Source organism: uncultured Gilvimarinus sp. (genome assembly GCF_963975215.1).
Classification (GTDB): domain Bacteria; phylum Pseudomonadota; class Gammaproteobacteria; order Pseudomonadales; family Cellvibrionaceae; genus Gilvimarinus.
The window spans coordinates 230687-288357 of sequence record NZ_CAXBFW010000002.1 but is presented as its reverse complement, the minus strand read 5'-3'; the positions used below and the strand labels follow the sequence as shown (position 1 = coordinate 288357).

The 57671-nt window shown below is 53.5% G+C and carries 53 protein-coding genes (2 of these 53 running past the window's edge); 32 read left to right on the top strand and 21 right to left on the bottom strand.

Annotated elements, in window-relative coordinates; genetic code table 11:
- On the top strand, positions 1–28 hold the final stretch of the coding sequence (locus tag AAC019_RS03145; protein WP_339897102.1) for a DUF6445 family protein. 668 nt of this gene lie to the left of the window's left edge; 28 of the gene's 696 nt are visible here — the last part of the coding sequence; its start codon lies beyond the left edge, outside the window; it ends in the stop codon at positions 26–28.
- A gap of 1314 nt (positions 29–1342) precedes the next feature.
- On the top strand, positions 1343–3916 hold the full coding sequence (locus AAC019_RS03140; protein ID WP_339897101.1) for a glycoside hydrolase family 3 N-terminal domain-containing protein: 2574 nt from the start codon (positions 1343–1345) through the stop codon (positions 3914–3916).
- Positions 3917–3967: 51 nt separating this feature from the next.
- Here AAC019_RS03140 and AAC019_RS03135 read toward each other — a convergent pair whose 3' ends face one another.
- From AAC019_RS03135 to AAC019_RS03125, 3 genes are all read right to left on the bottom strand, one after another.
- On the bottom strand, positions 3968–4777 hold the full coding sequence (locus AAC019_RS03135; protein ID WP_339897100.1) for a polysaccharide lyase: 810 nt from the start codon (positions 4775–4777) through the stop codon (positions 3968–3970).
- A 45-nt stretch (positions 4778–4822) separates the two neighbouring features.
- Positions 4823–5308: a transglycosylase SLT domain-containing protein gene (locus tag AAC019_RS03130; RefSeq protein ID WP_339897099.1), complete on the bottom strand. Its 486-nt coding sequence runs from the start codon at positions 5306–5308 to the stop codon at positions 4823–4825.
- A gap of 145 nt (positions 5309–5453) precedes the next feature.
- Positions 5454–7187, bottom strand: coding sequence for a proline--tRNA ligase (locus AAC019_RS03125; RefSeq protein ID WP_339897098.1), 1734 nt, complete (start codon positions 7185–7187; stop codon positions 5454–5456).
- Positions 7188–7409: 222 nt separating this feature from the next.
- On the opposite strand from AAC019_RS03125, the gene AAC019_RS03120 reads away from it, so the two are divergent.
- On the top strand, positions 7410–7886 hold the full coding sequence (locus AAC019_RS03120; RefSeq protein WP_339897097.1) for an HIT domain-containing protein: 477 nt from the start codon (positions 7410–7412) through the stop codon (positions 7884–7886).
- Positions 7887–7949: 63 nt separating this feature from the next.
- Here the strand turns inward: AAC019_RS03120 and AAC019_RS03115 are convergent, their stop codons facing one another.
- From AAC019_RS03115 to cspD, 11 genes are all read right to left on the bottom strand, one after another.
- Positions 7950–8372 (bottom strand): HU family DNA-binding protein, encoded by a 423-nt coding sequence (locus tag AAC019_RS03115; RefSeq protein ID WP_339897095.1) that lies wholly within the window; start codon positions 8370–8372, stop codon positions 7950–7952.
- Between the two features lie 196 nt (positions 8373–8568).
- Positions 8569–9363, bottom strand: a complete 795-nt coding sequence (locus AAC019_RS03110; RefSeq protein ID WP_339897094.1) for a hypothetical protein — start codon at positions 9361–9363, stop codon at positions 8569–8571.
- Positions 9364–9400: 37 nt separating this feature from the next.
- Positions 9401–9901, bottom strand: a complete 501-nt coding sequence (locus AAC019_RS03105) for a hypothetical protein (protein WP_339897093.1) — start codon at positions 9899–9901, stop codon at positions 9401–9403.
- A gap of 16 nt (positions 9902–9917) precedes the next feature.
- Positions 9918–10469, bottom strand: a complete 552-nt coding sequence (locus AAC019_RS03100; RefSeq protein WP_339897092.1) for a GNAT family N-acetyltransferase — start codon at positions 10467–10469, stop codon at positions 9918–9920.
- Positions 10470–10497: 28 nt separating this feature from the next.
- Positions 10498–11679 carry a cupin domain-containing protein gene (locus AAC019_RS03095; RefSeq protein ID WP_339897091.1) on the bottom strand — a complete coding sequence of 394 codons (1182 nt, stop codon included), beginning with the start codon at positions 11677–11679 and terminating at the stop codon, positions 10498–10500.
- Positions 11680–11725: 46 nt separating this feature from the next.
- Positions 11726–13090, bottom strand: a complete 1365-nt coding sequence (purB, locus tag AAC019_RS03090; protein WP_339897090.1) for an adenylosuccinate lyase — start codon at positions 13088–13090, stop codon at positions 11726–11728.
- Positions 13091–13238: 148 nt separating this feature from the next.
- Entirely contained in the window at positions 13239–13874 is a 636-nt protein-coding gene (hflD, locus tag AAC019_RS03085; protein ID WP_339897088.1) for a high frequency lysogenization protein HflD, read from the bottom strand.
- Between the two features lie 42 nt (positions 13875–13916).
- A complete protein-coding gene (mnmA, locus tag AAC019_RS03080) occupies positions 13917–15029 on the bottom strand; it encodes a tRNA 2-thiouridine(34) synthase MnmA (protein WP_339897087.1) in 1113 nt (370 codons plus the stop codon).
- 47 nt (positions 15030–15076) lie between these two features.
- Positions 15077–15526: an NUDIX hydrolase gene (locus AAC019_RS03075; RefSeq protein WP_339897086.1), complete on the bottom strand. Its 450-nt coding sequence runs from the start codon at positions 15524–15526 to the stop codon at positions 15077–15079.
- Positions 15523–16206: a pseudouridine synthase gene (locus AAC019_RS03070; protein ID WP_339897084.1), complete on the bottom strand. Its 684-nt coding sequence runs from the start codon at positions 16204–16206 to the stop codon at positions 15523–15525. The genes AAC019_RS03075 and AAC019_RS03070 overlap by 4 nt, the downstream gene beginning before the upstream one ends.
- 98 nt (positions 16207–16304) lie before the next feature.
- Positions 16305–16529 (bottom strand): cold shock domain-containing protein CspD, encoded by a 225-nt coding sequence (cspD, locus tag AAC019_RS03065; protein ID WP_339897083.1) that lies wholly within the window; start codon positions 16527–16529, stop codon positions 16305–16307.
- Between the two features lie 539 nt (positions 16530–17068).
- On the opposite strand from cspD, the gene clpS reads away from it, so the two are divergent.
- A complete protein-coding gene (gene clpS / locus AAC019_RS03060) occupies positions 17069–17458 on the top strand; it encodes an ATP-dependent Clp protease adapter ClpS (protein WP_339897114.1) in 390 nt (129 codons plus the stop codon).
- 134 nt (positions 17459–17592) lie between these two features.
- The gene (gene clpA / locus AAC019_RS03055) at positions 17593–19863 is read left to right on the top strand and encodes an ATP-dependent Clp protease ATP-binding subunit ClpA (RefSeq protein WP_339897082.1); all 2271 of its coding nucleotides are present in this window, start codon (positions 17593–17595) and stop codon (positions 19861–19863) included.
- A 204-nt stretch (positions 19864–20067) separates the two neighbouring features.
- On the opposite strand, the gene infA is transcribed toward clpA, so the two are convergent.
- From infA to trxB, 4 genes are all read right to left on the bottom strand, one after another.
- Entirely contained in the window at positions 20068–20286 is a 219-nt protein-coding gene (infA, locus tag AAC019_RS03050; protein ID WP_041523034.1) for a translation initiation factor IF-1, read from the bottom strand.
- Between the two features lie 184 nt (positions 20287–20470).
- Positions 20471–21178 (bottom strand): arginyltransferase, encoded by a 708-nt coding sequence (locus AAC019_RS03045; protein ID WP_339897081.1) that lies wholly within the window; start codon positions 21176–21178, stop codon positions 20471–20473.
- A gap of 12 nt (positions 21179–21190) precedes the next feature.
- Positions 21191–21970: a leucyl/phenylalanyl-tRNA--protein transferase gene (gene aat, locus AAC019_RS03040; protein WP_339897080.1), complete on the bottom strand. Its 780-nt coding sequence runs from the start codon at positions 21968–21970 to the stop codon at positions 21191–21193.
- A 138-nt stretch (positions 21971–22108) separates the two neighbouring features.
- Entirely contained in the window at positions 22109–23044 is a 936-nt protein-coding gene (gene trxB / locus AAC019_RS03035; protein ID WP_339897078.1) for a thioredoxin-disulfide reductase, read from the bottom strand.
- Positions 23045–23293: 249 nt separating this feature from the next.
- On the opposite strand from trxB, the gene AAC019_RS03030 reads away from it, so the two are divergent.
- The 10 genes from AAC019_RS03030 (at position 23294) to AAC019_RS02985 (ending at position 34885) form a co-directional block, all read left to right on the top strand.
- Positions 23294–25642 (top strand): DNA translocase FtsK 4TM domain-containing protein, encoded by a 2349-nt coding sequence (locus AAC019_RS03030; protein WP_339897077.1) that lies wholly within the window; start codon positions 23294–23296, stop codon positions 25640–25642.
- A 17-nt stretch (positions 25643–25659) separates the two neighbouring features.
- Positions 25660–26295 carry an outer membrane lipoprotein chaperone LolA gene (gene lolA / locus AAC019_RS03025; protein WP_339897076.1) on the top strand — a complete coding sequence of 212 codons (636 nt, stop codon included), beginning with the start codon at positions 25660–25662 and terminating at the stop codon, positions 26293–26295.
- A gap of 10 nt (positions 26296–26305) precedes the next feature.
- Positions 26306–27652 carry a replication-associated recombination protein A gene (locus tag AAC019_RS03020; RefSeq protein WP_339897075.1) on the top strand — a complete coding sequence of 449 codons (1347 nt, stop codon included), beginning with the start codon at positions 26306–26308 and terminating at the stop codon, positions 27650–27652.
- A gap of 24 nt (positions 27653–27676) precedes the next feature.
- On the top strand, positions 27677–28054 hold the full coding sequence (crcB, locus tag AAC019_RS03015; RefSeq protein WP_339897074.1) for a fluoride efflux transporter CrcB: 378 nt from the start codon (positions 27677–27679) through the stop codon (positions 28052–28054).
- A 66-nt stretch (positions 28055–28120) separates the two neighbouring features.
- Positions 28121–29407, top strand: a complete 1287-nt coding sequence (gene serS / locus AAC019_RS03010; RefSeq protein WP_339897073.1) for a serine--tRNA ligase — start codon at positions 28121–28123, stop codon at positions 29405–29407.
- A 3-nt stretch (positions 29408–29410) separates the two neighbouring features.
- Positions 29411–30826: a siroheme synthase CysG gene (gene cysG / locus AAC019_RS03005; protein ID WP_339897072.1), complete on the top strand. Its 1416-nt coding sequence runs from the start codon at positions 29411–29413 to the stop codon at positions 30824–30826.
- A 53-nt stretch (positions 30827–30879) separates the two neighbouring features.
- Positions 30880–31119: a hypothetical protein gene (locus AAC019_RS03000; protein WP_339897071.1), complete on the top strand. Its 240-nt coding sequence runs from the start codon at positions 30880–30882 to the stop codon at positions 31117–31119.
- A gap of 79 nt (positions 31120–31198) precedes the next feature.
- On the top strand, positions 31199–32545 hold the full coding sequence (gorA, locus tag AAC019_RS02995; protein ID WP_339897070.1) for a glutathione-disulfide reductase: 1347 nt from the start codon (positions 31199–31201) through the stop codon (positions 32543–32545).
- 131 nt (positions 32546–32676) lie between these two features.
- Positions 32677–33123, top strand: coding sequence for an excinuclease ATPase subunit (locus AAC019_RS02990; protein WP_339897069.1), 447 nt, complete (start codon positions 32677–32679; stop codon positions 33121–33123).
- A gap of 562 nt (positions 33124–33685) precedes the next feature.
- Positions 33686–34885 carry an alginate export family protein gene (locus tag AAC019_RS02985; protein ID WP_339897068.1) on the top strand — a complete coding sequence of 400 codons (1200 nt, stop codon included), beginning with the start codon at positions 33686–33688 and terminating at the stop codon, positions 34883–34885.
- Positions 34886–34948: 63 nt separating this feature from the next.
- On the opposite strand, the gene AAC019_RS02980 is transcribed toward AAC019_RS02985, so the two are convergent.
- Positions 34949–35557 carry a hypothetical protein gene (locus tag AAC019_RS02980; protein WP_339897067.1) on the bottom strand — a complete coding sequence of 203 codons (609 nt, stop codon included), beginning with the start codon at positions 35555–35557 and terminating at the stop codon, positions 34949–34951.
- A gap of 98 nt (positions 35558–35655) precedes the next feature.
- Positions 35656–36930: a citrate synthase gene (locus AAC019_RS02975; RefSeq protein WP_339897066.1), complete on the bottom strand. Its 1275-nt coding sequence runs from the start codon at positions 36928–36930 to the stop codon at positions 35656–35658.
- Positions 36931–37713: 783 nt separating this feature from the next.
- On the opposite strand from AAC019_RS02975, the gene sdhC reads away from it, so the two are divergent.
- The 12 genes from sdhC to nspC all read left to right on the top strand — a co-directional run bounded on the left by sdhC (position 37714) and on the right by nspC (position 53734).
- On the top strand, positions 37714–38088 hold the full coding sequence (gene sdhC, locus AAC019_RS02970; RefSeq protein WP_339897065.1) for a succinate dehydrogenase, cytochrome b556 subunit: 375 nt from the start codon (positions 37714–37716) through the stop codon (positions 38086–38088).
- Positions 38082–38450: a succinate dehydrogenase, hydrophobic membrane anchor protein gene (gene sdhD, locus AAC019_RS02965; protein ID WP_339897064.1), complete on the top strand. Its 369-nt coding sequence runs from the start codon at positions 38082–38084 to the stop codon at positions 38448–38450. Before sdhC ends, sdhD begins: the two co-directional genes overlap by 7 nt.
- A gap of 3 nt (positions 38451–38453) precedes the next feature.
- A complete protein-coding gene (gene sdhA / locus AAC019_RS02960) occupies positions 38454–40226 on the top strand; it encodes a succinate dehydrogenase flavoprotein subunit (RefSeq protein ID WP_339897063.1) in 1773 nt (590 codons plus the stop codon).
- Between the two features lie 14 nt (positions 40227–40240).
- On the top strand, positions 40241–40945 hold the full coding sequence (locus AAC019_RS02955) for a succinate dehydrogenase iron-sulfur subunit (protein ID WP_339897062.1): 705 nt from the start codon (positions 40241–40243) through the stop codon (positions 40943–40945).
- A gap of 272 nt (positions 40946–41217) precedes the next feature.
- Positions 41218–44049: a 2-oxoglutarate dehydrogenase E1 component gene (locus AAC019_RS02950; protein WP_339897061.1), complete on the top strand. Its 2832-nt coding sequence runs from the start codon at positions 41218–41220 to the stop codon at positions 44047–44049.
- A 46-nt stretch (positions 44050–44095) separates the two neighbouring features.
- Positions 44096–45316 (top strand): 2-oxoglutarate dehydrogenase complex dihydrolipoyllysine-residue succinyltransferase, encoded by a 1221-nt coding sequence (gene odhB / locus AAC019_RS02945; protein ID WP_339897060.1) that lies wholly within the window; start codon positions 44096–44098, stop codon positions 45314–45316.
- Between the two features lie 97 nt (positions 45317–45413).
- Entirely contained in the window at positions 45414–46868 is a 1455-nt protein-coding gene (lpdA, locus tag AAC019_RS02940; protein ID WP_339897059.1) for a dihydrolipoyl dehydrogenase, read from the top strand.
- Between the two features lie 212 nt (positions 46869–47080).
- Positions 47081–48247, top strand: coding sequence for an ADP-forming succinate--CoA ligase subunit beta (gene sucC / locus AAC019_RS02935; RefSeq protein WP_339897058.1), 1167 nt, complete (start codon positions 47081–47083; stop codon positions 48245–48247).
- Positions 48248–49120, top strand: coding sequence for a succinate--CoA ligase subunit alpha (gene sucD, locus AAC019_RS02930; protein WP_041523056.1), 873 nt, complete (start codon positions 48248–48250; stop codon positions 49118–49120). It abuts the gene before it with no gap.
- A gap of 224 nt (positions 49121–49344) precedes the next feature.
- On the top strand, positions 49345–51258 hold the full coding sequence (gene speA / locus AAC019_RS02925; RefSeq protein ID WP_339897057.1) for a biosynthetic arginine decarboxylase: 1914 nt from the start codon (positions 49345–49347) through the stop codon (positions 51256–51258).
- Between the two features lie 25 nt (positions 51259–51283).
- Positions 51284–52486, top strand: a complete 1203-nt coding sequence (locus AAC019_RS02920; protein ID WP_339897056.1) for a saccharopine dehydrogenase family protein — start codon at positions 51284–51286, stop codon at positions 52484–52486.
- A gap of 78 nt (positions 52487–52564) precedes the next feature.
- Positions 52565–53734: a carboxynorspermidine decarboxylase gene (gene nspC, locus AAC019_RS02915; RefSeq protein ID WP_339897055.1), complete on the top strand. Its 1170-nt coding sequence runs from the start codon at positions 52565–52567 to the stop codon at positions 53732–53734.
- Between the two features lie 35 nt (positions 53735–53769).
- Here nspC and AAC019_RS02910 read toward each other — a convergent pair whose 3' ends face one another.
- Positions 53770–54357: a uracil-DNA glycosylase family protein gene (locus AAC019_RS02910; RefSeq protein WP_339897054.1), complete on the bottom strand. Its 588-nt coding sequence runs from the start codon at positions 54355–54357 to the stop codon at positions 53770–53772.
- 123 nt (positions 54358–54480) lie between these two features.
- On the opposite strand from AAC019_RS02910, the gene udk reads away from it, so the two are divergent.
- From udk to AAC019_RS02885, 5 genes are all read left to right on the top strand, one after another.
- The gene (udk, locus tag AAC019_RS02905; RefSeq protein WP_339897053.1) at positions 54481–55107 is read left to right on the top strand and encodes a uridine kinase; all 627 of its coding nucleotides are present in this window, start codon (positions 54481–54483) and stop codon (positions 55105–55107) included.
- The gene (locus AAC019_RS02900; protein ID WP_339897052.1) at positions 55095–56315 is read left to right on the top strand and encodes a NupC/NupG family nucleoside CNT transporter; all 1221 of its coding nucleotides are present in this window, start codon (positions 55095–55097) and stop codon (positions 56313–56315) included. Before udk ends, AAC019_RS02900 begins: the two co-directional genes overlap by 13 nt.
- Positions 56316–56477: 162 nt before the next feature.
- Positions 56478–56852: a VCBS repeat-containing protein gene (locus AAC019_RS02895; RefSeq protein ID WP_339897051.1), complete on the top strand. Its 375-nt coding sequence runs from the start codon at positions 56478–56480 to the stop codon at positions 56850–56852.
- 125 nt (positions 56853–56977) lie between these two features.
- On the top strand, positions 56978–57490 hold the full coding sequence (locus AAC019_RS02890; protein ID WP_339897050.1) for a GbsR/MarR family transcriptional regulator: 513 nt from the start codon (positions 56978–56980) through the stop codon (positions 57488–57490).
- 32 nt (positions 57491–57522) lie between these two features.
- On the top strand, positions 57523–57671 hold the 5' portion of the coding sequence (locus AAC019_RS02885) for a cytochrome ubiquinol oxidase subunit I (protein ID WP_339897049.1). 1195 nt of this gene lie beyond the right edge of the window; 149 of the gene's 1344 nt are visible here — the first part of the coding sequence; its start codon is at positions 57523–57525; its stop codon lies beyond the right edge, outside the window.

Here is a 57671-nt window from a genome sequence, read left to right as displayed (position 1 = left end):
CATCAGTATTTTTATTGATTGTGTGTAGTGTGGTTAAGCGAAAGATGCTTCTGTCCGAGAGTGATTTGGCCAGCCGGTCTTCAGCGGACTAGTTGACTGCTGGTGAGTCTAAACGACCATTACAGGCGTTGTATCTGATGCAATCGTTTGTGCGGCCGTCAGCCGGTTCACTATAAATAATAATGATGAGCATCACTAAAAAGCCTGTAGTTAGCGATTGAGTTCCAAGAGGGGCTAGGCGGCTGGCAAAGATTTTTGTCCCAGAATCCACCCGAGAACTTGAGTTAGCAAAGGCATAGAGCAACTGACACCCGTAGCTATAGTTGGGCTGTGTTGAAAAGCCCTCAAATATTGGTTCTGCTATGGGGCGCGATCATTACGATGGCGATCTCTGTCCATGCTGTTGTTCGGAGCCATGCTTTTGCCGGTCCAGCCAAGCGCACACCCTCTGGCGGCGCTCTGGATAGGGGTCGCTCCGTCGGACTACCTCTGAGTTTGTGATGGCAGGCGTGGGGCAGCCTTGGAGCAGCGTTATAAAAAGCTAATATCACGGATACCGTTGTCAGTATCAGTTTAACGAGCTTAATGTACGCCACACGAAAAGCTCAGTTTGATGAGTATACGCTTTTATCGGGCTGTACTCTTAGCTTGTCTGATTTTTTGGGTGAGATCGATGGGGTTGTTTGCCCTACCCAGTGATGGGCTTTCGGGGCGTTTCTACGTTCGGGCGGGACCTCGAATATCATACTGTACAACGAGGCCCGCTGACAGTAACTGCGGCGTGAACGAAAATCGCTCAGCTGGATTTGTCCAGTGATGAGGCAAGCATCTGTTCTTTTTGGCTTCGCTGAAGCGCTGGGCTGTTCGGGTTTTGATCAGGTGTTGGGTGTGATAATTTTTACAGTGTAAGCGAGCGCCGGGATTTATTGCGTCATCATTTAGGTTGGCACCGCTACTTGACACAACTTGACCGTAATTGGCCCGAATTACGGCTACAATAAATAGTGTTTGAAGTATGCCTCTTGGAGGTGCCGGTCAGTCTGGCACGTTGGCCACTAAAGTGACTGACCTCCGTAGTGGATTAATTGTGTTCGCCAGCGCCGCTCGTCTAGGTAGCGCTGTAGCGCTTAAGTCTACCCGTACGATAGCGGTAAATGCTAGGAGGCTGATGCGTAGCTTAAAAAGTGGCGCATGCCACTTTGCACCTCAGCGCGAGGTGGGGCGCACTGGTATCCATTTTTGCAGTAATCTTGGCTCCTGATAACGCTATGGTGGCAAGTAGAACCCTTTTTAACGATACGACGTTGATAAACGATTTTGATAAAACTTATAAGGAGCCTATATGGCTATTAACTCCTTTCAGCGCCTGACTTTGGTTGGGGCCGTGATGGCTGCTCTGGTCGGTTGTCAAACCCAATCTGATTCATCTCAATCGAGCGCAAAAACGGCTAAAGTTGCCTGGCCTGCGATTGAGAGTGAGGTGCAGCAAGACCCCGCAATTGAGGCTCGAATCGACGAGTTGTTGTCCCAGATGACGCTTGAAGAGAAAGTGGGACAGATGATCCAGCCGGAAATCAAGCAGGTAACGCCCGACGATATTCGCGATTACCACATCGGCTCGGTTCTTAATGGTGGTGGCACCACGCCAGACAACAACAAGTACGCTAGTGTCCAGGATTGGGTTGATCTGGCGGATAGCTATTACTATGCGTCCATCGATAAAAGCAATGGCCGCACGGGTATTCCGATTATCTGGGGTACCGATGCGGTACACGGCGTCGGTAACGTCGTGGGTGCGACTTTGTTTCCGCACAACATTGCGTTGGGGGCCACCCATAACCCAGATTTGTTGGAGCAAATTGGTTGGGTAACGGGCCGCGAGCTTAAAATTACCGGTATTGACTGGAACTTCTCGCCTACCGTGGCCGTATCGCGGGACGAGCGCTGGGGCCGCGCCTATGAGGCATGGTCAGAAGATCCGGAGCTGGTTGGGCAATACGCAGGCCGCATGATCCGCGGTTTACAGGGCGAGCCTAAATCTGACGACTTTTTAAACGAAGATCACGTTATTGCCACCGCCAAGCACTTTATTGGTGATGGTGGCACCGACAAAGGTATTGACCGTGGCGATACTATCGCCACAGAAGAGCAGCTGCGCGATATTCACGGCGCAGGCTATTTCACCGCTATCGAAGCGGGTGTGCAAGTGGTTATGGCATCGTTTACCTCGTGGGAAGGTACGCGCATGCACGGCCACGAGTACCTGTTAAGCGATGTACTGAAAGGCCAAATGGGTTTTGACGGTTTTATTGTGGGTGACTGGAGCGGACATGGCTTTATTCCCGGCTGTACCGCGCTGGATTGCCCTCAGGCGGTAAATGCCGGCCTGGACATTTATATGGCGCCTGAGCCCGAGTGGAAGGAGCTGTTTGCCAGCACCGTAAAACACGCGGAGGATGGCACTATCCCGATGGCGCGCATTGATGACGCCGTACGTCGTATCCTGCGGGTTAAGTTGCGTGCCGGTTTGTTTGAGGCGGGCCCACCGTCAGAGCGTGGAATAGCTGGCCGCGACGATTTGCTAGGCGCCCCCGAGCACCGTGAAGTGGCTCGCCAGGCGGTACGCGAATCCTTGGTGCTGCTTAAAAATAACGACGGTTTGTTACCGCTTAGCCGCGATATAAACGTGCTGGTAACCGGCGATGGGGCTGACAACATCGGCAAGCAGGCCGGTGGTTGGTCGGTAACATGGCAGGGTACAGGCAATAAGAACTCGGACTTCCCCGGTGCGACTTCCATTTACGATGGTATCGCGGAGGCCGTTGAAGCTGGCGGCGGAACGGCCGAGCTGAGTGCAAATGGCAGCTTCATGGAGAAGCCAGATGTGGCCATCGTGGTATTTGGTGAAGACCCCTACGCTGAAATGCAGGGCGATTTGACCAACCTGATGTACAAAGGTGGTTCTGAGGCCGATTTAAACCTGCTTAAGTCCTTTCAGGAGCAAGGTATTCCGGTGGTTTCGCTGTTTATTACCGGTCGCCCGCTGTGGGTCAATCGCGAGCTAAACGCCTCGGATGCCTTTATGGTGATTTGGCAGCCAGGTACCGAAGGCGGTGGTGTTGCTGATGTTGTATTCCGCGACAACGATGGCTCGATCAATCATGATGCTAAAGGTCGTCTGTCGTTTAGCTGGCCCGAGCGCCCCGATCAGTACCTGTTAAACCGAGGCGATGAAGACTACAACCCTTTGTTCCCGTATGGCTTTGGTTTGAGTTATGCCGACAAAGATACCTTGGGTGATGAGCTGTCGGAAAAAGGCCTGAAAAAAGCGGCGACTCAGGATGTATTAGAGCTGTTTAATCGTCGTCCGCTCGACCCTTGGGGTATTGAGGCGGTAGGCGCCGAAAATGACCGTGCGGTGATGAACAGCAACACCCTCGAGACTTCAACCGTTCTGGTTGAGGCCGTTGACCGCAACGAGCAACAAGACGCCCGCCGTGTTGTGTTTAACGGTGAGGGGGCAGGGCATGTGGCGTTGTTTGCCGAAGACCGGCAGGACTGGAGCGAGTATGTAAAAGCAAAATCGGCCCTGTCATTTGATATCAAAGTTGACAAAGCGCCTACCGAGACGACTTATCTGCGTCTTGGCTGTGGCTCTTACTGCGCATCCGATATTGATATGACCGAGGGCATGCGTGATCATCTGGCCGGTGCTGGCTGGCAAACAGTGACTGTCGATTTAGCGTGCTTCCCTGACGCGGGTGAAAACTTTGGTTTAAATCAGCCGCAGTCTGAATATATTACTCAGGTGCTTCGCCCCTTTACTATCTACACCACGGGTGAGCTGGAGATGAGCTTTGCCAATGTGCGTTTGCTTAAAGGGCGTGCTGCGAGTGCCATGGTGAACTGCCAGTAACGGTGTATTTACCAGCCCCAAAATGCCACCTTCGGGTGGCATTTTTTTTGACTAAAAATTGGCGTTGGAAATACTTAACGCATCAAACCACGCTTTGGATAAATGCGCCGGGGCCCAGTCGGGCGTGTTGCCACCATGAAACGTTGAAAACATAATGCCCCCGATGTATCCCGCCGGTGTGTCTGTTAAGCGGTAGGTTATATCTTTGCGGTGCAGGACTTGTTTGCCATCAAACCAGACCGTTAGCTCGCCATTTTCCTGGCCTAAGTCGTTGATTTTTATTTGCTGTGCCAAACAGTGGCGTTGGCCGGGAATAAAGCGCTCGCCGAGCTCGATGTCCTGGCCCCAAGGATGACCGCCGTAACGCCCGTTGGGCGAGGGGGGCAAATAGGCGTAAATGACCGCGGCGCCATTCTCACGCCACATATAGCGCATCGTCCAGCCGTTACTGCCGTTTGGTTGATTGCCCCCTGAGCGAGACCATGAGTCTTCAGCCCCCATTAACCCGGGTAGCTTCCCTCCCAGGACAAAATCAAAACTGTTCGAGAAGGTGACGCAGTAATCAAGCCGTAGGGCGGTGTAGCTGGATTTTAAGTCGGCTAGTTTTGCAAATTCGATAGGAAATTGAACGCCGCTGTGACGTGGGCCAACGCTGCCTTGGGGGTAGTTTACCTGGAGCAACTGTTTGCTGTCGGGGGCTCTGGTAATGTCGGTGGTGTCGAGTCGATCATTCCAGCTAAGTTGCCAGCGACTGTGCCAGTGTGGCTCACTAAAAGAGAAGGTTTTTAGAGGCTCGGCAATGGCGGGCGGTGTAAGTGCGTAGAGTAAAACACAGCTGACAAGTGGGGTGGTTGTGTTCATGCGAGGCTCTCTGTTGTTAGTATTATGAGAAATGTGGGGTTGCTATCAGCGCCAGCGCTCCCAGGCGTCCATTACCTTAGCCGAGTAGCGATAACTGCCGTAGCTGCCGTTGTAGCGGGCCAGAGCTTCGGCCAACCGGCCATCGGCGATATCAATGTAGTGTTTTAAAATAATGCAGCCGTAGCGTAAGTTCGTGGCGGCATCAATGAGGTTGTCTTCGGGGCGGCCGATTTCGTTTTTCCAAAACGGCATAATTTGCATAATACCCATAGCACCCACCGGCGATATAGCAAAGCGGTCAAAGTGGCTTTCGGTTTCGATAACCGCCAGCACTAGCTCGGGTTTAACACCGGCGGCCGTTGCCTCGCGATGAATTGTGCGTAGCAGTGCCAGGCGTTCATCGGGTGATTTGACGTAGCGGGCTAACCGGCCATCCATCAGCATTAGCCAGGCTTCGGCGTCAAATCGGTCGGCAAAGCTATCGGCGTGCTCAATGTGATTTTTTAGCAGTTGGCGCAGTTCATCGTCCACCGTTGACTGCGGTATGACAGGCTGCGCTGCATTGGGTGTTACAACAACATTGCCTGCAATTTGTTCGCATCGCAGTTCGGCGGAACCTAAAAGCACACCGCAGGCAAGTGCTAACGCGCTTGCCTGCGGTACCCGCGGCCGGTGTTTAGCCGCGAGCAAGCGCATCGCTAATAAGGCTGACGATTTGATCTTGCGCAACGTCTTGCTTGTCCTGGTCGCGGCGGGCTTTGTATTCGACATTGCCGGCTTCCAGGCCGCGGTCACCAACGACGATGCGGTGCGGAATACCCATCAGGTCGGTGTTGGCCAGTAGCACGCCGAGGCGGGCTTTCTCTTCATCCATTAGCAAGACGTCGGCGCCGGCTGCCTGTAAGTCGAGGTATAGTTTTTCACAAGCCTCGCGCACCTGTTCCGATTTATGCATGTTGATCGGCACAATCGCCACCTGGAACGGGGCAATGGCCGCAGGCCAAATAATACCGTTATCATCGTAGTTTTGCTCGATGGCCGAGGCGACGACCCGGGTCACCCCAATACCATAGCAGCCCATGATCATGGTTTGCTCTTTGCCATTTTCATTGAGTACTGTGGCGCCCATGGCCTCGGAGTACTTAGTGCCCAGTTGGAAGATGTGGCCCACTTCAATGCCGCGCTTGATTTCGAGTGTACCGTTGCCGCAGGGGCTTGGGTCGCCGGCAACGATGTTGCGAATGTCGGCGGCTTCGGCGGCGGGTAGGTCGCGCTCCCAATTAACGCCAGTACTGTGGACGCCATCGCTGTTGGCGCCGCAGACAAAATCAGCCAGTGCCAGAGCGCTGTGGTCGGCAATGACACGGATGCTTAAGCCGCACGGTCCAATGGACCCTACGCTCACACCCAGCTCGGCTTTAATACGCTCTTCCGGGGCAAAGGTGAGCGGTGTGGCAATGCCGGTTAGCTTTTCAGCTTTGATGTCGTTTAGCTCGTGATCGCCCCGCAATACCAGCGCTACTAAGGGTTGCTCAGCGCCTTCTTCGGCCGCTTCTCCCAGTACAATCAGAGTTTTAACGGTGCTGCTGGCAGCGACGTTAAGAAACTCGGCCACCTCTTCAATGGAGTGTTTGTCGGGAGTCGCCACATCGGCTTTGTCGCGGCTTGGAGCCGGGCGGGGTGCAACGGGAGGCAGGGCCTCGGCCTTTTCGATGTTGGCGGCGTAATCCGAGCCGTCGCTAAACGCAATGGCGTCTTCACCGCTGTCGGCCAGCACGTGAAACTCGTGTGAAAAGGCGCCACCAATTGATCCGGTATCGGCCAATACAGGGCGGTAAGCCAGACCTATGCGGCTAAATATATTGCAGTAGGCGCTGTGCATACGCTCGTAGGTTTGCTGTAAACACTCGGCACTGGTGTGAAAAGAGTAGGCGTCTTTCATAATAAACTCGCGCGAGCGCATTACCCCAAAGCGCGGGCGGATCTCATCGCGAAACTTAGTTTGTATTTGGTAAAAGTTGGCGGGCAACTGCTTATAGCTGCTAATTTCGCCGCGTACTAAGTCGGTGATGACTTCTTCGTGGGTTGGCCCCAGGCAAAAGGCGCGATCGTGGCGGTCGTTAATCCGCAGTAGCTCCGGGCCGTACTGCTCCCAGCGGCCGGACTCTTGCCACAGCTCGGCCGGTTGCACCACGGGCATCATGACCTCTTGTGCGCCGGCGTTGTTCATCTCTTCGCGCACGATGTTTTCAACCTTGCGCAGTACCCGAAGCCCCAGCGGGAGCCAGGTGTAAAGGCCGGAGGCGAGTTTACGGATCATGCCGGCGCGCAGCATTAGCTGGTGGCTGATAACCTCAGCGTCGGCGGGAGTTTCTTTTAGCGTGGCGATTAAAAAACGGCTGGAGCGCATAGTGTCAGATCTTATTTCAGGGCCAAAGTTTATTGCTGCGTAAATGACTGCGTGTGTGCAGTATTAGTCGCTATAATCAGATTATACGGCCGTACCGGTTGGGCGCGGCTTGGTTAGCGTATTCTACGCAGCTTAAGCCTCGGGGTACAGATATCGAGGTGTAATTTGACCAGCTTGGGCGGTGTAAGAGCATCGGGCGGGGATACTCATTGGAGGGTTACTATGTTTGCACTGGATCAACGGTTAGCCGACGATACGTTTATTGTGGGCCGGTTCGAGCTTTCGTTAGTGTTGCTGGCAAAGGATGCGAACTATCCTTGGTGCATTTTGGTGCCCGAGCGAGAGGATGTGATAGAGCTGTACCATTTAAGTGACGCCGATCAGCAGCAGCTAACCCGTGAGTCTTGTCGTTTGGCCGAGGTGATGAACAGTTTGTTTGACGCCGATAAGATCAATATCGCCGCGCTGGGCAATATCGTGCCCCAATTGCATCTGCATCATGTGGCACGTTTCGCCACTGACCCGGCATGGCCTGCACCTATATGGGGGGCTCAGCCCTCTAAGCCCTACGAGCCCGAGCTACTGCAAAAACGCCTGGTTAAGCTCAGTGATGCTCTTGCCGGTGAAGGTTTTACTCCGCTGCCAGCGACCGAGCCGTATCAGCCACGACAGACTAATATCCCTAAAATTAATTGTTAACCGTAAGCATTAGACCCAAAAAAGCCCGCATCTGCGGGCTTTTTTGGGTAATGGCGAGCGGTTTTACAGGGCCATTTCTTTCAGTTTTTTCAGCGGGCGCACTTTAACAGTTGTGGTGGCCGGCTTGGCTTTAAACATAGTCTCTTCGCCGGTGAAAGGGTTAATACCTTTGCGGGCTTTAGTGGCTGGTTTTTTAACCGTTTGAACTTTTAGCAGGCCGGGCAGAACAAACTCGCCACAGGCGCGTTTTTTGATGTGTCCTTCGATGACGGCAGACAGTTCGTCGAGTACTGACTGAACCTGTTTTTTACTCAGCTCAGTGTTCTCGGCAATTTGCGTCACAATTTGGGTTTTGTTGTAGCGTTCGCGCACGGCGGTGATTTTACGCTCGGGGGCTGCTTTAACGGGAGCTTTTTTAGCGACGGCTTTTTTGGCTGGAGCCTTTTTGGCGGGGGCTTTCTTTGCAGGAGCTTTTCTAGCGGCCATGGTGTAATCCTTGTGTTAACAGTGAGTAAAATGTCAGCGTCGAGCATTGCTATCGATAGCGTATCGTGGCGCTCGGCAACGCAATTGAGTCTATATATAAAGGATAAAAAAGCGATCAGCAAGAAAAAAGTCACTTTAACCGGGGAAAATCCGCAATATTTACACTGCCAGACACATAAAGCCTATATTTAATGGTTTATCGCTTCTTATCCAGCCGGTCGATCTTTAAGAACAACCTTTTGCCATTGTCGGGTAGCTGGTAGTGCTTGCCGGTTACGGGGCGTGTTTCTTGCGTGTCTGGGTTGATGCTTAACCATTGGCCCAGCGGGCCCGATACGCGGGTTTGCAGATCGTAAGTGTCTTGCTCAATGTTGTCGCTGTTAACATAATGCGACGCTAGCCTGATTGTCGCGATGTCTTCGTCAAGCGTAACGGTAGCGTAAAGGCTATACCCGTTGAGAGATTGTTGTTGCGTCTCAAAGCCTCCCCAGCCAATCGGTATGAGCTCGTTGCGCTTGTGCGATCGCGCGATGTGGGTTGGTCGCCCGGTTTGCGTGCGCACTTGTGGGGCGTTCTCTGGTGATTGCGGCGTTTGGTAATGGTGCTTAGTTTTGTTGGCGTCTTTTGTGCTCGGTATGCGTGAGCTATAGCGCACGCTGACGACGATTTCCTCTGGTGGCGTATCAAGCTCGGCTAGCAGCGCTTCTATGGCGGCGATATTGTGCGCTGTGCTGTAAACAATAAGGTGCTGATTAAGGAAGGTTATGTGACCGGGTGATGGGACTAGTGGGGCCAGTTGCCTGGCCGTTTTTGCGATATCCAGGTGCTTAACCGATAAAGACTTTGTTGTAAGGGTTGGCCCGGTCACAGCTTTGTTGTTCGCTGCACCACTGTTTGGCACAGAAGCGCTGGACGCGTGTGCGCTGAATAGCCATAAGCTGGCGAGTAATATCAAGCTCAGTGTTTGTCGCAGACGTTTACAGTGGGGCATAGTGATACCTGGGTCGCTATGAGCTAAAGGTTAGCGTTTATAAATGTAAGATGCGTAATCCCGGCTCGGTTATGGCGTGCTGCCAAATGCGTTGATGTTCATCCACGAGGGTTTTCACCTCTTGAGCGGCCTTGAAGTTGGCAAATCCGGCGGCCTGAGTGTCGTCGTTTTTGTAGATTAATAGCTCGCGGTCGGCGGCCATAAACCCCATTTTCTGGTTGTTGGGTTCGATTGTCAGTTTGCGCAATTGTACTTTACTGGGCAGTCGTTGGTGCAGTCGTGCCAGCTGGTGGCCGCGCTCTAACAGGTCGGCGGTATCGCGTACCAAAATATGAACCTGGCAGTCTCGGGCGCGCCGCGCAAACCGCGAAATCGCCGCAACCACGTCATCCCTATTGTAAACCAGCGCCTCTAGCTGATGGCTAAGAATATACAGTGTGCGGCGAGCGCGGGATATAAGCGCAAGGGTGTGGTGAATGTTGTCTTCCAGCGAATCGAACAGAGTTGGGTGGTTGCTCGTGTCTGATGATTGCTGCACCTTGGCACCTCTGGGTTTATTTTGCAGGGCTGTTGTGATCGGGTAGGCTTTTTGCGGTTGTAGCAACCCGGTTAATAGGTGTCGGGTCGCGCCAAATCATCGCGCGGTGTTCAATGCCTGCATCCAAAAAAATATCGCCCACGGCGCTAAAGCCTAGCGTTGCGTAAAACGGTATCACGTCGCACTGAGCGTGTAAAAATACTTGCTCACAGTGAGTGTAGTCGGTTTGGCTTTGGCACCAGTGAAGCAGCTCACACATTAACCCGGTACCTGTGCCGTTACCTCGCCACTCGAGTAATACCGCCACCCGACCAATGTGAAAACGTATTTCATCCCCGTGGGTTTCTCTGAGTATGCGAGCGCAACCGATGGCTTGATCGTGGGTGTATTGCGTGCCCGGCTTGGCGCAGAGTAGAAAGTGCGTTGCCGTTTGGTCGGCCGGCTCCCACTCAAGCTCGGGCGGTACCTTTTGCTCCTCAATGAACACGCGTCGGCGAATATTACGCAGCGCGGTGGCGGCCTCGCCCCAAGTAACGGTGTAGCACTGAAGTTGGGTTGTCGGTTTCATACAAGTGCTCAGCTTTGATCGCGCCGCCCTAAGACTCGTCGATGTTTTCTGGGGTCGGCTCAATCACTATTTTGTTGTCTGCTGCCAGTTGCTGTAGTAAAGCCTGGTCGGCTGTAGTAGGGCACAGTGATGCAAGCTCTGTCAGGGGCCAGTGGCACCGGTTGCACAGGGCCTCGGCCAGGGCAGAGTGACACGGGTATGCATGCCCGTCGACAAACAAGGTTGTGCCTGACTCATCGGTAAAATAGCAAAAGCGAGCTGCTGGTTCGCGTTCGGCTGGTAGCTCTTGTGTCAACCAGGCCTGCCAGGTTGCTTCATCTACTGTAAAGGGTGATTGCTCTAGCGGGTACTTGGCTTCGGTCATGTAGCGGCCAAACCACTGGGCGACATTCTGCTGCGTCAGGTGCTTACTTAATGAGCCAATAATTTGTTGGATCACCTCGACGTCGATTGCTCCGGGTGTTTCCGTGGCGCTTATTTGTCTGTCTCTATAGCGCTCGTCATTGCTTAGCGATGTGCCGATGTGTTGCGCGAACTCACCGATAATGTCGGCCTCTGAAGGCGCACGAAAGCCGATTGAGAAGGTCATGCAGTCGTCGTCCAGTGCCGTACCCCAGTGGGCGGTGCCGGGTGGGATGTAAAGGATGTCGCCCGGTTTGGCAGTGTAAGTGGCGCAGGGGTTAAATTCGCTTAAAATATTTAGCTCGGTACCCGCGAGTCGCTCGCTGTGGCTGTCGCAGTGCTGGCCAATCTGCCACTCACGGCAGCCGGCGCCCTGAACTAAAAATACATCGTAATAGTCGAAGTGGGGGCCGACGCTCCCGCCGGTGGGGGCATAGCTCACCATAACGTCATCGAGTCGCCAATTGGGAATAAAACGAAACCGCTCGAGTAGCTCAGCCACCTCGGGTACCCAGTGGTCTACCGCTTGTACCAGTAAGCTCCAGCGTTCGGCAGGTAGCTTGGCAAAGTCCTGTTCGGTAAACGGCCCGTGTTTTAACTGCCATGGGGCGGCTTCAGAGTGAAGTACTAAGCGCGACTCGATCTCTTCCTCAAGGGCTAATCCTGCCAGCTCATCAGGGCTGAGAGGCGAGCGAAAGCCCGGCAGAGCTTGAGGCAGAAAGACTGCTTCGCGCTGCCAGAAGCGCTTAAGAAATTCATTAATAGAAAGCTCGCCCAGTTGGGCAAGAGCCGGTGTGGCTAAAGACATGCGGACACCTTAACGCAAAACCGGCCCAAAGGGCCGGCTGACAGGGTTAAATTGCTTTGGCTTGCGCGGTGGCGTTGCCGATGTAGTTGGCTGGGGTCAGCTCACGTATGGTTTGTTTGGCGTGTTCCGGAATATCCAGCGTTTCGACAAACTCGGCCAGCACGTCGCGGGTAATGGTTTGGCCGCGGGTAAGCGCTTTGAGCTTCTCGTAAGGTTCGGCAACCTCGTAACGGCGCATGATGGTTTGAATCGGTTCGGCCAGCACTTCCCAGCTATTGTCCAGATCCTCTGCCAGGCGTGCGCGGTTAATTTCGAGTTTACCGACACCCTTTAAGGTGGAGGCGTAGGCGATCAGACTGTAGCCAAAGCCAACCCCCATATTGCGCAATACGGTAGAGTCGGTTAAATCGCGCTGCCAACGTGAAATAGGGAGCTTTTGCGCCAGATGGCTGAAAATGGCATTGGCGATGCCTAAGTTACCTTCGGAGTTTTCAAAGTCGATGGGGTTAACTTTGTGCGGCATGGTGGACGAGCCCACTTCGCCGGCAATGGTTTTTTGCTTAAAGTAACCCAGCGAGATATAGCCCCACACATCGCGGTCAAAATCGATCAGGATGGTGTTAAAGCGCGCGATGGCGTCAAACAGCTCAGCGATGTAATCGTGCGGTTCGATTTGCGTGGTATAGGGGTTCCAGCTCAAGCCGAGCGAGGTGACAAAGGTTTCGGCATTGGCTTGCCAGTCGACGTCGGGGTAGGCCGAAAGGTGCGCGTTATAGTTGCCCACGGCACCGTTAATTTTGCCCAGTAGCTCAACTTGCTCGATTTGTATCAGTTGTCGGCGCAGGCGCGCTACGACATTGGCCATCTCTTTGCCTACGGTTGTAGGCGAGGCCGTTTGCCCGTGGGTGCGTGACAGCATTGGGTCAGCGGCGTAATCGTGCGCCAATTTGGCAATGTTGTCGCTAATAGCGTTGGCGTCGCTCAGCAGTACGTCGCGACCGCGGCTGAGCATTAATGCGTGTGACAGGTTGTTAATGTCTTCACTGGTGCAGGCAAAGTGAACAAACTCTAGTACGGCTTCAAGCTCGGCATTGCCGGCAAATTTCTTTTTGAGGAAGTATTCAACGGCTTTTACATCGTGGTTAGTGGTTGCCTCGATGTCTTTAACCGCCTGGGCATCGGCTTCGCTGAACTGGGTAACGATGGCGTCTAACTGCGCGTGAGTGGCTTCGCTAAAGGCGGGCACTTCGGTAACGCCGTCGAGCTCGCTCAAGCGCTGCAGCCAGCGTACTTCCACCTCTACACGGCAATGAATCAGACCAAATTCACTAAAAACGGGGCGCAGGGCGTTGGTTTTACTGCCATAACGGCCATCGACGGGTGACACAGCACTCAGCGGGGAAAGTTCCATGGATGATCTCACAGGTTAGTCAGATTGAGTTAATGGGCTAGGGGCCGACATAGTTGCCAGCCTTTACTAGCCGTTTACAAACATCGGCTAGCACTCCGGTAAAATAGGGGCGCTATGATACCGGAAAAGCGGTGTTTTTTCAGTCAGTTTATACGCGCAGGTTACGCAGTAGTGTCTCGGTTTCGGCCAGTATACGTTTGCGCTGTAATACCAAGTGTAAGCGCGTGCCCCCCAGCTGCCGCCAGAGTGTGGCCGAGCGGATCGCGGCGAGCAGCAGTGCCCGTATCTGATTGGCAACGCGCTGTTGCTGCAAATACCCCGGGTCACCCGAGACCTGAATTCGAAAACGAAACTTGCTGAGAGTATCGCTGTAAATATCGGCCAGATTGGCGATGACGTTTTCGTGGGTGGGGCCAAAGTGCAGCGCCTGTTGTGAGGCTTGTTTAAGTCGGCTTGAGAGCACGCCCAGCATATCGCGGCGCTTGCGTAAACGTCCCTGCAAATGCAGGATGCCGGCGCTATAGCGCACGGTATTGTTTTGCAGTTGCCGGCTAGACAGCAGTAAGTCGCGCAGAGTTTCCAGCCCCAGGCGTAGATTCTCGGGCCGGCCGCCGTACACGCTTAGGGTATCTGGCGGGTTTAAGTCGAGCAAGCTGTTGATGCTGCACTCGTAGGCGTCACTGGGTACAAACCCTGTGCGCGCGAGCTGATCCACCAGAGCAGATGCCTGCAAAATACCGGCGGCAGCCAATGTTACGTCTTGCCAGTTTTGTACCTTAGCCAATGGGATGTGCCTTAGATTAATGTTGCAAAGGGGCGGAGTTGATCAGCGGTTCTCACTGTACTCGATGACCGCACCGCCAAGACAAATATCACCTTGATAGAAGACGACGGATTGCCCGGGGGTGACGGCGCGTTGTGGTTCGTCAAAGATTACCGCTAGCCGGTTGTTTGGCAGCAGCGTTACCTCACAGGCTTGATCAGCCTGTCGGTAACGGGTTTTTGCTGTTACGCGGAGTGTATCAGTTGTTGGGTTGCCATTGATCCAATGCGCCTGGCCGGCACCTAAAAAATTTGTGTACAGCAATGGGTGGTCGGTGCCCTGTGCCACTAACAGCTGGTTGTGTTCGAGGTTTTTGGCGATCACAAACCAGGGCTCGTCGGGCGCGCCCTTAACGCCGCCAATTCCCAGCCCTTGGCGCTGACCAATGGTGTGATACATAAGCCCTGCGTGTTGGCCGATCACGGAGCCATCGGCCGTGACAATATCCCCCGGCTGGGCCGGCAGGTATTGCTGCAAAAAGTCTTTAAAGCGCCGCTCACCGATAAAACAAATACCGGTGCTGTCTTTTTTACTGTGGGTAATCAGGTTGTGCTGCTCGGCGATGCGGCGCACCTCTGGTTTTTCCAGTTCGCCTACCGGAAACAGTGTGCGGGCAAACTCAGCTTCGCCTACGGCGTGCAAAAAGTAGCTTTGGTCTTTATTGTTATCGAGCCCGCGTAATAAATAGGTGTGGCCATCGCGCTCGGCGCGCCGTACATAGTGGCCAGTGGCAATCAGCTCACCGCCGAGCATCTCGGCGTACTCGATAAAGACTTTGAATTTGATCTCGCGGTTACACAGAATGTCGGGGTTGGGTGTGCGTCCGGCCTTGTATTCGGCTAAAAAATGCTCAAACACATTGTCCCAGTACTCGGCGGCAAAGTTGGCGGTGTGCAGTTTAATGCCCAGTGTGTCGCACACTTTTTGCGCGTCGGCTAAATCTTCTTTGGCGGTGCAGTACTCGGTGCCGTCGTCCTCCTCCCAGTTTTTCATAAACAGCCCCTCAACCCGATACCCCTGTTGTTGTAACAACAGAGCTGATACGGATGAGTCCACGCCGCCGGACATGCCGACGATCACTAAAGGGGCGTTTTTACTGTCGCTAGAGGTTGTCATGTAAAGACCAGGCGCTTGGGTGGGCGGTAGTTCCGAAGGCGGGCATTTTACCTGTCTACGGCCACAACCTCCAGCCCAAATCGGCGCCCGGTGAGGTAATCATCGATAACGCTCAATACCATGGGGCTGCGCAGTTTGTCGCGAGCCTCGGCAATCTGTTCGCGGGTAAGCCAGATCGGGCCGATAATACCCTCATCCAGTACTAGCTCTGGGTGGTGTTGTACCGGGCTGCCGATAAATGTGGTGCGCACATAGGTTTCGCCGTTGCCCGGGGCTTTATACAAATCAACGCCAACCACGCCGGTAAGGGTTATGCCCCAGCCGGTCTCCTCCAGTGTTTCGCGGATGGCTGCCTGGGGCAGGGTTTCGTCAGGCTCCAGGTGGCCGGCGGGCTGGTTGAGTTTCTCCTCGCCATCGATAAGCTCGCGTACCAGTAAGAATTGGTCATCGCGGGGGATAACGCAGGCGACGGTAACGTGGGGTAAGAATCGTGTCATGTACGGGGGCGCTTACTGTTGGGGCGGTTTTGTTTGTTGGCTGTTGAGCTGGGGCGGCCAAGATTTGCCCTGTCAGGGCGGCGGTTTTGCTTAGGTTTGGTTTTTGCGCCGCCTGTATTGGCTTTAGTCGGGGTGGGCATGTGTACAATTAGCGAGCGAGAGTCGCCAGGCTGCAGCTCGCCCAGCTGCCAGTCGCCAATACTGGCCCTGACGAGTCTCAGGGTCGGATGGCCTACTGCCGCCGTCATACGCCTAACCTGTCGGTTTCGCCCTTCAGTGATGGTGATGGCCAGCCATTGCGTAGGAATGTTTTTGCGCTCTCGCACCGGGGTAGAGCGCGGCCATAGCGCGGGCGGGGTAATCTTTTTAACCGTTGCCGGGCGGGTTGGGCCATCGTTTAGTAACACGCCCTGACGCAGAGCGCTAAGAGCTTCGCTGTCAGGCGCGCCTTCAACTTGAACCCAGTAAGTTTTGGCGAGCTTGTGTCGCGGATGAGTAATTTGATGCTGGAGGGCGCCATCATCGGTCAGTAACAGCAGGCCCTCTGAGTCCAGGTCCAGCCGTCCAGCCGGGTATACGTTTTTGTCTTGAATGTACTTTGCCAGGGTTTCGCGGCCACTATCGTCCCGAAACTGACATAAAACGTCATAGGGTTTATTGAAAAGTACCAATTTGGCCATATAGTTAGGGTACGCCCGGCTGAGTTTCGAGGGGCAGTGTACCGCAGCGTAAGCCGCGGCGCGAGAGACCTGACTGAGAAGCCCGGAGTGTGGCCGTGTCAGCCGGTGTGGGTGCCCGACTGCGGTAAATTGATGTCTATCGCGTGTAAGCCCTTGTCGCCTTTAGAGATGTTGAACGAGACGATTTGACCGGCTTTGAGGGTTTTGTAGCCCTCCATTTCGATGGCTGAATAGTGGGCAAAAAGGTCTTCGGAGCCTTCATCAGGGAGGATAAATCCGTAGCCTTTGGCGTTGTTAAACCATTTGACTGTGCCTGTGGGCATATTGTTATTCCTTATTTATCTAACGAGTGTTCGGCTCGAGTAGCCCTCACTCCATTATTATATTGAGGTCAGTGCAACGATCACTGGCAAAGCAAGCCCGGTTTTAGGTATTTGGCTAAGGTATGCATCTAAAACGGGTTGTCGCGCCGTACTTTAGCTAACCAGGTATTTATTGTCGTCGGTTAGCCTCTGGTACAGGTGCTGCCAAAGGTCATTTGCCCTGAAGTTGCGATCCTGCTGTTATTGTGTAGTTTGCTTAAACGCTGCCGGCGCTACTTAACTCTCGCAAGATTACTTAAGTTATATAGGTTTTCATTGTTGTGGCGAAGTGTTGTGGCGAAATTTTGAGCAGCAACTAGCTTTTTAGCCGACCGCTTAGGCCTTGTCAAGCGTATCGCGTGGCAAAATATGGCCGCTTTGTTGCCGGTGGGGTTTTAGGCTGTGTTTGGGTCGATGGGGTACAATGAGGTTTTGGCGCTTGCGCGCTGTAAAATGTGCACTGACAAAGTCAATATTTACGGTCAAAACCATCTATGACTATGGGAAAGTTTGAAAACATTCGTCTAACATTAAATCAATGGCGCGGTCAGAGCTCTGACGACGATTACGGCGGCGATTACGATGAAGATGTGGCGGTGCAAGACGCACCGCCAGAGCTAAAAAGGCCTTCACGTTATAAGGTTATTATGCTCAATGACGACTATACGCCAATGGAGTTTGTGGTTGAGACGCTTGAAGTGTTTTTTGGCATGAATCGTGAAAAAGCAACACAGATAATGCTAACGGTTCACACAGAAGGTCGGGCGACCTGCGGGGTATATACCCGCGATATTGCCGAGACCAAGGCTGCTCAGGTGAATCAATTCGCCAAAGATAACGAGCATCCACTGGTATGCGAGATAGAGGCGACTGAAGGAGACGATGAATAATCGCGGTGGCTAGCTAGAGGCAGTAAGTAACATCAGGCAGGTGCGTTTTGTGCCGCCTGAGAGTTTGGTGCTTGGAGCGCGGCGTTAATGACGCCGCGCCCTGATTGTAAGCTCCTGATTGAGAGGTACTATTGATGCTGAGTAAAGATCTTGAAGTCACCCTGAACATGGCGTTTAAAGGTGCCCGTAGCAAGCGTCATGAATTTATGACGGTGGAGCATTTATTGCTGGCGCTCATCGATAATGAGTCGGCGGCGATGGTGTTGCGTGCCTGTGGCGCTGACTTGGTAGCGCTGCGCCGCGAGTTGATCGAGTTTGTTGATTCAACCACGCCATTGTTACCGGAAAATGAAGAAGACCGCGAGACTCAGCCAACTTTGGGGTTTCAGCGTGTTTTGCAGCGTGCGGTTTTCCATGTGCAGTCTTCGGGCAAGCAAGAGGTAACCGGTGCGAATGTGCTGGTGGCCATTTTTAGCGAGCAAGAGAGCCAGGCTGTTTATTATCTCAAGCAGCAGAGCATCGCCCGTATTGACGTCGTTAACTACATCACTCACGGCATCCAAAAAGTGGCGGGGCACGAGCACGGCAGTGAGGAGCCCTCACACGACAGTGTCGATGAAGATTCGCTAGGGGTAGAGCAGCCCTCGCAAAGCCCGCTTGAAAACTACGCCACAAACTTAAATGAGCAGGCTCTGAGCGGTCGCATCGATCCGTTAATTGGCCGTGCCTTAGAGTTGGAGCGTGTAGCGCAAATTCTGTCGCGCCGGCGTAAAAACAATCCGCTATTGGTGGGTGAGTCCGGCGTGGGTAAAACCGCTATTGCCGAAGGTTTAGCGCGGCGTATTGTCGATGGTGAGGTGCCCGATGCGCTGGCCGAGAGTGTTGTCTATTCGCTCGATATGGGCGCGCTTTTGGCCGGCACTAAGTATCGCGGCGACTTTGAAAAACGCTTTAAAGGCTTGCTGAGCGAGCTTAAAAAGCAAGAGCACTCCATTTTGTTTATCGATGAAATCCACACCATTATCGGCGCGGGTGCGGTGTCGGGTGGTGTGATGGACGCCTCTAACCTGCTCAAGCCGCTACTTAGTTCAGGGCAGCTGCGCTGCATGGGCTCCACCACCTATCAAGAGTATCGCGGTATTTTTGAAAAAGATCGCGCGTTGTCGCGCCGGTTTCAAAAGGTCGATGTCAACGAGCCAAGTGTTGATGAGACGTATCAAATTCTGAGAGGACTCAAGAAAAACTTTGAGGAGCATCACGGCCTGCGCTACACCGACCCGGCATTACGTGCAGCGGCCGAGTTGGCCGAGCGCTATATTAACGATCGTTTCTTGCCCGATAAGGCCATTGATGTGATCGATGAAGCCGGTGCTTATCAGCAGTTGCAGCCCCCGAGTAAGCGCAAGAAAACCGTGGGGGTGGGCGATGTTGAGGCCGTGGTCGCGAAAATTGCCCGCATTCCTCCCAAGAGTGTCTCTTCGTCTGATCTTGAGCAGCTGCGCAAGTTGGATGACAACCTGAAAATGACCGTTTTTGGCCAGGATGAGGCCATTGATACCTTGTCGACCGCGATCAAACTGGCGCGTGCCGGCTTGCGCTCGGGAGACAAGCCGATAGGGTCATTCTTGTTTGCCGGGCCCACCGGGGTGGGTAAAACCGAGGTGAGTCGCCAGTTGGCCACCTGTCTTGGCGTCGAGCTGATTCGTTTTGATATGTCTGAGTACATGGAGCGGCACACAGTATCGCGTTTGATTGGTGCCCCTCCGGGTTACGTGGGCTTCGATCAGGGCGGCTTGTTAACCGATGCGGTGACTAAAGCTCCTCACAGTGTGGTGCTGCTGGATGAAATCGAAAAAGCGCACCCGGATGTGTTTAACCTGTTGTTGCAGGTTATGGATCACGGCACGCTCACGGATAACAATGGCCGCAAGGCGGATTTTCGTAACGTTATCTTGATTATGACCACCAATGCTGGTGCGGAAGACGTAAGTCGCACCTCCATTGGCTTTACCAAGCAGGATCATTCCAGCGACGGTAAAGAGGCGATTAAAAAGATGTTTACGCCGGAGTTTAGAAACCGCCTGGATGCCACCGTACAATTTGGCGCGCTGCCGCTAAATGTGGTTGAGACAGTGGTCGATAAGTTCTTAACGGAGCTGCAATCACAGCTTGATGATAAGAAGGTTACCCTGGAGGTATCGCCTGCGGCGCGTAAATGGCTGGCCGAAAACGGCTACGATGAAAAAATGGGTGCGCGCCCCATGGCTCGCTTAATTCAGGAGAAGCTCAAAAAGCCTCTTGCCGAAGCGGTGCTGTTTGGTGAGTTGGCCGGTGGCGGAACCGTCTCTGTGTCGGTAACGGACGATGGCAAAGCTCTGGAGATTGACTATCAAGTAAGCCCCTAGGCTGCCTTTTACGGCAGGCGTCATGTTTGAGCAAAATCCCGGCGCTTGCCGGGATTTTGCTATTGGGCACCGTCGCGCGGAGCCGCCAGCGACTGCATGTTACCCGTGGTGTTGACAGGCCCTGGCGAATGGCCAGATACGACAAAGCCCCGCATCGGCGAGGCTTTGTCTGTGCCGGTTGATGTACCGGCGGGCGCTGCTAACTTAGCGCGCGCGGTAGGTGATGCGACCCTTGGTCAAGTCGTAAGGGGTCATCTCTACTTTGACTTTATCGCCGGTCAAAATACGGATGTAGTTTTTACGCATTTTTCCAGAGATATGCGCGGTTACCACATGGCCGTTTTCCAGCTTTACCCGAAAGGTGGTGTTCGGCAGGGTATCGATCACTTCGCCTTCAAATTCAATGTTGTCTTCTTTTGCCATTCGGCAGATTCCTCAATTTGGTCTCAAACACGTATCAGTCTTAAACACGCGGCTACGGGCACGAGATATTGTCACGGCCACGAAAAGCCGGCAATTGTGCCTGAAATAGACGCGTTAGCCAAGGGCGGGGGCGATATTTTAGCCAAACTGGAGGGAGATAGAGCGATTTAAGAGGGTATAACGCTTATTTGATCTGAACCCAGCGCTTGTTGACCAGCATTTGCAGGGGCCGGTATTGGGTTTTGTAGGCCATTTTACGGCACTCGCGAATCCAGTAGCCGAGATACACGTAGGATAACCCCATACGCTTAGCCTGCTCGATTTGTACGAGTATGGCGAATACGCCCAGGCTGCGGGGCGCCAGGTCACCGGCGAAAAACGTATAGACCGCTGATAAGCCATCGATGAGCTCGTCACACACAGCGACACCCACCAGCTTTTCGCCGCTGCGATATTCGATATAGCGCGTGACACCCCACTCGCGGCTTAAGAAGGTTTCGTATTGTTCTCGCGTAGGCGGGTACATGTCGCCGTCGCGATGACGGGTATTAATATAGTGCTCGTAAAGGGCGTAGTGCTCATCGGTATTGATGTTGTCGATAACGGTGACAGTGAGGTCTTGATTGCGCTTGGCGCAGCGCTTTTGGCTGCGACTGGGGCGAAATTGATTCACCGGTATACGGCACGAAATACACGCCTGACAATTAACGCAGTGCGGGCGGTAAAGGTGGCCGCCACTGCGGCGAAAGCCTAACTCTGACAGCTCGCTGTAGAGCTCCGCGTCGACGTCAGCTTGGGGGTCGATAAAAACTGTGGTCGCCTCCTCGCCCTCTAAATAGCTGCAGGGGTGGGGGGCGGTGGCAAACAACTTTAAGCTTGATAAATCACTCATGCGGTACCCACTTTAATCCGTCGGTGTCCCGTGTGTGGTGGTCTTATTTACTGTAGAGGAAATGTCGTGCTTTGTCTGCCCCTGAGCTATAACAAGTTCGCCAATTTTATCTGGCCAGCAGGAGGCATCACCGTGCCCGATAAACTGGCGCAGTTGTTCGGCGAACTCGGCGCGGGGCATCTCATAGGCGCCCAGACTGTTTAAATGGTCGCTGCTGACCTGACAGTCGATCAGGGTAAACCCCCACGAGGCTAAATGTTGCGCCAGCGTAATAAAGCCAATTTTTGAGGCGTTACTTTGTTTGGCAAACATAGACTCGCCAAAAAATACCCGTCCTAGCGCTAAACCGTACAGGCCGCCGATTAGACGTTCTTGATCCCAGACTTCGACCGAGTGGGCAATGCCGCGTTCGTGTAATTGGCGGTAGGCGTCAAGCATATCCCCGGTAATCCAGGTTGCATCGGTTTTTGCCCGCGGTGCCGCGCACTGGCTTACCACCTGAGTAAACGCCGTATCGCAGGTGACACGATAGGTTGTTTTGCGCAGCGCTTTAGCCATGGATTTAGAGATGTGTACGTACTCGGGGCGAATTACAGAGCGCGGGTTAGGGCTCCACCAGAGAATCGGTTGATCGTCGTCAAACCAGGGAAAAATGCCCCGGCGGTAGGCGCGTACTAAACGCTCCGGGCGCAAGTCGCCGCCGCCGGCTAGTAAACCGTCGGGGTTGGTGAGTGCCATCTCTAAAGGCGGAAACTCAAGAGATTCTGGGTCTAGCCAAGGTAGTTGTATCACGCGGGTATTTAATCATAAAAGCGCTGTGCGGTGGCAGGCCGGTGTGCGTTTTACCTGGCAATGTACGGCAAAAACCCACCGTTAGGACCAAAAAAAACGGCGGAAAATTCCGCCGTTTTTGTAGCTCGTTGCTAAGGGCTAGTCATCCAAAAACTTCTCAGCATCCAGGGCGGCCATACAGCCGAAACCTGCGGAGGTAATTGCCTGCCGGTAGACGTGGTCAGAGACATCGCCCGCGGCAAATACACCCGGTACGCTGGTGGCCGTCGCATTGCCTTCCAGGCCGCTGTTGATTTTGATGTAACCGTCTTTCATGTCGAGTTGGCCGTCAAAAATCCCGGTATTTGGTTTGTGGCCAATGGCGATAAACACGCCGGCGACATCAAGGTGTTTAGCTTCTTCGCCTGTGGTGCTGTTAAGCTTTAAGCCGGTTACGCCCGAGCCGTCACCCAGCACTTCGTCCAAAGTGTGGTTCCACAAAATTTTAACGTTGTCTTTGGCAAACAGTTTATCTTGCAGAATTTTCTCCGAGCGCAGCTTATCGCGACGGTGTACCAGAGTAACTTCGCTACAAATGTTGGACAGGTACAGCGCCTCTTCAACGGCTGTGTTGCCGCCGCCGATTACGGCTACTTTTTGATCGCGATAGAAAAAGCCGTCACAAGTTGCACAAGCGCTTACACCCTTGCCCATAAATGCCTGCTCAGAAGGTAAGCCGAGGTACTGTGCAGAGGCGCCAGTGGCGATAATTAACGCGTCACAGGTGTAAGTTTCGGTGCCTTTGAGGGTAAAGGGGCGCTTGCTCAGGTCGGTTTCATCAATGTGGTCAAAGATGATCTCGGTGTCAAAACGCTCGGCGTGTTGCTGCATTTGCACCATTAGATCCGGGCCTTGCAGGTCGGCCACACCACCTGGCCAGTTTTCTACGTCGGTGGTGGTAGTCAGCTGACCGCCTTGTTGCATGCCGGTGATAATCACAGGCTTGAGGTTGGCACGGGCCGCGTAAATGGCAGCAGTGTAACCGGCGGGGCCGGAGCCGAGGATGATTAAGCGGTGATGCTTGGGTTGGCTCATGTGCAGAAGTCCTTGTTAAAAAATTCAGGCGACAATAATAAGTCAATGTATGAATGTGGGCAAAATTGTACTCTTCAATACCTTAGATTGGTAAAATTAATCAGCTTAATGGATGATATAGCCGATATTTGCGGGCTGTATCGCCCAGTAGTCAGCTCGTATGCTGTTGGTATGAGGCTGCCATGCATTACAATACCGGCCTACCGTGACGGCGGTGAGACGTTTTTATAACAGTAAGCAGGTACACGTTTGAGTAAAAAAAATACCAGTAAAGCGTCAGTCGCTCGGCCAGAAGCGTCTACCTTAATTTTACGCGTTGTGCGCGAAGGCGCACTGATCGGCTTAGTGGCCATTTGTGCCTTCGTGTTGCTCACATTGTTGACCTACGATGTCGGCGATCCCGGCTGGTCGCGCACTGGCGATAACGCCCGGGTGAGTAACGCCGGAGGCCCGGCCGGCGCCTGGCTGGCCGATGTGTTCTTTTCACTGTTTGGGTATCTGGCGTTTTTGTTCCCCTTAATGCTGGGCTATCGCGCCTGGTTGGTGTTCCGTGACAGGGCGCACCCCGCGGCGTTTGATCCGGTACTGTTGGGGCTGAGAACCATCGGTTTGGTGCTGGTCATGGTCGCTGGCACGGGGCTGGCGGTATTGCATATTGGCGGTAAGGAAAGCGCACTGCCTTTTTCCGATGGCGGTATTCTCGGGGTGTCGGTGGCCGACTCGGTGGCTGGGGCCTTTAGTCACACCGGCGGAACCCTCCTGTTGTTTGCCGTGTTCTTTTTTGGATTGACGATTTTTACCGATCTGTCCTGGCTCGGTTTGATGGACGATATCGGGCGCTGGACGTTGGAGTTTATCGGTAAAATCCGCCAGTGGTGGGCTCGTTGGCGTGCAAAGCGTGCAGAACACCAAGAGGTAAAAGCACAACAGCAGCAACAACAGCGCCGGACGGTTATTGAAACGCGCAATAAAGAAGAATCTAAACGTGTTGCGCCCACCATTACGGAGCCGGTGAAGAAAAAGCCGGTCGAGAGCGCACGGGTACAAAAAGAGCGCCAGGCCTCGCTGTTTGATAAAGACACGCCGGTGGTGGGGGAGTTGCCGCCCATTAGCCTGCTAGACCCAGCAGATGCGCGCAGCGACAAGGGCTACTCGAAAGAGTCACTCGAAGCCATGTCTAAGCTGTTGGAGCTTAAGCTTAAGGATTTTGGCATCACCATTGAGGTGGTCTCTGTGCAGCCGGGCCCGGTGGTGACCCGATTTGAAATTCAGCCAGCCCCAGGGGTAAAAGCCAGCCGTATTACTAATCTGGCCAAAGATTTGGCCCGCTCATTGGCGGTTATCAGCGTGCGGGTGGTCGAGGTGATTCCGGGCCGCTCGGTGATGGGGATCGAGATCCCCAACGAACACCGCGAGATTGTGCGTCTGAGTGAGGTGATTGCCTCTGAGCTGTACGATAAATCCCGCTCGCGCCTGACCATGGCGCTGGGGCACGATATTGCCGGCGAGCCGGTAATTGCCGATTTGGCCAAGATGCCTCACTTATTGGTGGCCGGTACCACGGGCTCGGGTAAATCGGTGGGGGTTAACGTAATGCTGTTATCCCTGCTGTATAAATCCTCTCCCAAAGACGTCCGTTTGATTTTGGTGGACCCGAAAATGCTGGAGCTTTCGGTATACGAAGGGATTCCGCACCTGCTGACGCCGGTGATCACCGATATGAACGACGCTTCAAATGGCTTGCGCTGGTGCGTGGGTGAGATGGAGCGTCGCTATAAATTGATGGCGGCCATGGGCGTACGTAACCTGGCCGGTTTTAACCGCAAAATTGAAGACGCCCAAAAAGCCGGTACGCCGATTCTCGATCCATTGTTTGTCGCCGATGAACACTTTGAGGCGGGCAGCGCCGAGGCCACCGCGCCGGAGCTCGAAACTCTGCCCGCCATTGTGGTGGTGATCGACGAATTTGCCGATATGATGATGATTGTCGGTAAAAAAGTGGAACAATTGATCGCCCGTATTGCTCAAAAGGCCAGGGCGGCGGGTATTCATTTAATTCTGGCCACCCAGCGGCCATCGGTAGATGTGATTACCGGCTTGATTAAAGCCAACGTGCCGACCCGTATGGCGTTTCAGGTGTCCTCTAAAATTGACTCGCGCACCATTCTTGATCAGGGCGGCGCCGAGCAGTTGTTGGGGCACGGCGACATGCTTTACCTGCCCCCTGGCACCAGTGTGCCGGTGCGGGTGCACGGCGCGTTTGTCGACGATCACGAGGTGCATAAAGTCGTGGCCGACTGGAAGCGCCGCGGTGAGCCGGATTATTTGGAGGAGATTGTCGATGACAGTGCCAACAATATTCCCGTGCCGGGCTTGTCCGGTGGCGATGAGGGCGGCAGTGACGAGGGTGATGCCCTGTACGATGAGGCCGTTGCTTTTGTACTGGACTCTCGCAAAGCGTCTATTTCATCGGTTCAGCGCAAGTTGCGTATTGGCTATAACCGCGCTGCGCGTTTAATTGAAACCATGGAGGCCGCCGGCGTTGTGTCGGGCCCGGGCCACAATGGTAATCGCGAAGTATTAGCGCCCAAATCTTAAGTGTTAATGGAGAAAAAATGTTAAACCGATTATGGCTCGTTGTATCTGTCGTTTGCCTTGCTGTAGGAGCGAGCGCGGCGGCTAATGCTGCCGCCACGAGTGCTAACGCCTTGCGCGATACCTTAGCCGCCACAACCAGCTTGAGCGGCGAGTTTGAGCAAACCTTACGCGACGCCGAAGGTGAGCTGATCGAGACCAGTGCCGGCGACTTTGTGCTGCAGCGCCCCGGGCGTTTTTTTTGGCATACCCAGCAGCCATTTGAACAGCAGCTTATCAGCGATGGCAGTACCATTTGGCTGTACGATCCGGACTTGATGCAAGTGACCGTTCGGCCTGTCACCGACGATCTAAAAAACACCCCCGCAGCACTGCTGAGCGAAAGCGCCGAGTCGCTCGCCAACGCGTTTTTAATCACTCGCAGTGTGGGACAGCAAGGGCGTGTGGTTTTTGGCTTAACGCCGGCGGATAAAGATAGTTTATTTGCCCGCCTGGAACTTGAGTTTGACGACAAGCAGCTGCTGCGAATTTTAGTGCACGATAGCCTCAATCAAACCACCGAATTCAGCCTGACCAACACCGAGCGCAACCAGCCAGTGGATGCGGCACAATTTACCTTTAGCGCCCCTGAAGGCGTTGATGTTCTAATCGATTAACCGGTCATCGATGTCTGACTTGTTTGCTGAAGAGCCCGGTTACCAGCCCTTAGCGGCCCGCATGCGGCCGCGCTCGCTCGATGACTATATCGGCCAAACTCATATTCTGGGGGCGGGTAAGCCCCTGCGCGAGGCCGTCGATAAAGGCCAGCTGCATTCGATGATTTTGTGGGGGCCGCCTGGAGTGGGTAAAACCTCTTTGGCGCGGCTGTTTGCCGAGCGGGCCGACGCCCGCTTTGAGACATTGTCGGCGGTGTTGGCCGGGGTAAAAGATATTCGGGCGGCGGTGCATATGGCGCAGCAAGAACGCTCGGGCCGCGGCCGTAAAACCATTCTGTTTGTGGATGAGGTACACCGCTTTAATAAGTCGCAACAGGATGCGTTTTTGCCTTATGTGGAGGACGGCACTTTTATTTTTATTGGCGCCACTACGGAAAACCCCTCGTTTGAGCTCAATAATGCCCTGTTATCCCGCTGCCGGGTGTATGTACTGCGCTCGCTAAGCCTCGCCGATACTGAAAATATTGTTCGACAGGCACTGGCCGATAGCGAGCGTGGTTTGGGCGATTTACCCCTGCAAATCGATGACGACTCGCTGGCATTAATGGCCAATGCGGCCGATGGTGATGCCCGTAAAGCGCTTAATTTGTTAGAGCTTGCCGCCGATTTGGCGCGTGAGGAGGGGGAGCGTCGGGTCATCGATGAGTCGGTGTTGGCCGAGGTGCTCGGCGGCGATGTGCGACGGTTTGATAAGGGCGGCGACTTGTTCTATGAGCAAATCTCCGCCATGCATAAATCGGTGCGTGGTTCATCGCCCGATGGCGCGCTCTACTGGTTGGCGCGTATGCTCGATGGTGGCTGCGACCCTTTGTACATTGCGCGCCGGGTTGTGCGTATGGCCAGCGAGGATATTGGCAATGCCGATCCGCGTGCGCTACCGCTCGCGCTGGCAGCTTGGGATACCCAGGAGCGGCTCGGTAGCCCCGAGGGCGAGCTGGCCATCGCTCAGGCCATTACCTATCTGGCCGCAGCGCCTAAAAGTAATGCGGTGTATACTGCCTTTAATCAGGCCATGGCCGACGTTCGCAGTACGCCGGGTTATGAGGTGCCGATGCATTTACGCAATGCGCCCACCAAACTCATGAAGAACATGGATTACGGTGCCGAGTATCGCTATGCCCACGATGAGCCCGGTGCTTACGCGGCGGGCGAGAACTACCTGCCGGCCGAAATGGCCGAGCGGCGCTACTACCACCCGGTGGAGCGCGGCTTAGAGCTAAAAATCGGCGAAAAAATGCAGCGCTTGCGCGAGCTGGACGAGGCGAGTGTTTACCGCCGCTACCGCGACGACCCGTAACCACAACACTAAAGAGGACAAACTATGCAGTGGCTCTTTGTTGCCACCGGCGGAGCTCTGGGGGCCATGCTGCGCTTTTTTATAACGACGCAGCTGTACCCGGTGATGGGCATTCGCTTTCCTCTTGGGACACTGGTGGTTAATGTGTTGGGCTGTTTTTTGGTGGCGCTGTTCTATATTGTCATTGTTGAAAAAGCCATGCTGTCACCCCATTGGCGCCACTTGCTAATTACCGGGTTTTTAGGTGCACTCACCACCTTCTCGACTTTCTCGCTTGATGCGCTCGCCCTTTGGCATAACGGCGCTCCGGCTATGGCGGTGTTGTATGTGCTGGCGAATGTGGTGTTGTGCCTCGCGGCGGTGGCTGCCTCGTGGTATTTAGTCAACTTTATGTTATCGTAACGGCCCCAAAAATCCGGTGCTGCCAAGCATTGTGATATTACTTAACCGAACCGAAAAGTCATTGTTATGTTAGATCCTAAACTGATTCGCTCCAACCTCGACGACGTAGCCCAAGCGCTCCAAAAGCGCGGCTTTACTCTGGATGTCAGCCTACTGCAAAGCTTAGAAGAAGAGCGCAAGGCCATTCAGGTGAAAACCGAGACCCTGCAGTCCGAGCGCAACAGTCGATCCAAAAACATCGGTAAGGCTAAGGCGGCGGGCGAAGATATTGCCCCGCTGCTAAAAGAGGTCGATCAGCTTAAACACGATTTATCTGAGGCCGAGGCCGAGCTGCACGCCGTGCAGCACAAGCTTGATGAGTATCTTTCTGGCGTACCCAATATGCCGGCTGATGAGGTGCCAGAAGGTGAAAGCGAAGACGATAATGTCGAGGTGCGCCGCTGGGGCACCCCCCGCGAGTTTGACTTTGAGGTTAAAGATCACGTCGATTTGGGCGCGGATATAGACGGCCTGGACTTCGAAACCGCCAGTAAAATTACCGGCTCGCGCTTTGCGGTGATGCGTGGCGGTGTGGCCCGCATGCACCGTGCGCTGGTGCAGTTAATGTTGGATATGCACGTTAGCGAGCACGGCTATGAAGAGGTTAATGTCCCCTACATCGTCAACGCTGATTCACTCTATGGCACCGGGCAGCTGCCAAAGTTTGCCGACGATCTATTTAAGCTGGATGACGAGCGTGACTTTTATTTGATCCCGACCGCTGAGGTGCCAGTAACCAACCTGCTGCGCGATACCTTGCTGGATAAAGACACAGCACTGCCGCTAAAGTTTGTGGCGCACACGCCGTGTTTTCGCTCCGAGGCGGGCAGCCACGGGCGGGATACTCGCGGCATGATTCGTCAGCACCAGTTTGAAAAGGTCGAGTTGGTGCAGTTTGTGCGCCCCGAGGACTCCGATGCAACCCTGGAAAGCCTCACCGGTCACGCCGAGGCAATTTTGCAAAAACTCGTGTTGCCGTATCGCACGGTGATTTTGTGTGGTGGTGACATAGGCTTTTCGGCCGCCAAAACTTACGATATCGAAGTATGGGTGCCTTCTCAGGGTAAATACCGTGAGATTTCATCTTGCTCTAGCTTTCGCGATTTTCAGGCGCGCCGCCTAAAAGCGCGTTACCGCGACCCGGAAACCGGCAAGCCCGCGCTACTGCATACCTTAAACGGCTCCGGTCTCGCCATTGGCCGCACGCTGTTAGCGGTGCTAGAAAACTACCAGCAAGCCGACGGCAGCGTGCTGGTACCCGAGGCCCTGCAAGCTTATATGGGCGGCGTAAAACGCATCGGCGCCGAGGGCTAAAGCATGCAGTACTTCCCGTTTTTTATGCACCTGCGCGGCGAGCGCGTGTTGCTGGTAGGCGGGGGAGATATTGCCACACGCAAGGCGCGTCTACTGAGTAAAGCCGGCGCGCACTTAGTGGTTATTGCGCCTGAGGTGGAGACCGAGCTAAAAGCTCTTATCGCCGAGACCAGTGGCGAGATCGAATTGCGCGAGTACCGCCAGGGAGATTTAGACGGCGCGGTACTGGCGATAGCGGCAACGGATATTGCAGCGGTGAACGAGCAGGTGTCGCGAGATGCCAAGGCCCGGCAATTGCCCGTCAATGTTGTCGATAGCCCCGAGCTTTGTACTGTTATTACCCCCGCCATTGTCGATCGCTCGCCGCTGGTGATTGCCATCTCCGGTGGTGGTGAGGCGCCGGTGCTGGCGCGTATGGTACGCGCCAAGCTCGAGACTCTGATTCCCGCCAGCTACGGGCGCCTCGCCGGGCTTGCCAGCCGCTTTCGCGCGCGGGTTAAGCAGACCTTCACCAGTGGCGACGAGCGCCGGCGCTTTTGGGAGGATACTCTGCAAGGGCCCGCCGGCGAATTAATGTTAAGCGGACGCGACGCCGAAGCGGAGCAGTTATTGCGCCAGCGGCTGGACGATAGCGCTGGCTCACATCGCCAGGGCGAGGTCTATTTGGTTGGCGGCGGGCCGGGCGATCCGGAGCTGCTGACCCTAAAGGCGCTGCGACTGATGCAACAAGCCGAGGTGGTGCTCTACGACCGGTTGGTCTCCCCCGAGGTTATGGAGCTTGTGCGCCGCGATGCGGACCGTATTTACGTGGGCAAGCGGCGCAGCGAACACGCCGTCGAGCAAACCGCCATCAACCAAATGTTGGTGGACCTTGCCCGCGAAGGCAAGCGGGTGTTGCGCTTAAAAGGCGGCGACCCTTTTATTTTTGGTCGCGGTGGCGAAGAGATCGAGCTGCTGGCCGAGAACAATATTCCCTTTCAGGTGGTGCCAGGTATCACCGCGGCTTCGGGTTGCTCTGCATACGCCGGTATTCCTCTGACCCATCGCGATTACGCTCAGTCGGTACGGTTTGTCACCGGTCATTTAAAATCCGATAGCGCCAATATTAGCTGGCCCGAGCTGGCGCGGCCCGACCAGACGCTGGTGATCTACATGGGGCTGATTGAGCTGGAGGCGATTTGCCGTGGTTTAATTGAGGCCGGTCGTGCGGCCACGACCCCCGTGGCATTGATCGAGAAAGGCACCACTCAGGATCAGCGCGTAATTGTGAGTGATTTGGCGGGTATTGGCGCACGAGTTGTCGAGGAGGCGGTCAGTGCGCCAACACTGCTGATTATCGGCGAGGTAGTTAAATTGCACCGGCAGTTGGAGTGGTTTTCTCCGGCAGCAGCCGCTGGCGATCAAACGGTTAAAGTTTAACCGTAGGCGGCCGATAAACGAGTATCTAGTGCTTATTTGTTGAGGCTTATATCATGGTCTATTTGGGGCCCATTACCCGGCTCACGCCGGTGAGTAAACCGAAGCCTGCAACCGGCTACGAGCCTGATCGCGATATTTTGGTGAGTAAACAGCTCCCCGAGCATCAACCCCGAGTCGTCGATCGCCGCCGCGGGGATCGGCGCAAAGAGCGCGGTGACGCCTTGCTCGATACCCGCAGTGGCAAAGATCGCCGCCGTTCACAGCCTCGCCCTAAAATCGACATCGAAGTTTAATCTCGCTTACCCCGCCACCTGACGGCCAGTGCTACACTGAGCCATGTTTTTCGATACCTCGTAAAAGGTGGGAATATCTATGCAACATTTTGATTTGCTGGTGATTGGTGCCGGCTCTGGTGGCGTGCGTGCCAGCCGCATTGCCGCCAGCCTGGGCGCAAAAGTGGCGGTTGCGGAAGAGCGCTATTTGGGGGGCACTTGCGTTAACGTAGGTTGTGTACCAAAAAAGTTGTTTGTTTACGCCTCGCATTTTAGCGATTTGTTCTCTCAATCACGCGGCTACGGCTGGAGCCTGACTGACCCTCAGTTAAGTTGGCAGCGTTTACGCGAGAACAAAGATCGGGAGATCGCCAGGTTAAACGGCGTATACGGCAATTTGCTGGATAAAGCCGGCGTTACCTTGCTGGAGGGGCACGCCCGATTGCTCGGCCCCGGGCGGGTGATGATTGCGGATCAAGAGGTCTCGGCGGAACGGATTATTATCGCCGTAGGCGGCTGGCCGTTCGTACCAGAGTTTCCTGGGCGCGAGCACGTTATCGATTCTAACGAGGTATTTTACCTCGACGACTTGCCCGAAGAGATTGCGATAGTCGGTGGCGGTTACATCGCGGCCGAGTTTGCGGGTATCTTTAATGGGCTGGGTGTTAAAACCCATTTGATTTACCGCCGCGAGTTATTTTTACGTGGATTTGATCGCGAGATTCGCGAGTTTATGGCTGAGCAAATGCAAGCCAAAGGTATCGAGTTACACTTTAATACGGACGTGGATTCGATCACGGTTACCGACACCGGCGCGCGTCACGTCGCGTTAAACAACGGCAAGTCACTGACGGTGGGGCAGGTTATGTATGCCACCGGTCGGCGCCCGCTGCTGGATAATTTAGGGCTTGAGAATACTTCGGTTAGCCTGACGGATAAGGGCACTATTGCGGTCGATGATGGCTTTGAAACGGCGGAGCCAGGCATTTATGCCATTGGTGACGTTGTGGGCCGGGCAGAGCTGACACCAGTGGCTTTAGCCGAGGGGATGGCGTTAGCGCGTAATTTATTTGGTGAGGCGGGGCAGCCGGTAAACTATGATTTGATTCCAACGGCGGTATTTACTCAGCCGAATATTGCCACGGTTGGCCTTAGCGAAGAGTTGGCCCGGGAAAAATATACTGACATTGCGGTATACCAGTCCAGCTTTAAGCCTATGCAATTATCGCTAACCGACAGCCCTGAGCGCTGTTTGCTTAAGGTTATTGTCGATGTTGCCAGCGATAAAGTCGTAGGCTGCCATATGGCCGGGCCTGATGCCGGTGAGATTATTCAGGGTTTGGCGGTCGCCATGACGGCGGGAGCCACTAAATCAGATTTCGACCGGACCATTGGAATACACCCAACGCTGGCCGAAGAGTTTGTGACATTGCGCGAGCCGCGTTAGGTGCCGGTGGCGATAAATGTTAATTGTGCTTGCCAGGCGGGTTAAGCTACTTTGCGCGGGCTTATAGAGTACCGAGCATTAAGGGCGATAGACGCTTGGCTCGAATTATATTTTGAATGGAGATCAATGCAATGAAGTTACCGGTTAAGGCTGTTTTAGGTGGGTTGGGTTTAGCGCTCTTACTGGGAGCGGCACACTCGCAGGCGCGGGATGATAAATCAATGCGCCCGATTAACGATGTCCTTGAGAAATACGCGGATAAGCTTAACAGTGATGTGGCACTGTATTTTGGCGGACAGCCGCACCCGGCGAGTGCGACAAAGTTAGGTGAGTACCCCACCAATAAAAAAACGAATGGTTTTAATAAGTCAGACAGTGAGGCCTGTGAGTGGGTGATGTTGTCGGCGCTCTTGTCGTTGCAGGAGCGGGCGCTGCGCGAAGGTGGCGATGCTGTCGTTAATATTCGCAGTTATTATAAGAAAAACGAACTCAGTAGTGAAACCGAGTACGAATGCCACAATGGTACATTCGTCGCCGGTGTGGCCCTGATCGGCGAGGTGGTTAAGCTCGATCACTGACGGTCCATAGCTCTAACGCTCTCTCGCTGTTGCATGGGGAGCTAAAAAAGCGCTGAAAACAGGCGCTTTTTTTATGTCTGTGTAAAACCCATATCTCTGGGCGGCTTTGTCCCGTAGCTTTTAGCCGGTAAGGGCTACGGTGTTTCAGTGGCCGCGTTGCCTTGTCATGCTTTGCTTTTGTGCGGTGCCGATTTTATGCACCACGCCTATGCCTTTTTGTGGGGCGTTGTTCGCGCTTTTTATTGAGGCGCGTTAGAGCGTGGGTGCTCAAAACTGTGCGGGCCATTAGCGCTAGCTGATTGCGCCCAATGGTTTTTAGGGGCTCATTAAAAACTTTTTATAGCTTTTTAAGTTTTTGTATTAACAGGATAATTTATATTTTCATGTCAATTTTTAAGTGGCTGGCATAAGCCTTGCTGTAAGGCCCGTAGCCGCAGTGAGCCGGTGTTGCAAACAAATGTGCAGTGCACACTAATCGCTCACAAATCACCGAAAACAAAAGATGTCAAAAATAGGGCACGGTGGGAAGAAACCCGATAATTGACAAGTTTGGAGACGAGCAATGAAAAAGCCAATGGTTCAACTGATGTGTGCGGTGGCAGCCGCAATGAGTGTGGGGGCACAGGCGCAAGAGGCGTCAGCGACGAGCTTAAAAGAGGCGCTGACCGAAGCCGACGTAAAGCTGAACCTGCGTTTACGCTATGAAGATGTAAGCTGGGATGGGCTTGAGGACTCGGACGCGCTTACCTTGCGAACTCGCTTGTCGTTTACCTCGGCCGATTATCACGGCTTTGGTTTAATGCTGGAAATGGATGATGTTACGGCCCTGACGGACGTCGATTACCGAACCGCCGGGAACGATGCCAGTAATCCGGGCACGGCGCTTATTGCCGATCCGGAAGGTACAGAGGTTAACCAGTCGTACCTGTCCTATCAGGGGTTTGGAACAACGTTTCGCTATGGTCGTCAGCGTATATTGCTCGATAACCAGCGCTTTGTCGGTGGTGTTGGCTGGCGACAAAACGAACAAACCTACGATGCCTTTTCACTAAAGAATCAGAGCATCGATAACGTTACGCTGTTTTACTCGTATCTGTATAACGTGAATCGGATTTTTGGCGAAGACAACCCCATAGGTGATCACAAGCACGAAAGTCATTTGCTGAATGCAAACTTTGGCGGCTGGGATGCCGGTAGTCTGTCGGCTTACGCGTACTTGTTGGATAATAAAACGGCTGCCGCTTTGTCGGGCGATACCTATGGTGCGCGCTGGATGGGTACGCTGGGAGCGGCATTTACCTATAATCTGGAGTATGCCACGCAGTCGGACGCGGGCGACAACCCGGTAAGTTATGACGCTGATTACATGTTGGCAGAGGCTGGATTGATGGTTGGGCCGGTTAAGCTGGGTGGCGGTTATGAGTTATTGGGCTCGGATAATGGTATCGCGGCTTTTAGTACGCCTTTGGCAACGCTGCATAAATTTCAGGGGTGGACCGACCGCTTTTTGACCACCCCGGTGGATGGGGTTGAAGATTTTTACGTGAGTGTCAGCGGCGCGTTGGGTGGTGTAAAACTGCTCGCCGCTTACCACGATTTGGCCTCGGATTATGGCAGTACCGATTACGGCCAGGAGCTGGATTTAAGTGCGGCAAAACAGTTTGGCCCGGTAACGGTTTTGGTAAAATACGCTGATTATCAGGCCGATGATTTTGGCAGCGACACGCAAAAGTTCTGGTTGCAACTTAGCTCGGTTTTTTAAGTTAAGCTGACACGCTGCCGCGTGTGTTCTGCGCTGCTGGTTTGAGATTGTCTGTGTGTTTTTTTACAGGTAATCTTCGAGCCAGTGGCGGATCTCTTTTTGATGTCGCCGCCCGGTTAGGTTGTCGGTGTCAATATGCACTGGGTTTAGGCAGCTATTGCCTTGCTCGTCTGTGCCAAAACAAAATTTCCGACGGGCGCCCACCGCTTGATTTTCAGAGCCGTAAATCCCAATTATATACAGAGTTAATTGCCGGGCTTGCTGCAGCACTGTCTCATCTAGTGAATTTTCTTTAAGCGTTCCTTGCACAATATTATTGAAAGCGCCGATGTCCCGGTAATCGGCACCTTTCAGCGGCCCCTGAATCGTCACGTTTTTAGTGGTGTTTGCCTCCTGAACCTCGAGGTCGGTGACGGAGCAGTGGTAAGTCGTATCCTCGGTGGTTAGTTCCGCTATGACCAGCGATATATAAAACGATTGCTCGCTCATATTGCATATGAGGCAATGGGATTGAAGGGCGGTGCCGAGACTTTGGTTGATTAAAATCTTTGGGCGTAATTTACGCCGGTAATCGCGCAGCAGCAGTTGCGCGTAAAGCACCCAAATAGCCAGCATTCCGGCGTTGATCATAACTGACAGTGGTCCCTGATGGTTTGCGATCCAGTTCAGCACGTGATGTCTCCGTAATAGCAAAGCCTTCTAGGGTAACATTTTGTCACTGGCAATAAAAAAGGCCCCGAAGGGCCTTTATAGATACACCGTGTTGAGCGTTAGACTGGATAGTCGCGCTGAGTGTAGCCGGTGTACAGCTGGCGCGGGCGGCCGATTTTGTACGGCTGGCTAACCATTTCATCCCAGTGAGCGTACCAGCCAACGGCGCGGCCGGTGGCAAAGATAACGGTGAACATTTCGGTTGGGATACCGATGGCTTTCATGATGATGCCAGAGTAGAAGTCAACATTCGGGTAGAGCTTCTTCTTGATGAAGTACTCGTCTTCCAGCGCGATTTTCTCCAGCTTTTTCGCAATAGCCAGCAGCGGGTCATTCTCCAACCCCAACTCAGCCAGTACTTCGTCGCAGGTTTGTTTCATTACTTTGGCGCGTGGGTCAAAGTTTTTGTAAACCCGGTGGCCAAAGCCCATCAGGCGGAAGGGGTCGGCTTTATCTTTTGCTTTGGCAACGTAAGTGTCGATGTTGTCGACACTGCCGATCTCTTCCAGCATGTTGAGTACGGCCTCGTTGGCGCCACCGTGTGCGGGGCCCCACAGCGTAGAGATACCTGCGGCGATGGCGGCAAACGGATTGGTGCCCGATGAGCCAGAGAGGCGAACGGTCGAGGTTGACGCATTCTGCTCGTGGTCGGCGTGCAGCAAAAAGATACGATCCATGGCTTTGGCCAGTACCGGGTTGACGGTGCTTTCGTCGCTTTTGCCAAAGGTCATGTTGAGGTAGTTTTCGGCGTACGCAAGCGCTGCGTTAGGCTCGATGAAGTCCTCGCCCTTAAGATGCTTGTAGGTCATGGCGGCCAGTGTTGGCATTTGACCAATCAGGCGGAAAGCCGTGGTGTCACGATCTTCCTCTTTGGTGATATCGATCTCGTCGTTGTATACCGCCGCCAGGGCCGCCACCGCGCTGCACAGTACAGCCATTGGGTGAGCGTCTTTGGGGAAGGTTTGGATTAAGTTGGCAACGGAGGGGGCGACAGCGGAGTTATCTTTAACGGCCTGCACAAATGTGCTTTTTTGCTCGGCATTGGGGAGCTCGCCTTTTAGCAGTAAGTAGCAACTTTCCAAATAGTCGGAGTGCTCTGCCAGTTGGTCGATAGGGTAGCCGCGGTGTAGCAGGACCCCTTTGCCGCCATCAATAAAGGTGATTTTTGACTCACACGCTGCGGTGGACATAAAGCCCGGATCGTAAGTGAAATAACCGTTTTTTGTCAGGCTGGTGACATCAATGACGTCTGGACCAACGGCGCTGGCATAAATGGGCAGCTCTACGTCTGCATCCAGGCCCTCGACCGTTAAACGTGCTTTTTTGTCAGTCATTACGGACTCCTGTAGTTACTTGACGGGCTCGACTGCCCCGTGGCGGTCAAACCGATAAATTACATGACACGCGACCGCATGGCTCCGGCCCAGCGAAGGTGCCAGTAATGGGTCTGTACGCTATATACATGGGTTGTGAAAGCGAATCAGGCAATGCCAGGGGCAGACTGCAGGTCGCGCTCACCAGGTGGTGTTGCTGCGGCTCTTAATTGAGCTCTTTGTAACCGTCGGGCTGTTAGGTCAACCAGCGCGATTCGTCGTGGCTCTGTCTTACACAATATTCGTAGAATATTAGCGAAGGCAACACTTATCTGCGTCAGGGTTGAGTCAACGCCCCTGTCGTCAGGAGGCGGCATTATAGAGGAGATTTTGCGTTTAGGCATAGCTTTGAAGGGTAAACGAGGGTTTTTTGTTGTATTTTTGGGTCTTTTGTTGGTTGTTTTTTGCCCTTGCGCGCAAACTTGGTGCGCATGGTCAGGCCAATTTAGGGCGAAAGTCTGTATTTGCACAGCCTTGGCGCAAAACACCCTGATATGAATGCTCGATTATGTCGGGAAGTGCTTAGAATTTCGGCAAAAAATCCAATTTTGTGCCCCTGCTTTTTATTTGTGTTTCGTCGGCCAAATCCCTATAATACGCCGCGACTTGCAGGATGCGGCTGGGGATTGTCTGCAGCGCACAATTTTGGCGCATGCGAGATGTTATCTTCTTATTCATGGGTGATAAACCCAGACGCTGATTCTTAAAACCGGCCCCACAAGGGCAAAAAGGTGATTAGCTACCGTGAACAACAATAGACCCGTCAATCTCGACCTAACGACGATTAAATTTCCAATAACAGCCATCGTCTCCATCTTACATCGCGTCTCGGGCGTATTTATTTTTGCCGGTGTGGCTGTGCTGCTGTGGATGCTCGATTCTAGCTTAAGCTCAGAAGAAGGTTTTGCCGCTGTGCAGGACGCGCTCGCAAGTCCCGTCTGCAAATTCATTATCTGGGCCGTTTTGGCCGGTTTGGCGTATCATCTGGTGGCAGGTGTTCGGCACTTGATTATGGACTGCGGTGTCGGTGAGAGTTTTGAGGGTGGCCGCCTGGGAGCCAAGCTGGTGTTGGTGTTTGCCGTGATTTTGATCGTGTTGGCGGGGGTTTGGGTATGGTAACGGCTATTACAAATTTGGGGCGTAGCGGTCTGTACGATTGGCTGATACAGCGCCTCAGTGCGGTGGCGATGACCGCCTATGTTATTTTTTTGGTCGCTTATATAGCAATCAACCCCGATCTGGATTTTGGTCAGTGGCGTGCGTTGTTTGATCAGCTGTGGATGCGCGTTTTTAGCTTGATTACGCTGCTGTCGATTGTGACGCATGCGTGGATCGGCTTGTGGTCTGTGCTGACTGACTATATTACCAATCAGTCGATGGGTGGCAAAGCCACCGTGGTGCGCATATTTGCCCAGGTTGTTCTGGGTGTAGTCGCCATCACTTACACCGTCTGGGGAATCCAAATCATCTGGGGGCTTTGATAGATGTCTAATATGCGTACGATTTCGTTTGACGGCATTGTTGTCGGTGGCGGTGGCGCTGGTATGCGCGCTGCACTACAGCTGGCCCAATCTGGCTATAAAACAGCCGTAATTACTAAAGTATTTCCCACCCGCTCGCACACAGTGTCGGCTCAGGGTGGTATTACCTGCGCGATCGCCAGCGACGACCCGCAAGATGATTGGCGTTGGCACATGTACGATACCGTTAAAGGCTCCGATTATATCGGTGACCAAGACGCTATCGAGTATATGTGTTCGGTTGGCCCGGAGGCTGTATTTGAGCTCGAGCACATGGGCCTGCCTTTCTCCCGTACAGAAGAGGGGCGTATTTATCAGCGCCCGTTTGGCGGTCAGTCGAAAGACTTTGGCCGCGGTGGGCAAGCGGCCCGTACCTGTGCCGCCGCCGACCGTACCGGTCACGCTTTGCTGCATACCTTGTATCAAGGCAATATCAAAAATAACACCGTGTTCTTAAACGAGTGGTTCGCTGTCGATTTGGTGAAAAACGACGACGGTGTTGTGGTAGGTGTTATTGCCATCAATATGGAAGACGGGGAAACTGTCTTTATCAAGTCGAAGGCCACCGTGCTGGCCACCGGTGGTGCGGGCCGTATTTACGCCTCAACCACCAATGCCCACATCAACACCGGTGACGGCATTGGTATGGCGCTGCGTGCGGGCTTCCCGGTGCAGGATATCGAGATGTGGCAGTTTCACCCGACCGGTATTGCCGGGGCCGGGGTGCTGGTTACTGAGGGTTGCCGCGGTGAGGGCGGTTATCTGATCAATAAAGATGGCGAGCGCTTTATGGAGCGCTACGCGCCAAACGCCAAAGACTTGGCGGGTCGCGATGTAGTGGCCCGTTCGATGGTTCTGGAGATTCTGGAAGGGCGTGGCTGCGGCGAAAACGGCGATCACGTGTTCCTCAAGTTGGATCACCTGGGTGAGGAAACCCTAAACGCCAAGCTGCCAGGTATTTTGGAGCTGTCGCGCACCTTTGCTCACGCTGACCCGGTTAAAGTGCCGATTCCGGTCGTGCCAACCTGTCACTATATGATGGGCGGTATCCCGACTAATGTCAGCGGCCAGGCCTTGTGCCAGGACGAAAACGGCAACGATAAAGTGATTGAAGGGCTGTACGCCTGCGGTGAAGTAGCCTGTGTATCGGTACACGGTGCCAACCGTTTGGGTGGTAACTCGCTGCTGGATCTGGTGGTGTTTGGTCGCGCGGCAGGTCAGTACATCGAAAAAGCATTGCGTGAAGGTGTCGAGTACCGCGAAGCCAGTGACGACAATATTGCGTCCGCCATGTCCCGCTTAAACAGCCTTAACAACTCCACTGGCGGTGAGTCGGCCGCGGCCCTGCGCACCGAGTTGCAAAACGTTATGCAAAACCACTTTGGCGTGTTCCGCAAAGGCGAGTTTATGGAGCAGGGCATCAAAAAGCTGGCCGATCTGCGAGAGCGAATTGCCAACGTAGCGCTCGACGACAAAAGCAATGCGTTTAATACGGCGCGTATCGAGGCGCTGGAGCTGCAAAACTTGTTTGAAGTGGCCGAAGCCACGGCGATTGCCGCCGACGAGCGCAAGGAATCTCGCGGCGCACACGCCCGTGACGACTACACCGAGCGCGACGATGAGAACTGGTTGTGTCACTCTATGTACTTCCCCGGTGAAAAACGTGTGGGCAAGCGCGATGTGAACTTTGCGCCTAAGACCATGGACAAGTTCGAACCAAAAATCCGTACTTACTAAGGGGTGGTCCTGCTATGTTGAACGTAGAAATATATCGCTATAACCCAGAGACCGACTCCAAGCCTTACATGAAGCGCTATGAGATTGATACTCAGGGCAAAGACTTGATGGTGTTAGATGTACTGGAGCTTTTGAAAGCTCAGGATTCGAGCATTGTTTACCGCCGTTCTTGCCGTGAAGGGGTGTGTGGCTCCGATGGCATGAACATCAACGGCAAAAACGGCCTGGCATGCGTTACGGCGCTTTCTGAGTGTGTTAAAAACAATAAGCTGATTCTGCGCCCGCTGCCGGGTTTGCCGGTCATTCGCGATTTGATCGTGGATATGTCGCAGTTTTATGCGCAATACAAAAAAATAGAGCCATATTTGCAAAATGAAAGTCCCGCTCCGGCAATTGAGCGGTTACAATCCCCAGAAGACCGTGCCAAGCTGGATGGCCTGTACGAGTGTATTCTCTGCGCATGCTGCTCAACCAGCTGTCCGTCTTTTTGGTGGAACCCCGATAAGTTTATTGGCCCCGCCGGCCTGTTGCAGGCCTACCGCTTTTTGGTAGATACCCGCGATGAGGCGACGGAGCATCGTCTGGCGAACTTGGATGACCCCTTCAGCGTATTCCGCTGTCACGGTATCCAAAACTGTGTGGCGGTGTGCCCCAAAGGGTTGAATCCCACCCGGGCAATTGGTCATATCCGCTCTATGCTATTGCGCAGTGCGACATAGCGCGGAATCGGTTGTATGAACGAGTAAACAGATGCGCTGCCCGGTTGTGATCATGAATGACAACCTGCGGCGCATTTGTGTATGTACCAAACTCTGAAATGGTGCGATTAAGCGGCGGGCCCGGCCACAAGCGGGGCGCGTTTTGGAAGCTAACGGCTATTTATAGCAGGGGGGCTTGGGGCATCACCTGAGCCTGTTCAGTTGGTTGTACACGTGGGCCTGACGTGGTGTGCGGGTAATCTCTGAATAATCCCCGTAAAAAGGTGGGTGGAATGCAAGACAGCATTATGGAGAGACTATGGAGTACGTCCCATATATCTGGTGGGAATGCCTCCTATGTTGAAGACCTCTACGATACTTATTTACATGATCCTAATGGCGTGCCAGAGCAGTGGCGCGAATACTTTGACCAGTTACCTCGTGTCGAGGGGGTGGTTTCTCAAGATTCTCCGCACTCGGTTATTCGGCAACAGTTTGCTCAGTTGGCTAAAAGCCGCTCGAACAGCGCTTCGCCGAATGCGGCTTCCGCAATATCGATTGAACACGAGCGCAAGCAGGTAAAAGTCTTGCAGCTGATCAGCTCTTACCGTTTTCGCGGTCATCAGCGCGCTCAGTTAGACCCACTCGGCATTATGGAGCGTGAGACAGTTCCTGATCTCGACCTCGCTTACCACGGCCTGACCTCGGCCGATCTCGATACCAGCTTCCAAACCGGCACCATGTTCATCGGCAAAGATGAAGCTCCGCTGCGCGAAATCGTCGAAGCGTTAGAGCAGACCTATTGTGGTCATGTCGGCCCGGAAATCATGCACATCACTAACCTTGCCGAAAAGCAATGGTTGCAACAGCGCCTTGAGAGTGTTCGCTCTAAGCCAAGCTACGACGCCGAGCAAAAGTTGGCCGTACTTGAGCGATTGACCGCTGCCGAGGGCCTTGAGCGTCATCTGGACAGCAAGTATCCGGGTACCAAGCGTTTTGGTCTGGAAGGTGGTGAGAGCTTTATCCCCTTGGTAGATGCGGTGGTAAAACGTTCAGGCTCCTACGGCGCGAAAGAAATTGTGCTGGGTATGGCCCACCGCGGCCGCTTAAACACGCTGGTTAATGTGTTTGGCAAAAGCCCCGCTGAGCTGTTTGGTGAGTTTGAGGGCAAGCGCCTGGTGGATACCTCGGGTGATGTTAAGTATCACCAAGGGTTTTCGTCTAACGTGATGACACCCGGTGGCGAAATCCACATGGCCATGGCGTTTAACCCGTCACACCTAGAGATCGTATCGCCGGTGGTAGAGGGCTCCGTGCGTGCCCGTCAGGACCGTCGCGATGATGACGTAGGCCACAAAGTTGTGCCAATTGTGGTACACGGTGATGCCGCTTTTGCCGGTCAGGGTGTGGTGATGGAGACATTCCAGATGTCGCAAACCCGCGCGTACAAAACCGGCGGAACCTTGCACCTGGTGATTAACAACCAGGTAGGTTTTACCACCAGCCGCCGGGAAGACGCCCGTTCGACCGAGTACTGCACCGATACCGCCAAAATGGTAGAGGCGCCGATTTTTCACGTAAACGGTGACGACCCTGAGGCTGTGTTGTTTGTTGCGCAGCTGGCAACTGACTACCGCTACGAATTTAACAAAGACGTCGTTATCGACTTGGTTTGCTACCGTCGTCGCGGCCACAATGAGGCAGATGATCCGTCGTCTACTCAGCCGTTGATGTACAAAAAAATCCGCAACCAAAAAACCACCCGCACGCTCTACTCAGACGCTTTGATCGACGCTAATGTGCTGAGTGCCGAAGAGTCCAGCAAGATGATGGACGACTATCGTGCGGCGCTGGATCGCGGCGAAAGTGTTGCCAGTGGTTTGGTGTCTGAGCCGGACAGCTCACTGTTTGTCGACTGGTCGCCGTATATTGGTCACGATTGGCAAACCCCGGCCGAAACCGGCTACGAGCTTAAAGCCCTGCAGGCGGCTGCCTATAAGATGTGCGAAGTACCCGACGGGGTTGTACTGCAGCGTCAGGTGTCAAAAATTTACGATGATCGCCGTAAAATGGCCGGTGGCGCGCTGCCTATTAACTGGGGCTTTGGTGAAACCTTGGCCTACGCTACCTTGCTGGAACAGGGCTTTCAGATCCGTCTGACGGGGCAGGATGTGGGGCGCGGTACTTTCTCGCACCGCCACGCCGTACTGCATAGCCAAAAAGATGGCGTTAGCTACACGCCACTGGCGCACATGAACGACGATCAGCCGGCATTTGATTTGTACGATTCGTACCTTTCAGAAGAAGCGGTACTGGCATTTGAATACGGTTATGCCACCACCATGCCGAAAGGCCTGGTTATCTGGGAGGCGCAGTTTGGCGACTTTGCCAATGGCGCTCAGGTGGTGATTGATCAGTTTATTACCAGTGGCGAACACAAGTGGGGCCGTTTGTGTGGCCTGACCATGTTATTGCCGCACGGTTATGAAGGGCAGGGGCCAGAGCACTCGTCAGCACGCTTAGAGCGCTTTATGCAACTGTGTGCCGAGCACAATATTCAGGTGTGTATCCCAACCACGCCGGCGCAGGTGTTTCATATGCTGCGTCGTCAGGCGATTCGTCCGATGCGTCGCCCGCTGGTGGTGATGAGCCCGAAATGGATCTTGCGTCACCCGTTGGCGACATCAAGTATTGAGGAGTTGTCCGAGGGCGGCTTCCAAAACGTGATCGGTGAAAAAGACATTGATCCGGCCAAGGCTAAGCGCGTTGTGCTGTGTAGCGGTAAGGTTTACTACCACTTGTTAGAAGAGCGGATGAAGCGTGAACAGGACGACGTCGCGTTAATTCGGCTAGAGCAGCTGTATCCGTTCCCGGAGGAAGAGCTCAAGGCTGCACTTGCGCCATACGCTAATGTTAAGGATGTCATGTGGTGTCAGGAAGAGCCCATGAACCAAGGCGCTTGGTACTCCAGCCAGCACCATATGCGTCGCGTTGTTTATGACTTAAATCCCGAGCTGTTCTTAGGTTATGTTGGGCGTGACCCATCGGCCGCACCGGCTGCAGGCTATGCCTCGGTGCACCTGGAAGAACAGAAACGTTTCATTAACGAAGCATTGAGTGTTTGATACGCAAACTGCAGCACAGAAAACTAGCGAGAGCTAAGGACACGTAATGAGTACTGATATTAAAGCCCCTACTTTTCCCGAATCTGTTCAGGACGGGACCATTGCGACCTGGCACAAACAGCCAGGTGAAGCGGTTTCGCGTGATGAACTGATCGTAGATATTGAAACAGACAAAGTGGTACTGGAAGTGGTCGCCCCCGCCGACGGTGCCCTGACTGAAGTGTTAAAAGGCGAAGGCGACACTGTCTTGAGCAATGAAGTGATTGCTAAGTTTGAAGCCGGTGCCGGCGGCTCGGCCAAAGCCGAAGCGAGCGAGCCTGCCGCCGAGAAAAAAGAAGACGCACCGGCTGAGTCGGGCGCTGATGCCGGCGATAAGCTATTGAGCCCCGCCGCGCGCAAAATGGCTGAAGAGAACAACGTTGACCCTGCCGCTGTTGCCGGCACCGGTAAAGATGGGCGTGTGACCAAAGAAGATGTCATGAATCACGTTAAATCAGCCGGTTCTAAATCGGCCGCCCCGGCGCCAGCTCAGGCCGCTGCGGCACCGGCTGCGCCAGAAGGCGATCGGGTTGAAAAACGTGTGCCGATGACACGTTTGCGCAAACGCATCGCCGAGCGCCTGCTGGAAGCTACCAGCACTACCGCCATGTTGACGACCTTTAACGAGGTAGACATGGGGCCGGTGATGGAGCTGCGCAAGCAGTACAAAGATAAGTTTGAAAAGATTCACAACGGTACTCGTCTGGGCTTTATGGGCTTTTTCGTGAAAGCTGCTACCGAAGCGCTGAAACGCTTCCCAGCGGTTAACGCCTCACTGGATGATAACGATGTGGTTTACCACGGTTATCAGGATATCGGGGTTGCGGTTTCTACCGAGAAAGGCTTGGTTGTGCCGGTATTGCGCAGCACCGAGAACATGAGCATCGCTGAGGTTGAGTCCACCATTCGCGATTTTGGTCTGCGTGCCCGTGACGGCAAGCTGGGCATTGATGAAATGACTGGCGGCACCTTCACCATCACCAACGGCGGTGTGTTTGGCTCGCTACTGTCGACGCCTATTTTGAATTTGCCGCAAACCGCCATTTTAGGAATGCACAAAATTCAAGAGCGTCCTATGGCCGTAAACGGCGAAGTTAAAATTCGCCCAATGATGTATCTGGCGCTGTCTTACGATCACCGTCTGATCGACGGTAAAGAGGCCGTGCAGTTCTTGGTGGCTATTAAAGAGCTGCTGGAAGATCCAGCGCGTATCCTGCTGGAAATCTAATTCAGCTGCACTCGCTCCGGCCGGCTTACCGGCTGGCCGGATAAATGTTTTGCCGGAACACCAACGCCGGCTACGCTAAAAATTTTGGGAAACGACTATGTCTGACAAATACGATGTGATTGTAATTGGTTCTGGCCCGGCCGGTTATGTGGCCGCTATTCGCGCCGCTCAGTTGGGTTTGAAAACCGCCTGTATCGAGAAGTGGAAAGACGATAAAGGTAAGGGTGTTAACGGTGGAACCTGTCTGAACGTCGGCTGTATTCCATCAAAAGCGCTGCTGGATAGCTCGGAAAAATATCACGAGGCCGAAGTATCGTTTAGCAAGCACGGTATTTCGACCGGCAAGCTGGCCATTGATGTACCCGCCATGATCGAGCGCAAAAACAAAGTGGTTCAGCAAATGTCAGGCGGCATTGGGGGCTTGTTTCAGGCCAACAAAGTAACCAGTCTGTTTGGTACGGGTAAGCTGCTGGCCGGTAAGAAAGTCGAGTACACCAACAATGATGGTAAAACCGAAACCTTAGAAGCCGAGAACGTGATTCTGGCCTCAGGTTCTGTTCCCGTTAATATCGGTGTTGCCCCGGTGGATAACGATGTGATCGTTGATTCAACTGGCGCGCTGGAGTTTACCGAAGTGCCTAAGCGTTTGGGTGTTATCGGTGCCGGTGTTATCGGCCTTGAGCTCGGCAGCGTTTGGAAGCGTCTTGGCTCTGAAGTGGTATTGCTTGAAGCGATGGATAACTTTCTGGCCATGATGGACCAGCAAATTGCCAAAGAGTCGCTGAAGATTTTTGGCAAACAAGGGCTGGATATTCGCCTGAGCTGTCGCGTAACGGGTTCGGAAGTTAAGGCTAAAGGTAAAAAGAAAGAAGTTACCGTAACCTTCACCGATAAAGACGGCAACGAGCAACAGGAAACCTTTGATAAGCTGATTGTTTGTGTTGGTCGTAAACCTTACACCGATGGCCTGCTGGCTGAAGACAGCGGCGTTAATCTGGATGAGCGCGGCTTTATCTATGTTAACGATCTGTGCTCTACCGATGCACCGGGAGTATGGGCTGTAGGTGATGTTGTGCGCGGCCCAATGCTGGCGCACAAAGGCTCCGAAGAAGGCGTTATGGTTGCCGAGCGCATCGCCGGGCAAAAGCCTTTGGTTAACTACGATATCATCCCCAATGTGATCTACACTCACCCAGAGGTTGCCTCAGTTGGTAAAACAGAAGAGCAGCTTAAAGCCGACGGCGAGCCCTACGAAGTAGGTACCTTTCCGTTTTTGGCCATTGGTCGCGCGGTAGCCGCCGATCAGGCTGAAGGTATGGTTAAAATGATTGCCCACGCTGAAACTGACCGTATTTTGGGTTGCCACATTGTTGGTCCAAGCGCCTCAGATTTGATTCAGGAAGTGGCGATCGCGATGGAATTTGGCGCCAGTGCCGAGGATATTGGCATGACCGTATTTGGTCACCCCACATTCTCCGAGGCCGTCAAAGAAGCAGCGTTGGCAGTGGCGGGTCACGCCATTCATATGCCAAACCGTAAGCGCAAAAAATAATTATTTAAAACAACGATGAAGCACTGAGCCTCTCGATGGCGGCATGTTATCGAGTTGGCTTTGTGGTCGCGACCTAGAGCCACTAGAGGCGCGATCGGGAAGAACCAGGTGCAGGAGCGGTGTATGCGACTTTGTGTTACACAAACTGTCGTAGAAAGTTTCGCCGGCTTGCTAGCAGTTTTTAAATCACGTTAACAGAACGGAAGAACATCATGAATTTGCATGAGTACCAAGGCAAACAATTGTTTGCGCAATATGGTTTGCCCGTCTCCCAGGGTGTAGCGGCTCAAACCCCCGCTGAAGCGGCGGCCGCGGCCGATACAATTGGCGGCAATGAGTTTGTGGTTAAAGCTCAGGTTCATGCCGGCGGCCGCGGTAAAGCGGGCGGTGTGAAACTGGTTAAAACCAAAGGTGAAATCGAGGCGTTTGCCAAGCAGTGGCTGGGCAAAAATCTGGTGACCTATCAAACTGATGAAAAAGGTCAGCCGGTTAGCCGTATTTTGGTGGAAACCTGTACCGATATCGATAAAGAGCTGTACTTAGGTGCCGTACTTGATCGCTCAAGCCGTCGCATCGTCTTTATGGCCTCTACCGAAGGTGGTGTAGAGATCGAGAAAGTGGCCGAAGAAACTCCTGAGAAAATCCTGAAAGCAACCGTTGATCCTTTAACCGGTGCTCAGCCTTATCAGGGCCGCGAGCTGGCGTTTAAACTGGGCCTGGAAGGCAAGCAGGTTAAGCAGTTTGTGCATATCTTTTTGGGCTTGGCTAAGCTGTTTAAAGAAAAAGACTTGGCGCTGATCGAAGTGAACCCATTGGTTATTACTCCAGCGGGCGATTTGCACTGCCTGGATGCCAAAGTCGCTATCGATGGCAATGCCTTGTACCGTCATGCGGACTTGCGTGAAATGCACGACCCGTCGCAAGAAGACGAGCGCGAAGCACATGCCGCTAAGTGGGAGCTTAACTACGTAGCACTGGATGGCAACATCGGCTGCATGGTTAATGGCGCAGGCTTGGCCATGGGCACCATGGATATCGTTAAGCTGCACGGTGGCGCTCCGGCCAACTTCCTTGACGTGGGCGGCGGTGCAACCAAAGAGCGCGTTGTTGAAGCGTTTAAAATTATCTTGTCTGACGAAAATGTTAAAGCCGTATTGATTAACATTTTTGGCGGTATTGTTCGCTGCGACCTGATTGCCGAAGGTGTTATTGGCGCCGTAGAAGAAGTAGGCGTTAAAGTACCGGTAGTGGTTCGCCTGGAAGGTAACAATGCTGAGCTGGGTGCAAAAGTGCTGGCTGACAGTGGTTTGAATATTATTGCTGCGACCAGTCTGACTGATGCTGCCGAGCAAGTAGTAAAAGCAGCGGAGGGCAAATAAATGAGCGTTTTAATCAATAAAGATACTAAAGTTATCTGTCAGGGTTTTACCGGTTCACAAGGTACTTTTCACTCTGAACAAGCGATCGCCTACGGCACCAAAATGGTTGGCGGTGTAACCCCTGGTAAAGGCGGCCAAACGCACCTGGGCCTGCCGGTATTTGATACCGTAGCCGAAGCGGTTGCCGAAACTGGTGCTGAGGCCTCGGTCATTTATGTTCCCGCGGCTTTTTGTAAGGATTCAATCCTGGAAGCGGCTAACGGTGGCATTAAGCTGATCGTTTGTATCACCGAAGGTATTCCAACGCTTGATATGCTTGACTGTAAAGTTAAGTGTGACGAGCTGGGTGTGCGCTTAATTGGCCCTAACTGCCCCGGTGTTATCACCCCCGGCGAATGTAAAATTGGCATTATGCCTGGTCACATTCACAAGCCAGGTAAAGTGGGCATCGTATCGCGCTCTGGTACCTTAACCTATGAAGCGGTTAAGCAGACCACCGATTACGGCTTTGGTCAGTCAACTTGTGTGGGTATTGGTGGTGATCCGATTCCGGGTTCTAACTTTATCGATATCCTGCAGATGTTCCAGGACGATCCACAGACCGAAGCGATCGTTATGATCGGTGAGATCGGTGGTAGTGCCGAGGAAGAAGCAGCCGCGTTCATCAAGGCCAATGTCACCAAGCCTGTTGTGTCTTACATCGCCGGTGTTACCGCACCTGCCGGTAAGCGTATGGGCCATGCTGGTGCCATTATCGCCGGTGGTAAAGGTACTGCCGACGAGAAGTTTGCCGCTCTGGAAGACGCCGGTGTTAAAACCGTGCGCAGCTTGGCCGACATCGGTACTGCACTAAAAGAAGTAACTGGCTGGTAAGTTTTACAGTTGTTACCAAAAGGCGGCCAATCGGCCGCCTTTTTTGTATCTGGATGATGCTATCCTAGCGGGCAACATTGCGAAGGTCGGGCTTCTCTGGCATGGTGGTTAAACGGTAAATGCGGGTTAAAAACGCTTTTCTTTTAGCTCAAAATGTGGAAAATTGCGCGACCTTGAGCGGGTATTAGCTCGCTACCGGCACACCCTACACAGGAGTTGAGCGATTGAAACAAACCACAGATAGTTGGTCGGCGAAGCACTCGGCTGAACTTTACGGCATCGAGGAGTGGGGCAGCGGCTATTTTGGTATCAATGAGGCAGGCAATGTCGAGGTGCGTGCTCCGGGGGAGCGCGCCGATGTGGCGGTTGATTTAACCCATATTATCGATGGGCTGCAGCAGCGTGGGTTGGAGATGCCGGTGTTGCTGCGTATCGAGAATCTCGTTGACAGCCGCATTAGTATCCTCAACGAATCGTTTGCCGAGGCTATCGCCACAACGGGCTATCAAGGCGTCTATCGTGGCGCATTCCCCATTAAAGTAAACCAGCAAAGCCATATCGTGGAAGAAATAGCCCGGTTTGGTGAGCGTTACAACCATGGCTTAGAGGCAGGCAGTAAAGCCGAGCTGATGATCGCTATGTCGACCCTCAAGAACCGCGAGAGTCTTATTGTCTGCAATGGCTATAAAGACGCGGAATTTATCGATTTGGGGTTGCAGGCGCGTAAGTTGGGGTTTAAGTGTATTTTTGTGTTGGAGACCGTGGCCGAAGTTAAACTGGTCATCGAACGCAGTCGTCTGTTGAAGGTCGACCCGATTCTGGGTGTGCGGTTAAAACTATCGACTAAAGTAGAGGGGCACTGGGCCGAGGACAGCGGTGACCGCAGCTTGTTTGGTTTAACCACCAACCATTTGGTCGAGGTGATGGATGAGCTGCGCAGTGCCGGCTTGTTGCATTGCCTGGAGCTGTTGCATTTTCATCTGGGCTCACAAATTCCCAACATCCGCAGTATTCGTGCGGGCGTGTTAGAGGCGTGCCGTTACTATATTGCCATGGTAAGTGAAGGCGCTCCGCTAAATTATATTGACTTGGGTGGCGGCCTGGCGATTGATTACGATGGCACCAGCAGTGTCAGCGGTCACAGCCGTAACTATTCCGTTCAGGAGTATTGTGTCGATGTGGTTGAGGCGCTGGCCCAGCAGTTAAATGCTCATAACTTACCGCATCCGACTATCGTTACTGAATCGGGTCGTGCGACCGTCGCGCACACCTCGGTACTGTTGTTTAATGTGCTGGATGTGGGGCACTTTGAACCGGGGCCTGTGCCCGATGAATTGCCAGAGGGCAGTCACGAGCAAGTCTCTAATCTGTGGTTTACCTTAAAAGCCATTAATGTCAGTAAGCTTCAAGAAAGCTATAACGACGTAATCTATTACCGGGATCAGGTTCGCGATTGTTTTTTTGCGGGCGAGGTAAGCTTGCGCGAGCGCGCATTTGCCGAAAACCTGTGCCTTGAAGGCTTGCAGCGGATTGTTGCGCTGCTGCCCGAGATGAAGCGAATCCCGCCAGAGCTTGAACAGCTGCCCGAGCAGTTGGCTGATATTTACTATGGTAATTTTAGTGTGTTTCAGTCTCTGCCAGACTCATGGGCTATCAATCAGGTGTTTCCCGTTATGCCGATTCACCGGCTGAACGAAAAGCCCAGCCGGCAGGCGACTATTGCCGATTTAACCTGTGATTGTGACGGTAAGCTCGATAGCTTTGCCGGGCCCGAGGGAGAAACCCGCACCTTGTCACTGCATCCGATAAAAACCGGTGAAGAGTATTATCTGGGTGTGTTTCTGGTTGGCGCTTACCAGGAGACACTTGGCGATTTACACAATCTTTTTGGCGATACGAATGTTGCCAGTGTGCGGATTAACGCCGACGCAACGCTCGACTTTGTGCACGAGTTACATGGTGACAGTATTGCCGATGTGTTGAGCTATGTAGAGTATGATCCGCAACAGATGTTTCGTCAGTTTCGCGTTGCCGCCGAGCAGGCGGTGCGCGATGGCCGTATCAATGTGTCGGAACGTCAGAGTATGCTAAACGCATACTCTGAGAGCCTGCGCGGCTACACCTATTTTGAACGTTAATGACCCAGCGTTAGAGGAAAGGATTATGGCTAAAGTAATGATTATCGGTGCCGGCGGTGTCGGTGGTGTGGTGGCGCACAAGTGTGCTCAGTTGCCGGAAGTGTTTACTGAGATTGTATTGGCCAGTCGCACAGAGTCTAAGTGTAAAGCGATTGCCGCCCAGCTACCGCGCCCTGTCGCCACCGCTCAGGTAGACGCCGATAATGTCGCTGAAACCGTTGCGCTGTTAAAGCGTGAACAGCCAGACCTGGTCATTAATGTGGCGTTGCCGTATCAAGACCTGGCGATTATGGATGCCTGCCTTGAGGCCGGCGTGGATTATCTGGATACCGCCAACTATGAGTCGCCAGAAGAGGCGAAGTTTGAGTACAAGTGGCAGTGGGCGTATCAGGATAAGTTCACCCAGGCCGGCCGTATGGCGTTATTAGGCTCTGGATTTGATCCGGGTGTTACCAATGTGTATACCGCGTACCTTAAAAAGCATTATCTCGATGAGATTCACTATTTAGATATTATTGATTGTAACGCGGGTGACCATGGCCAACCGTTTGCTACTAATTTTAACCCTGAGATTAATATTCGTGAAGTTACGGCCAATGGCCGCTACTGGCAAGATGGCCAGTGGCAGGAAACGGCTCCGTTAAAAGAGAATCGCTCGTTTGATTTTCCGGCGGGTATTGGCCCCAAGCAAATTTATCTGATGTACCACGAAGAGCTGGAGTCGATTACCAAACACTTGCCCGAGATCAAGCGCGCCCGTTTTTGGATGACCTTCTCGGATAACTATTTAAAGCATCTGGAGGTACTGGGTAATATCGGCATGACCTCTATCGAGCCGGTAGAGTTTGAAGGTAAAGAAATTGTGCCACTGCAGTTTTTGAAGGCGCTGTTACCGGACCCTGCCAGCCTCGGCCCGCTCACCAAAGGTAAAACCTGTATCGGATGCGTGGCACAGGGGGTTAAGGATGGTGTTAAAAAGACTTATTATATCTACAATATTTGTGACCATGAAGAGTGCTACGCCGAGGTTCAGTCGCAAGCGATCTCTTACACCACGGGCGTACCGGCGATGATTGGTGCGAAAATGATGCTCGAGAAAAAGTGGGCGGCCGCTGGGGTTTGGAATATGGAGCAGCTGGACCCGGACCCTTTTATGGAAGATTTAAACAAATATGGTTTGCCCTGGCAGGTGGTTGAGATTGATCAGCCAACCGGAATGGAAGAGTAATTAGCAGCCACTGTATTCAATGAGTCAAAAACGGCGGCGTGAGCCGCCGTTTTTCTATCGCGTTAAACGGAAATCGCTATGAAAAAACGTCAATACTTTACGCAGTTTGATGCGACAAAAGTACCTTCTCCCTGTTTTGTGGTGGATCGTGCGGCGATAGAAGATAACCTCAAGTTGCTGCATCGGGTGGGTGTTGAAAGCGGCGCGAAAGTGTTGGGTGCGCTCAAAGCGTTTAGTTGTTGGTCACTGGCTGATTTAAATCGAAAGTACCTCTGGGGGAGTTGTGCCAGTGGCGTGAACGAGGCGAAGTTGGCACGTGAGTACTACGGCGGCGAGGTACACACCTATTCTGCGGCGTTTAAAGAGGCCGACTTAATTGAGGTGCTCAAGCTCTCCGATCATGTGGTTTTTAACTCCATGAGCCAGTGGCAACGTTTTAAATCGCTTTGCCTGGCGGCAAAAGAGAAGCGTCCCGAATTAAAGTTTGGTTTGCGCATTAACCCCGAGCACTCGGAAGGTGATGTTCCTCTGTATGATCCGTGTGCGCCTAAATCCAGAATGGGCGTGCCCATCTCGGAGTTTGACCCGACGCTGCTGGAGGGTATCTCGGGGCTGCATTTTCATACGCTGTGCGAACAGGACGTTCCGCCATTGGCACGTACCTTAGCCGCGGTTGAGCAAAAGTTTGGTCGCTATTTAAACGATTTGGAGTGGGTTAACTTTGGTGGTGGCCATCATATTACGCGCGAGAACTATCAAATTGCTGAGCTTGTTAGTTTGGTGCGCGAGTTTTCTGAAAAGTTTGACGTGCAGGTGTACTTAGAGCCTGGCGAGGCGGTCGCGATACGCAGTGGCGTGTTGGTGGCCGAAGTGCTGGATGTGTTTACCAGTACGGTGCCGCAGGCGATACTCGATACGTCGGCTACCTGTCATATGCCGGATACCTTAGAAATGCCTTATCGGGCCGATATTTTTGGCGCCGGTGAGGCGGGCGAAACCCCCTACACTTATCGACTGGGAGGGATGACGTGCCTGGCAGGCGATGTGATTGGTGACTACAGTTTTGACCGGCCGCTCGAGGTCGGTCAACGGCTGGTGTTTGACGATATGGCCCATTACACCATGGTTAAAACCACCACGTTTAACGGTATTAACTTGCCGGCTATTGCTCTGTGGGATTCTCGCACTGACACATTAGAAGTGATTCGCGAGTTTGGCTACGACGACTTTAAAATGCGGTTATCCTGACTGAAAAACACGTTAAATTCAGGGGGCGGCGACTATTAGCGAGTTAAAATCTGTCTGACCCTTGCCTGCAGTGTGGGCACTACTTCTTGCTCAAACCACGGGTGTTTTGCCAACCAGCGGTTGTTGCGGCCGCTGGGGTGGGGCAGGGGCAGCTGCTCGGGCCAGTAGTGGCGCCAATTACGCACGCGCTCGGTAAGTGTTTTTTCCCGGTTGGGCAGGTGGTAGGCCTGAGCATATTGTCCGATCACTAGGGTTAGCTCAATGTTGGCTAAATACTGCATTAACTCCTGTCGCCAGGCGGGAGCGCATTCAGGGCGCGGTGGTAAATCACCGCTGGTGCCGCTGCCTGGGTAACAAAACCCCATCGGCACAAGCGCAAATAGGTTAGGGTTGTAAAACTGCTCGCGGGTAACGCCCAGCCAGCGGCGCAAACGCTCACCGCTGGGGTCATCGAACGGTCGTCCTGCCTCGTGGGCGAGTTTGCCGGGCGCCTGCGCCGCGATTAGTATTTTGGCACTGTGTTCGGCCTGCAATATGGGTCTGGGAGGCAGGGGCAATTGAGACGCACACAGGGTACATTGGCGAATTCGGCGCATTAATGTTGTATCGTGTGTTGTGGGCATAAAACACTGTCGCTGCGGTGAAAAAAGTTGGGCTGGTGCTCGATAATCTCTGTGACAATACTGTCATAAATCTGAAGAAACAAGCGGTTAACATAGGGCTTTTGTATCTAATATGAGGCCACTTTGACTCCTATCTTAATTGCTGTTGCCGGTGCCTCGGGCTCGGGCAAAACAACGCTGGCGCGACAACTGGCGCCACTGCTTAGCGCTGATGCCACACCGGCGCCGGTGATCAGTTTAGACCGCTACTACCGCGATTACTCTCACCTAGAGCTGCACCAGCGTGCGGCCATTAATTTTGATCATCCCGATAGCCTTAATCTAACTCGCTTTGCGGCTGATTTGCGTGCCTGGCGTAAGGGTGCTGCTGTGGCGCCACCGGGGTATGATTTTGCTCAGCACCGGCCGCTGCAGGCGCGCGAGCGTATTAAAGCGGCTCCGGTTATGATTGTCGAAGGGATTTTGGTGTTGCATAGCCCGGCGCTGCGAGAGTTGTTTCAGCTGGCGCTGTTTATCGATACCCCCCTAGAGACGTGCTTGTCGCGCCGAATCGAGCGCGATATTCGCGAGCGGGGACGCAGCCGGGAGTCCGTTATTGCACAATTTTCGCAAACGGTTATACCTATGACGCAGCAGTTCGTATTGCCGCAGCAGCGCTACGCGGATGTGGTGGTAGCGTCAGATGACAAGCCTGCGATAGTCGCCGAGACGATTCGAAAACACCTATTGGGCACACTATGTCAGCACTGATAAGCCTGTTCGGTATTCTGGTGTTACTGGTTGTGGCCATCACACTGGGGGAGAACCGTCGCCGGATTAACTGGCGCACCGTTGTGGCGGCACTGCTCTGTCAGCTTGGCCTGGGGGCGTTGGTGCTTTACTCCACCTGGGGGCGGGCGCGGCTCGATGATATTTCCCAGGCGGTACTGCAAGTGATCAGCTACGGTCAAAACGGCATTGAATTTATGTTTGGCGAATTAGCCGGCGACTCTTTGGGGTTTATTTTTGCCTTTAATGTGCTGCCGGTGGTGATATTTTTTTCGTCGCTGGTGGCGGTGCTGTATTACCTGGGAATCATGCAGTGGGTTATACGGCTGCTCGGTGGCGCGCTGCGCTGGTTGCTGGGTACCAGCCGGGCCGAGTCGCTCTCGGCGACGGCCAATATTTTTGTCGGGCATACTGAGGCCCCGATGGTGGTAAAGCCCTTTATCGCCAGTATGACGCGCTCAGAGCTGTTTGCCGTTATGGTCGGCGGGATGGCAACGGTCGCCGGCTCTGTGTTGGCCGGATATGTGGGGTTGGGTATCGATCTGCGCTACTTGCTGGCGGCGAGTTTTATGGCGGCCCCTGGCGGGTTTTTAATGGCGAAAATAATGGTGCCCGAAACAGCCACTCCCAATGAGCAGTTAGATGAAATAGCAGCCCGGGAGCAGCACTACAGTAACGTCTTTGATGCCGCGGCCGGCGGCGCCTCCAGCGGCTTACAAATGGCGGTTAATATTGGCGCTATGCTAATTGCCTTTATTGGTCTTATCGCTTTGCTCAATGGTTTATTGGGCTTGATAGGGCAGTGGGTTGGCATCGAGCAGCTTTCGCTGCAGTGGCTGCTGGGCTATCTCTTTCAGCCACTGGCTTTTGTCTTGGGGGTTCCCTGGGGGGAGAGCCAGCTGGCAGGCAGCCTCATTGGACAAAAGTTGGTGTTAAACGAGTTTGTCGCGTTTATTGATCTTGCCGCCCATCGCGAGCAGTTATCCGGGCACTCGACGGCCATTGTGTCCATCGCCCTGTGCGGTTTTGCCAATTTTGGGTCATTGGCGGTACTGTTAGGTGGCTTTGCCACGCTTGCACCCAGCCGCCGGCAGGAGGTGGCGCAAATGGGGCTTAAGGCCGTAGTGGCAGGCTTTTTGGCCAATATGATGAGCGCCGCTATCGCGGGCTTTTATCTCTCTTTAATGTAGCCTCAGCCCCCGTTTTTGTTCGGTTTAGTGGCTCTTAGGCAAAGTCCCGGGGCCGGCCGATGAGATACCGGTACCCGAGTAGGATCACCGCCCGTTAAGGAGTTTTAAGTCGCCGCCTATCCGTATAATGGGACGACATAAAAGTGTTTATCTTGAGGCGGTGTGAAGGGTTGGTTTGCCGCTCACGATGTGGGCCGTTATTACGGTGCCGTCAATGCCAAAGCGGCCGATATGGATGGTGACGGCGATTTGGATATTGTTGCCAGCAGTTGGGTGAATGATTGGGACGACCCTAAGCGCAACGCGCTTATCTGGTATGAAAATAAGGGCGCGCAGGCGTTTGTGCCACACCCGATCAGTCAGGGTTATCGCGGTTTAGTGCCGTTGGTTATTGAAGACTTTAATGGTGATGGGTTGGCCGATATTTTAACGGGCGCCTTTCGTATGGATTTGCTTCATGAGGCGCTTAATCGCGATGGCGATCGCTTGAGCTTTGAGCTAAACCGCGCAGGCTACGCCCCAGTAATGATCGCCTGATGATTTTTCTTGCTGTCGATAAGTCTGCAACGCCCACTGCTCAATAAAAATGTTTTGCCAAGGCCTCTTGCGCGGGCCTTGTTCTATTGTATAATTACCGAAGTTTCAGAAATTAGTGAAAATTCATGTCACCGTTAATCGAATCTTTTGTGCGCCACTTTGGCGAAATGGGTAGCCGTTGGGGCATTAACCGCACGGTAGGGCAAATGTATGCCTATATTGTTTTATCAGAAGAGCCGGTTAATGCCGATGAATTGGCGGCCGAATTATCCGTGTCACGCTCAAATGTCAGCATGGGCTTAAAAGAGCTGCAAAGCTGGAATCTGGTGCGCTTAAAGCATATCGCCGGCGATAGGAAAGACTACTTTACCGCCCCTGAAGATGTTTGGGAGATTGCCCGTACCCTGCTTAACGAGCGGCGCAAACGAGAGATCGACCCAACGCTGACGGTGATGCGTGAGCTGCTGATGGACAAGCCGGCCGACAGTAGCGAGCGGTATGCGCAATCGCGCATAGAGGACATGTACAAGTTAATCGAGATGATGATCCACTGGAGCGATGAGATTCAACGTCTGTCGCCCAAACAGCTGGCCCGTATGCTCAAGCTTGGTGCTGGTGTCAGTAAGCTGCTCAGTTAGCAAGGCAATTTATTTAATCCATCGAGGTAGCTATGTTGGATGTCTTTATGCTGTCGCGAATTCAATTTGCGGCCAATATCACTTTTCATATTTTATTTCCTACCATCACCATTGCCCTGTGCTGGCTGCTGCTGTTTTTTAAGCTGCGTTACGATCGCACGGGTAATCAGGCGTGGATGGC

Bases quoted from the DNA above. Each gene is read 5' to 3' on its own strand.
- AAC019_RS03140 (WP_339897101.1), top strand. From the start codon at position 1,343: ATGGCTATTAACTCCTTTCAGCGCCTGACTTTGGTTGGGGCCGTGATG.
- AAC019_RS03135 (WP_339897100.1), bottom strand. From the start codon at position 4,777: ATGAACACAACCACCCCACTTGTCAGCTGTGTTTTACTCTACGCACTT.
- AAC019_RS03125 (WP_339897098.1), bottom strand. From the start codon at position 7,187: ATGCGCTCCAGCCGTTTTTTAATCGCCACGCTAAAAGAAACTCCCGCC.
- AAC019_RS03120 (WP_339897097.1), top strand. From the start codon at position 7,410: ATGTTTGCACTGGATCAACGGTTAGCCGACGATACGTTTATTGTGGGC.
- AAC019_RS03115 (WP_339897095.1), bottom strand. From the start codon at position 8,372: ATGGCCGCTAGAAAAGCTCCTGCAAAGAAAGCCCCCGCCAAAAAGGCT.
- AAC019_RS03110 (WP_339897094.1), bottom strand. From the start codon at position 9,363: ATGCCCCACTGTAAACGTCTGCGACAAACACTGAGCTTGATATTACTC.
- AAC019_RS03100 (WP_339897092.1), bottom strand. From the start codon at position 10,469: ATGAAACCGACAACCCAACTTCAGTGCTACACCGTTACTTGGGGCGAG.
- AAC019_RS03095 (WP_339897091.1), bottom strand. From the start codon at position 11,679: ATGTCTTTAGCCACACCGGCTCTTGCCCAACTGGGCGAGCTTTCTATT.
- purB (WP_339897090.1), bottom strand. From the start codon at position 13,090: ATGGAACTTTCCCCGCTGAGTGCTGTGTCACCCGTCGATGGCCGTTAT.
- mnmA (WP_339897087.1), bottom strand. From the start codon at position 15,029: ATGACAACCTCTAGCGACAGTAAAAACGCCCCTTTAGTGATCGTCGGC.
- AAC019_RS03075 (WP_339897086.1), bottom strand. From the start codon at position 15,526: ATGACACGATTCTTACCCCACGTTACCGTCGCCTGCGTTATCCCCCGC.
- AAC019_RS03070 (WP_339897084.1), bottom strand. From the start codon at position 16,206: ATGGCCAAATTGGTACTTTTCAATAAACCCTATGACGTTTTATGTCAG.
- cspD (WP_339897083.1), bottom strand. From the start codon at position 16,529: ATGCCCACAGGCACAGTCAAATGGTTTAACAACGCCAAAGGCTACGGA.
- clpS (WP_339897114.1), top strand. From the start codon at position 17,069: ATGGGAAAGTTTGAAAACATTCGTCTAACATTAAATCAATGGCGCGGT.
- clpA (WP_339897082.1), top strand. From the start codon at position 17,593: ATGCTGAGTAAAGATCTTGAAGTCACCCTGAACATGGCGTTTAAAGGT.
- infA (WP_041523034.1), bottom strand. From the start codon at position 20,286: ATGGCAAAAGAAGACAACATTGAATTTGAAGGCGAAGTGATCGATACC.
- AAC019_RS03045 (WP_339897081.1), bottom strand. From the start codon at position 21,178: ATGAGTGATTTATCAAGCTTAAAGTTGTTTGCCACCGCCCCCCACCCC.
- trxB (WP_339897078.1), bottom strand. From the start codon at position 23,044: ATGAGCCAACCCAAGCATCACCGCTTAATCATCCTCGGCTCCGGCCCC.
- lolA (WP_339897076.1), top strand. From the start codon at position 25,660: ATGTTAAACCGATTATGGCTCGTTGTATCTGTCGTTTGCCTTGCTGTA.
- AAC019_RS03020 (WP_339897075.1), top strand. From the start codon at position 26,306: ATGTCTGACTTGTTTGCTGAAGAGCCCGGTTACCAGCCCTTAGCGGCC.
- crcB (WP_339897074.1), top strand. From the start codon at position 27,677: ATGCAGTGGCTCTTTGTTGCCACCGGCGGAGCTCTGGGGGCCATGCTG.
- serS (WP_339897073.1), top strand. From the start codon at position 28,121: ATGTTAGATCCTAAACTGATTCGCTCCAACCTCGACGACGTAGCCCAA.
- cysG (WP_339897072.1), top strand. From the start codon at position 29,411: ATGCAGTACTTCCCGTTTTTTATGCACCTGCGCGGCGAGCGCGTGTTG.
- AAC019_RS03000 (WP_339897071.1), top strand. From the start codon at position 30,880: ATGGTCTATTTGGGGCCCATTACCCGGCTCACGCCGGTGAGTAAACCG.
- gorA (WP_339897070.1), top strand. From the start codon at position 31,199: ATGCAACATTTTGATTTGCTGGTGATTGGTGCCGGCTCTGGTGGCGTG.
- AAC019_RS02990 (WP_339897069.1), top strand. From the start codon at position 32,677: ATGAAGTTACCGGTTAAGGCTGTTTTAGGTGGGTTGGGTTTAGCGCTC.
- AAC019_RS02985 (WP_339897068.1), top strand. From the start codon at position 33,686: ATGAAAAAGCCAATGGTTCAACTGATGTGTGCGGTGGCAGCCGCAATG.
- AAC019_RS02975 (WP_339897066.1), bottom strand. From the start codon at position 36,930: ATGACTGACAAAAAAGCACGTTTAACGGTCGAGGGCCTGGATGCAGAC.
- sdhD (WP_339897064.1), top strand. From the start codon at position 38,082: ATGGTAACGGCTATTACAAATTTGGGGCGTAGCGGTCTGTACGATTGG.
- sdhA (WP_339897063.1), top strand. From the start codon at position 38,454: ATGTCTAATATGCGTACGATTTCGTTTGACGGCATTGTTGTCGGTGGC.
- AAC019_RS02955 (WP_339897062.1), top strand. From the start codon at position 40,241: ATGTTGAACGTAGAAATATATCGCTATAACCCAGAGACCGACTCCAAG.
- AAC019_RS02950 (WP_339897061.1), top strand. From the start codon at position 41,218: ATGCAAGACAGCATTATGGAGAGACTATGGAGTACGTCCCATATATCT.
- odhB (WP_339897060.1), top strand. From the start codon at position 44,096: ATGAGTACTGATATTAAAGCCCCTACTTTTCCCGAATCTGTTCAGGAC.
- lpdA (WP_339897059.1), top strand. From the start codon at position 45,414: ATGTCTGACAAATACGATGTGATTGTAATTGGTTCTGGCCCGGCCGGT.
- sucC (WP_339897058.1), top strand. From the start codon at position 47,081: ATGAATTTGCATGAGTACCAAGGCAAACAATTGTTTGCGCAATATGGT.
- sucD (WP_041523056.1), top strand. From the start codon at position 48,248: ATGAGCGTTTTAATCAATAAAGATACTAAAGTTATCTGTCAGGGTTTT.
- AAC019_RS02920 (WP_339897056.1), top strand. From the start codon at position 51,284: ATGGCTAAAGTAATGATTATCGGTGCCGGCGGTGTCGGTGGTGTGGTG.
- nspC (WP_339897055.1), top strand. From the start codon at position 52,565: ATGAAAAAACGTCAATACTTTACGCAGTTTGATGCGACAAAAGTACCT.
- AAC019_RS02910 (WP_339897054.1), bottom strand. From the start codon at position 54,357: ATGCCCACAACACACGATACAACATTAATGCGCCGAATTCGCCAATGT.
- AAC019_RS02900 (WP_339897052.1), top strand. From the start codon at position 55,095: ATGTCAGCACTGATAAGCCTGTTCGGTATTCTGGTGTTACTGGTTGTG.
- AAC019_RS02890 (WP_339897050.1), top strand. From the start codon at position 56,978: ATGTCACCGTTAATCGAATCTTTTGTGCGCCACTTTGGCGAAATGGGT.